The sequence below is a fragment of the Streptomyces sp. NPDC001270 genome (genome assembly GCF_042896695.1).
In the GTDB taxonomy this organism is placed as follows: domain Bacteria; phylum Actinomycetota; class Actinomycetes; order Streptomycetales; family Streptomycetaceae; genus Streptomyces.
In genome coordinates, this window is the sequence record NZ_JBIAXM010000051.1 from 1 (window position 1) to 48,909 (window position 48,909).

A 48,909-nucleotide genomic window follows, 5' to 3' on the forward strand; every position below is an offset into this window, starting at 1 on the left:
AAGATCCTGGCCACCTGGACCGGCGCCTGCTCGATATGCGGCCAACCCGCGCCCACACCCGAACCCCACCACAAGACCTAACAAAGCCCTACTAGAAGCACGCGCCGTTCCGTCGGCATTCACGTACATACCCGGCGAATGTGACTTTGTTGACAAGCGTGCCCGGTGTGGCACACGCCACCCGCTGGGGTGCGTTCCGTGGGGAAGAGTGCTGCTATGACACAGCTCGGCCTGCCCGCCCCCATCGTTGCCTGCCTCTTCGACCTGGACGGCGTCGTCACCAAGACCGCCGCCGTCCACGCCGCCGCGTGGAAGGAGACGTTCGACGCCTTCCTGCGCGAACGGGACGGCGAGGACTTCCGCCCGTTCGACGCCGCGGCCGACTACGCCGAGTACGTCGACGGCCGCCCCCGGGCCGACGGCGTGCGCACCTTCCTCGCCGCGCGCGGCATCGACCTGCCCGAGGGCCGGCCCGACGATCCACCCGACGCCGCCACCGTGCACGGGCTCGGAAACCGCAAGAACCTCCTGCTCCTGGCGAAGATCCGCACCGAGGGCGTCGAGCCGTACCCGGGCACCCTGCGCTATGTCGAGGCCGCCAGGGCGCGGGGGCTGCGCACCGCGATCGTCTCCTCCAGCGCCAACACGCTCGACGTGCTGCGCTCCATCGACGCCGAGCACCTGTTCGACGTCCGGATCGACGGGGTGGTCGCCGCCGAGCGCCGGCTGCCGGGCAAGCCGCGCCCCGACACCTTCCTGGCCGCCGCCGCCGATCTCGGCGTACCGCCCGTACAGGCCGCCGTCTTCGAGGACGCCCTGGCCGGCATGGACGCGGGTCGCAGCGGCCACTTCGGGTATGTCGTGGGTGTCGACCGGGTCGGACACGCCGACGCGCTGTACGCGCACGGCGCCGACGTGGTCGTCGCGGATCTGGCGGAGTTGGGGGGCACGGAATGATCACTCACCGTTCGTACGCGGTCGAGCCGTGGACCGTACGCGAGACGGACCTCGGCCTTGACGTCCTGGCGCAGAGCGAGTCCGTGTTCGCCCTGTCCAACGGGCACGTCGGCTGGCGCGGCAACCTCGACGAGGGCGAACCGCACGGGCTGCCCGGCAGCTATCTCAACGGCGTGCACGAGGTGCACCCCCTGCCGTACGCCGAAGCGGGCTACGGCTACCCGGAGTCGGGACAGACGGTCATCAACGTCACCAACGGCAAGGTCCTGCGGCTGCTGGTCGACGACGAGCCGTTCGACCTGCGCTACGGCCGGCTCGTCTCCCACGAACGGAAGCTGGACCTGCGTCGCGGCGTGCTGGAGCGGACCTGCGAGTGGACCTCGCCGGCCGGCTCCACCGTGCGGGTCCGCTCCACCCGGCTGGTCTCGCTCACCCAGCGGGCGATCGCCGCCGTGGCCTACGAGGTGGAGGCCGTCGGACGCAGCACCCGCGTGGTGATCCAGTCGGAACTGGTCGCCAACGAGCAACTGCCCGAGTCCGACGGCGACCCGAGGGCGGCGATGGCACTCCAGTCGCCGCTGGAGCCGGAGACGGACTTCGCCTCGGGCCACCGGCTGCGGCTGGTGCACCGCACCCGGCGCAGCGGCCTGCGGGTCGCCGTGGCCGCCGATCACGTGGTGGACGGTCCGGAGGGGACCACGTCCAGCAGCGAGAGCGGCGCCGACGTGGCCCGGCTGACGGTCACTTCCGTGCTGGAGCCGGGCCGGCGGCTGCGGGTGGAGAAGCTGGTCGCCCATGGCTGGTCCGGGACCCGCTCCCGGCCCGCGATGAGCGACCAGGTCGACGCGGCCCTCGCCTCCGCCGCACACGACGGCTGGTCCGGACTGCTGGCCGGGCAGCGGGCCTACCTGGACGAGTTCTGGGGCCGCGCGGACGTCGAGGTGGACGGCGACGAGGAGATCCAGCAGGCCGTCCGTTTCGCCCTGTTCCACGTGCTCCAGGCCGGGGCCCGCGCCGAGCGGCGGGCGGTACCGGCCAAGGGCCTGACCGGGTCCGGCTATGACGGGCACGCGTTCTGGGACACGGAGATGTTCGTGCTGCCCGTGCTCACCTGCACCGCGCCCGAGACGGTTGCTCAGGCGCTGCGCTGGCGGCACGACACCCTGCCCGCCGCCCGCGAGCGGGCGGCCCAACTGGGCCTGGACGGGGCCGCGTTCCCCTGGCGCACCATCGAGGGCTCGGAAGGCTCGGCCTACTGGCCGGCCGGCACCGCGGCCTTCCACGTGAACGCCGGGATCGCGATCGCCGCGCTGCGCTACACGGCGGCCACGGGGGACGAGCGCTTCGAGCGCGAGGTCGGGGTCGAACTGCTGGTAGAGACCGCCCGGCTGTGGCGCTCCCTGGGCCACCACGACCCGCACGGCGCCTTCCACCTCGACGGCGTGACCGGCCCGGACGAGTACAGCGCGGTCGTCGACGACAACACGTACACCAACCTCATGGCCCGCGAGAACCTGCTGGCCGCCGCCGACGCCGTCGAACGCCACCCGCGGGAGGCGGACCGGCTCGGCGTCGACGCGGAGGAGAGTTCGGCCTGGCGGGACGCGGCGGAGGCCATGTACGTCCCCTACAACCACGAACTCGGCGTGCACGAACAGCACGCCGGCTTCACCCGGCACCGGCGCTGGGACTTCGAGCGCACCCGGCCCGACCAGTACCCGCTGCTCCTGCACTTCCCGTACTTCGACCTCTACCGCAAGCAGGTGATCAAACAGGCCGACCTGGTGCTGGCCATGTACACCTGCGGCGAGTTCTTCGACGAGGAGCACGTCGCACGCAACTTCGCCTACTACGAGGCGCTCACCGTGCGGGACTCCTCGCTGTCGGCGTGCTGCCAGGCCGTCATCGCCGCCCAGGCGGGCCATCTGGAACTCGCCCACGACTACGCGGCCGAGGCCGCGCTGATGGACCTGGCGGACCTGGAGCACAACACCCGTGACGGACTGCACATCGCGTCGCTGGCCGGTACCTGGATGGCGCTCGTCGCGGGCTTCGGCGGGCTGCGCCGGCGCGAGGGCGGGGTGCGGTTCGCCCCGCGGCTGCCGGAGCGGATCAGCCGGCTCGCCTTCAACCTGGCCTACCGCGGCCGCACGCTGCGCGTGGAGATCCGCGCGGACAAGGTGAGCTACACGCTGCTGGACGGGCCGTCGCTCGCGCTCCACCACCACGGGGAGCCGCTGACCGTGAGCACCGACGAACCCGTGATCCGCGCGGTCCCGCCCCTCGGACCGCGCCCGGCCCCCACGCAGCCGCTGCACCGCCGCCCGGACCGGGCCTGACGGCGGGGACGTCCGCGGGCGTTTTCCCGGCGGGGCCCGGCCCCGGCGGGAAAACGCCGGTCGCCTGCCGGGGCGTCCTCAGAACAGCACGCTCGCCAGCAGTGCCAAGAGGTCGTCCGTGGCGTCGGCGGCGCACACGGCCGACAGGGCGCCGAGGGCGAGGACGGCGAGCGCGAGGGACCACAGGCGCGGGGGCGGGGTCGTCTGCAGGGCGGCGACCCGGCGGGTGACGGACCGGTCCGTGAAGCCGAGGGCGCGCCGTGGCCGGCTGCGGCACGCGGTGAGCGCGGCGCGGGCCAGCGCGCGGGCGGTGGCCGTGCGGTCCCCGACCGCGGCCGCGGCCTGTTCGTCGGCCCAGCGCTCCACCAGGAAGACGACGGCCCGCAGGGTCGGGGCGAGCAGCGGATCGGCCGCGGCGGCGAGCGTGACCGCCGTCACCAACGTGCCGTGGCGGTGGGCGAGGTGGGCGCGTTCGTGGGCGAGCAGCACCCGGCGCTCGGCCGGTTCCAGGGCGCCCAGCATCGCGGAGGTGACCAGGATCCGTCCCGGCCGCCCGGGGATGGCGAACGCCTGCGGCACCGAGGAGGCGGCGACGATCAGTTCGGTGTCCGCAGGATGCCCCTGGCACAGGTGCCGCAGGGCCCGCCTGGTGGCGCGCTCGGCCCGCACGGCGCGGTGCACCCGCCAGGCGACGGCGGCCAGTGCCACGCACGCCGCGACCCCGATGGCCTCCGGCACCGGGTCGGCCAGCCGGTGTCCGTCCTCCCTGGCCTCGGCGACCGCCGAGGGCGCGCTGCCGACCAGCGTGGTGGCCAGCAGGACCAGGGACCAGGTGGTGGCCGCGGCGGTGAGCACGGCCGCGGCGGCCAGTACGCGGGCGGCCAGCGCCGGGGCCACCCGGCGCCCGATCGCCGGGCTGACGACGGGCAGCAGCAGCGACAGCAGCAGCGGCGTGTACACGTCGACCCTCATGCGGCGCCGCCGCCCAGCAGGTGGCGCAGCGCCCGTTCCTCCTCGGCGCTCAGTCCGGACACGAACTGCTGGAGGGCGGCGATCGGGTCCGGCCCGCGGTCCAGGGCCTCGTGCATCGCCTCGGCGGTCAGCTCGGCGGCGTTCTTCACCGGCCGGTACGCGCCGCGCCGCCCGTCGGCGTCCCGCAGCACGAGCCCCTTGTCGTACAGTCGTTTGAGAATGGTGTGGACCGTGTTGTAGGCGAGTCCGCCGTCCAGCTCCGCCTGGATCTCGGCGGGGGTCAGCGGCCGTTCGGTGGCCCAGAGCGCGGCCAGCACCTCGCTCTCCAACTCCCCGGCGCTGCGCCGTTCCGCCCTGTCGCGGGAACCCGTGCCAGCCATGCCCCCAACCTTACAGTGCGTAGTGCCATCGACCGGCCCGTCGTGTCCGCCACCGACGGCCGCCCGATGCGGGTTAGTTTGATCGTGTTTGTCGTCGACTCCCACCCTCGGTACTACAGCCTGTAGGGTGTCAGAAACCCTACACGATGTAGGGGTGGAGGGGTGGGTGGATGATGGCCGGCAGCGCGAACGTCACACTCGCCGGGGCGGGCCGCGACCGACGGCGACCTGGATCCGACGCCGCCCGCGCCCGGCGCCCCCTCGCTCTCGTGGCGGTCGCCTTCACCCTCGCCCAACTGGTCCTCGTACGCCCCGGAATGGGCCTCGGCTGGGACGAGACCGTGTACGTGAGCCAGGTCAGCGGCCACGCCCCCGCCGCCTTCTTCAGCGCTCCCCGCGCCCGCGGCATCTCCCTGCTCGTCGCACCCGTCGCCGCATGGTCCTCCAACACGCCCCTGCTGCGCTGCTACCTCGCCTTACTCTCCGGACTCGCCCTGTTCCTGGCGCTGCGCGCCTGGCGAGGACTCTTCCCGGTGCGCGTCCTGGCCCTGGCGGGCGCCCTGTTCGCCTCGCTCTGGGTGACACTCTTCTACGGCCCGCAGGCCATGCCGAACTACTGGGTCGCCGTCGGCGCGCTCGCCGCCGTCGCCTGCTTCCTGCGCGCCCGCGCCGACCGGGCCGACCGCGCCGCACTGTGCGGACTGGCCGCGAGCGCCGCGCTGATGGCCTGGATGCGGCCCACCGACGCGGTCTGGACGAGCCTGCCACTGCTCGCCCTGGCAGTCGGCCGCCGCCACTGGCGCCCGCTCGTCGCACTCCTGGCGGGCCTCGCCGCGGGCGCCGTCGAGTGGGTGGCCGAGGCGTACGTGAGCTACGGCGGCCTGGCCCGCCGGCTGTCCGACGGCTCGGCGATCCAGGGCGGCCTCGGCTGGCACTTCGCCGTCACCGACCAACTGCGCAGCCTGGGCGGACGGGCCCTGTGCCGGCCGTGCACCGGGGCGATGCCCCACCCGGTGGTCATGGTGTGGTGGTTCGTGCTCCCCGCGCTCGCCCTGTACGGCCTGGCCGTCGCCGTCCGGGCCCGGCGCGGCGCTCCCACCGCGCTGCTGCTGGCCTGCGCGGCGACCGCCGCCTTCCCCTATCTGTTCATGATCGGTTACGCGGCGCCCCGCTTCCTGCTGCCCGCCTACGCCCTGCTCGCCGTCCCGGTGGCCGCGGCCCTCGGCCACCTGGTGACCGCGACCGCCCCGGCCCGGCGGCCGCTCGCCGTGACCCTCGTCGCGATCGGACTCGCCGCCCACCTCGCGGTGCAGCTCGCCGTCCTGGAGAACACCGTCGGCCGCACCACGGCCGCCCGCCGCGACTGGTCGCGCACCGCGGACGAACTGCACCGCCTGGGCGTCCGCGCGCCCTGTCTGCTCACCGGGCACGACGCCATCCCGATCGCCTTCTACGCCGGCTGCTCCTCCGCCGCGACCTCGGGCCACAACGCCAACTCGACCCGGGCCGACATCGAACGGACCGCGCGCAGCACCCCGGTGGCCGCACTCGTCACGGCCGGCGACCGGCCACCCGCGTACGCCCGCTCCTGGCCGTCCACGTCCGTCGGCGGACTGCGCCTGTACTACGCCACTCCGGCGGCCGGCTCATGACGGCCCCGGCCGACCTCGCCCCCGCCGCCGGGCGCCGCCGCGCCTACTGGCACACCGCCGGCTCCCTCGCCGTCCTGGCGGTCGCCGCCTACCTGGCGCGGCGCCACTGGCCGACGGTGCGGACCGGTGCCGCGCGGCTGGCCGTCGCCGACCACGGCTGGCTGCTGGTGGGAGCCACGGCGGCGATCGCCACCTGGGCGTTCTCGGCGCTCGCCCAGCAGGGCGCGGTCCCGCGCAGGCTGCCCGGCGGCCGGCTGGTCGCCACGCAGTTCGCCGCCTCCGCCGCCAACCACGTACTGCCCGCCGGGCTGGGCGCAGGCGCCGTCAACCTCCGCTTCCTGATGCGCTGCGGCCTCCCGGCCGGACGCGCCGCCAGCGCCGTCGCGGTCAAGGCCACCGCGGGCGGCGTCGCCCGCGGCGCGCTCGTCGCGGCACTCACCCTGGCCTGTCCGGGCCTGCTGAGCCTGCCGAGGGTCTCCCCGGTCGTGCTCGCCGTCGGACCGGCCGCCCTCGTCCTGCTGGCCGTGCTGCTGCGCTCCAGGCTGTGGCCCCGCTGCCGGCGGGCCCTGCGGATGGTGCTCGCCGACATCCGCGCCGTGCACACGAACCCGCCCCGCGCCGCCGCCCTGTGGGGCGGCTCGCTGGCCTTCGCCACGGCGCACGCCCTGGTGCTGATCGCCGTCTGCCAGGCCGTCGGACTGCCGCTGCCCCCGGTCCGGGTGGCGCTGCTGTACCTCGCCGCGAGCAGCGCCGCCGCCCTGCTGCCCACCCCGGGAGGCCTCGGCTCCCTGGATGCCGCACTCGCCTTCGCGCTCACCGCCGACGGAGCCCCGGGCGCCGCGGCGGCCTCCGCCGTCCTCGGCTACCGCCTGCTGACCGTGTGGCTGCCGCTCATTCCGGGACTGCTGGTGCTCGGGCTGCTGGTGCGCCGCAAGGCCCTGTGAGCGGACCGGCGTTTCCCGCGCGCCCGCGAAAGGTAGGAACCCCGTTGCCGACGACGAAGGGGGCATGCCATGACAGGAGAGGACACCGGCGGGCGGCTGGGGGCGGAATTCTTCACACCCGGCACCGCGTCCTTCACCGAGTTCCTCGCCGCGCACCGGCCGGAGCTGCTGCCGACGCGCCGTCCCTTCCCGGACGGGGTGCGGGCCGACTCCGACCGGTTCCCGCACGGCACCACGATCCTCGCCCTCGTCTACCGCGACGGCGTACTGATCGCCGGCGACCGCCGGGCCACCCTGGGCAGCCTGATCGCCCAGCGCGACCTGGAGAAGGTGCATCCCGCGGACGATCACACGGCGGTGGCCTTCGCGGGCACCGTCGGGCTCGCGCTGGACATGGTGAGGCTCTACCAGGTCGAACTGGCCCACTTCGAAAAGGTGGAGGGCATCCCCATGACCCTGGGCGCCAAGGCGACCCGGCTGGCCGGCATGATCCGGCAGAACCTCGGCCAGGCCATGCAGGGTCTCGCGGTCGTCCCCCTGCTCGCCGGCTACGACCGGTCCGCGCCCGGCGGCGGACGGGGCCGCATCTTCAGCTTCGACGTGGCCGGCGGCCGCTACGAGAAGTCCGGCTTCCACGCCGAGGGCTCCGGCTCCCCGTACGCCCGTGGCGCGCTGAAGAAACTGTTCCGGCCGGGCCTGCCCCGCCGGGAGGCCGCCCTGGCGGCCCTCCAGGCGCTGTACGACGCGGCCGACGACGACTCCGCCACCGGCGGCCCCGACCTCAACCGCCGGATTTTCCCCGTGGTCTCGGTTATCACCGAGGACGGCTTCGAGCGACTGCCCGAGGCCGAGACGGAAGGGCTCAGCCGCGACATGATCGAGCAACGCCGCAGCCGTCCGGACGGGCCCGGCGTCGCGCCCTGAGCCGCCCTGAGTCACCTTGAGCCACTGGGAACCCCGCGCGGGCCCGGCCTGCCACCGGACCCGGCCCGTCGGTCCGTCCGGTCGGCCCGCCCCGCCGGCCGGGCGTTCCTGCGCGCCTTCGGGCCTGTGCGTCTTCGGGACTTCGGGCCCTGGAGTCCTCCGGTTTCCGGCTTCCGCCGTCGCCGTCACCTTCGGCGTTGGGCCTTGGGCCCTCGGGCGAGATGCCTACGCCGGATCGGTTTCGAGCCGGTAGCCGTGCCCCCGCAGGGTGGTGATCCGGGGCAGCCGTACCGCACGCGGCACGGACTCGGCCGCGTCGGTGAGCCGGCGGCGCAGGCTCGCCATGGTGACGTCGAGGGTCTTCGTCGAGCCGAACCAGTTCTCGTCCCACACCCGCGCCATCAGCGCCTCCCGGGTCACGGCCGTGTCCGCGTACCGGGCGAGCAGCGCCAGCAGGTCGAACTCCTTCGGCCGCAGCGGGACTTCCGTGTCGTCCAGGGTGCAGCGCCGGGCCGGCACGTCGAGGACCAGGTCCCCCAGAAGCACCGGCTCGTCCAGCGGGGCCGCGACGTACCGGCGGCGCAGGTGTGCCCGCAGCCGGGCCAGCAGCACGCTGAGCGTGAACGGCTTGACCAGATAGTCGTCCGCGCCCGCCTCCAGCCCGGCGATCACGTCGATGTCGTCCGTACGGGCGGTGAGGACGACGATCAGCAGATGGGGGAACCGGTCCCGCAGCCTCCGGGCGACGTCGAGGCCGTCCAGATCCGGCAGGCCCAGGTCCAGCAGCAGCGCGTCGTACGGCGCCCGTTCGACCTCGGCCAGCGCACCCGACCCGGTACGACTCCAGGTCGGCTCGTAGTCGTTGGCGCGCAGACCGGTCTCCAGGTGCCGGCCGATGGTGTCGTCGTCCTCGACGACGAGGACGCGGAAACGGCGGGGGTCCGGTGATACCGCGGGTATGCGCATGTCGGCCAGCGTAGAGGCGGCGGTCCGTGCCCTCATAGCTCGCGGAGTTCCTCCACGGCCGGCCGGCCCGCCTGCCGCACACCGGCCACGGCGGCGGCGAACACCGCCGCCACCGCGGTCAGCGCGCCGAGCGTGAGATAGCCGCCGGGAACCGAGAGCGCGGCGGGCGGCGGGTCGAAGACCCCGGTGAGCACCTTCACCAGCATCTCGGACAGCACCCAGCCGATCAGCGCCCCGCCGCCCAGACCGCCCACCGCGAGCAGCGCCGCCTCGGTGAGGACCATGCCGCGCAGCCGGCGCCGGGTGGCGCCCAGCACGGTGGCGACCGCGAACGTCCGGCGCCGCTCGGCCAGCCCCAGCGCCAGCACGAGACCGCCCGCCCCGGCCCCCAGCAGCACCGCGAACACCAGCTCGATCCGGGTCAGCCCGCCCAGGTCGACGGAGGTCAGACTCGTCCCGATGGTGCCCCGGGTCTGGGTCAGATCGGTGACCGTGGCATCCGTGCCCAGGCGCTGCCGCAGCCGGTCGGCGACCGCCCGCTGCCCGCTGCCGCCGGTGTCGACGAGGAACGCGCCCGTCGCGTCGCTGCCCGTCGCCCGCGCGAGGTAGGAGGCGTTGGCGACGAAGAAGCTGTCCTTCGGCGCGGTCGGGAACTCCTTGACGATCCCGGCGTAGTGGAAGGGGACCGTCCGCAGCGCCTTCGTGCCCGCGTCCTGGATCCGCAGGTTGACCGTGTCACCGAGGGAGAGCTGGAAGTCCGTCACCGTCTCGGCGCTCACCAGCAGGTTGTCGGGCCGCTCGGCCAGTGTCCGCATCAGTTCCCGGGCGGTGCCGCCGGAGAAGTACGCGTCCTGCAACGAGGTCGCCGAGGCGATCGTGTCGGGCCGCACCCCGTACAGGTCCTGAAGGTCCGAGCCGACGTACGCGAACCGGTGCTGGAGCGGCTCGACATGCCGTACCCCGGCGACCCGCAGGGAGTCGGCCGCGGTGGGCGGGACGCCGGCCCCGGGCGGCTCCGTGACGGTGACGTCGGCCCCGTTGGTCAGCCGGGCATCGACCTCCGCCTGCTGCCGGTAGGTGGCGTTGAAGACCGCGGTGGACACCGCGAACGCCGCCGCCAGCGCGAGCAGCACCACGGAACGGGCCAGCGGGCGCCGCCTGCGGGCCAGCATGGCCGCCGTGGTGCCCGCCAGCGTCCCGGTCAACGGGCGGGCGAGCCGGGCGAGCACCGGCCGCCCGTACGTCAGCGCCAGCAGCGTCAGCCGCCACAGCAGCAGCGCCGCCCCGGCCCACAGCAGCGCCGGGCCCAGGAACGCCCAGTACGACACGGAGATGCTCGGCACCCCCTCGGGCGCGAGGACCAGGGCGTACTGATTGCCGGCCAAGGCCCGGAAGACCAGCCAGGCGCCGATCAGCAGCAGGACGTCGATGCCGAAGCGCAGCCACCACGGAGTGCGGCCGGTGCGGCCCGGCCGCCGGGCGTCGGCCACGGTCACCGTCCGCAGGTCGCGCACCGCCGGAACGAGCACCGCGCCCGCGGCCACCGCGGCACCGAGCGCGAACGCGCCGCCGTACCGGACACCCCAACTGCCCGCCCCGGCACCGAAGGAGGCCGTACCGAAGGCGATCCGGCCGGTCAGCGCGGCGATGCCCAGCCCGGCCAGGCCGCCGACGGCCGCCACCAGCGCCGCCTCCAGACCCGCGAGCGCCACGATCCGGCCGGGCCGCAGCCCGCGCAGCCGCAGCAGCGCCTGTTCCTGACGGCGCCGTTCACCGCCCGCGGCGGCGACCGCCGCGGTCAGGGCCGCGGCCAGCACGGCACCGGGCACGCCGAGGAACAGGAACAGCAGTTGCGCGTAGAGCGCGTCCTGCCGGGCCGCGTCCAGGGCCGCCCCCAGGTTGTCGCCGACGACGGCACCGCCCGCGGACCTGGCCTCCAGGTGGTGCGCGGCCCGGGTGACCGAGGTGTACGCGGCGGCCGGATCGGCGGGCAGCGCTCCGTCGCGGGCCACATGGATCTGCGTGCCGACGCCGGTGGCGGTCCGGGTCAGCGAGGCGAACTCCGCCGACGGCAGCAGCAGCACGTTGTCCGGGGGCGCCGTCGGCTGGGACTGGGTGGGCGCACCGACCTTCTGGAACAACTGGTCGGCCTGCGGCAGATCGACGACCCCGGCCACCCGGACCTGGCGCGTACCACTCGTTCCGGGGAGCTTGACGCCGACCCGGTCGCCGGGCACGACATGCAGGTTGGCGGCCGTCTGCTGGGCCAGCAGCACGCCCGTGTCACTGCCGCTGAGGGCGCGCAGCTCACCGGGGAACGCGGTGCGGTAGCCGTCGGGCAGGCCCAGCACCACGCCGGGCCCGGTGGTCTGTGTGGTGCCCCGCACGGTGGCCGTGAAGCCGTTGCTGGGTGCGAGTCCCACCGGCAGCGCGGTACGCACCCCGGGGGTCGAACGCACCAGGTTCCGCACCGACCCCGGGTCACCGCCCGGCTCCACCTCGACCTGCCAGTCCACGGCGACGGACCGGACGGCACGCTGCGTCATGGTGGCCTTGGAGGCGGTCAGGAAGGAGCCCAGCGCGGCGATCAGGGCCACGGCGAGAGCGATCCCGGCCGCGGCGGCCAGCAGCCGTCCGGTGCGACGGCGGGCGAGACCGCCCGCCCAGGAAATGATCATGACGCCTCCTCGGCGACCAGCAGCCGGCCGTCGCGCATGGCACGGTGTGCGCCGAGCCGGGCCGCGACCGCCGGGTCGTGGGTGGTGACGACGAGCGCGGCGCCCGTCCGTCCGGCCGCCGTGAGCAGCGCGTCGAGGACGCGGCCGGCGGTGGTGCGGTCGAGCCGGCCGGTGGGCTCGTCGGCCAGGATCAGCCGGGGCGCCTGGGCGAGCACACGGGCCGCCGCGACCCGCCCGGCCTGCCCGCCGGAGATCTCCTCCGGCAGCCGCTCGGCCAGGTCGTCGGCCGCCACCAGCGCCAGTGCGTCCAGCGCGGCACGCCGCGCCCGTTCCTCGGGCACCCCGGAAAGGACCAGCGGCAGCGCGGTGTTCTCGACGATGTCGAGGGCCGGGATCAGGCTCTCGCTCTGGAACACCAGCCCGATGTCGCGCGGCCCGGCCGGTGCGGGCCAGGTCACCGTGCCGCCGGTGGGCCGTTCGAGACCGGCCAGCAGATGCAGCAGCGACGACTTCCCGGAACCCGAGGGCCCCACGATCGCGAGCCGCTCCCCGGCGCGTACGGTCAGCGTGGCACCGTGCACGGCCACCACCGCGTTCGTGCCCCGCCCGAAGGTCAGGGCGGCGTCCCGGCACTCGACCAGCACGTCATCCGGCGCCATGGGCCACCTCCCGCGCGCGGGCGGCAGCGCCGTGGACGCCCTCCGCCACGGTGTGGCCGGGTGCGGCGGTCCGCCTCCGTGACCACACGTCATCCCCTGACATCCGGTACCTCCTCCGGCCGGGACGTGCCCTCCCGGACCTGTCCGTCGTACAGTTCGAGCACCCGGTCCGCGATCCGCACGGCCTGGCCGCTGTGGGTCACCACGAGCACGGCGCAGCCGTCCGCCGCCCGGTCGCGCAGCAGCTCCAGGACCAACCGCTCGGTGTCGCTGTCGAGTTCACCGGTCGGCTCGTCGGCGAGCAGCACCGCCGGATCGTTCGCCAGGGCCACGGCCAGCCCCGCGCGGGCCAGTTCGCCGCCGGAGAGTTGCCGGGGCAGCGCCTGCGCCCGGTGTCCGAGCCCCACCCGCTCCAGCAGTCGGCCGGCGGACGCCGCCGGCCGGCCGCGCACGGCGCTCTGGGCCAGCCGTACGTTGTCCCGGGCGCTCAGGTGGGGCAGCAGATTGCGGGACTGCAACAGGACACCGACGTGCTGGGCCCGCAGCCGGGCGCGTTCGGTCTCCGGCCGGTGGCTGATGCGCACCCCGGCCACCCGGACCTCCCCGCCGGACGGCTCGTCCAGCCCGGCCAGGCACGCCAGCAGCGTCGACTTGCCCGAACCCGACGGCCCGACCACGGCGACCGTCTCGCCCCGGCGCACCCGCAGCGACACCCCGCGCAGGGCCGGCGTCTCCTCCTCACCCGCCCGGAAGAACCGGTACAGCCCACGGGCGGTGAGGGCGTCCTCCGGCCGTTCGGCGGTCATCCCGCTCACCGCCACGTGAAGGAGTCGGTGACGATCCGCCACGGGTCCACGTTGTCCGCGCCGACCGGGCCGGAGAGCGTCAGATCCACTTCGCGGCCGGCGCGGTGGAAGGCGTACCGCTCGAACGCGTCCCGCACGACCTTCCCGGTCACCGGGTCCGTGGCGGAGTCCCCCCGGTACGTGAGCCGGACGGCCTGCCCGCCCTTGCGGCTGACCTGCGACACCTCGGCGGCGGCGAACTTGGGCACCTGTCCGCGCAGCCGCGGCACCACCTCCTTGCCGACCGAGGCGACGGTCGGTGCCGCGGCGGCGGTCGTCTCCGTGATCCGGACGGTGTTCAGCTTGTCCGTGTAGACCGTGTCGGCGCCCTGCGTGCCGCGGGCCCATCCCTCGGGCACCCGCACCGTGAATCCGTTGCCCTGGAAGGTGACGTACGCCTGGTTGTCGGGGATGTCGCCGGGCGGGTTGGACTCGGTGGGAGGCGGCGCCGAAGGGGCGTGGGCCGACCCCTGCCGTGCGGGCGGTGCGGCGGCCCCCGTGGCGCATCCGACACCGGTCACCCCCACCACCAGCGTGAACGAGACGACGGCGAGACTGCGTGCGCGTGTCATGGCCACTGCCCTCCTGGGCCGTTCTCCGGGGCCGCCCGCGAACCGGGCGGCCGTGGCCACGACGCTAGGAGGGGGCCGGTTAACGCCCTGACCGGCGCGGGTTAGACGACGGCAAAAGCCTGCCGCGGACCCCCTGCGCCCCTGCCGGGTCCCGCATGATGAGGAGCATGAGACAACGCGTGGTGCGGGTGGCCCTCACCGCCGTCCTGGTCGCCCTGGTCCTGCTCGCGGTGCCGCTCGCCCTCGCGATCAGGTCGTCCCTGTACGCCGGCCAGCGCGACGCCCTGGAGCGCGCGGCGCTGTCCGCCGCGGTGCGGGTCAGCCCGGACTACACCGCCGGCGATCCCGTGGAACTGCCCGCGCCGCACCCCGGGGAGCGCATCGGCCTCTACGATCCGCGGCTCGGGCTGCGCGAGGGCACCGGACCCAGCACCGGCGACCCGGCGGTCCGGCGGGCGCTCGGGGCCGTGGTCGCGCGCACCGGCACCGGCGGCGAACTGGTCGTCGCCGTCCCCGTCTCCCACGCCGAGCAGGTCATCGGCGTCGTACGGGCCGCCTCACCGGTCTCCGCGGTACGCGGCCGGATCCTGCTGGGCTGGGGCGCCCTGGCCGGGGCCTGCGCCCTCGCCCTGGCCGTCGCCGTCCTCGTCGCCCGACGCCAGGCGCGGGCGCTCGCCGCCCCGCTGGAACACCTCTCCCGGCACTGCCGTGCCGTCACCGCGGGCGACCTCGGCGCCCGGGCCGCGCCCAGCAGCATCGCCGAGGTCGACCAGGTAGCCCGCACCCACAACGAGATGCTGCACGGCCTGACCGAACTGCTGTGCCACGAACGGGACTTCACCGCCAACGCCTCCCACCAGCTACGCACCCCGCTGACCGGTCTGCAACTCGCCCTGGAGGCCGGCCTCGCCAAGGACGACGCGGGGCTGCGTCCGGTCCTGCGGGAGGCCCTGGACACCTCCCGGCGGCTGCACCGCACGGTCGAGGAGGTACTGCGGCTCGCGCGCGCCCACGGCCTGCACCGCCCACCGGTCCCGGACCGGCCGGTGCGCCGGCTGCTGCGGGAGGCCGAGGAACACTGGCACGGGCCGCTCGCCCGCGACGGACGCCGCCTGGTCTGCGCCGCCCGGGACGTGCCCGAGGAGGCGCTGGTGCCCGGCGCGCCGGTCGCCGAGATCCTCGGCGTACTGCTGGACAACGCCCGCGTCCACGGCCGCGGCACGGTACGGCTCACCGTGCGCGACCTCGGCGACGCGCTCGCCCTCGACGTCGCCGACGAGGGCACGGTCGCCGGGGACGGGACGCGGCTGTTCGAACGTGGGCACACCGGCGGCACCGGGTCCGGCATCGGCCTCGCGCTCGCCCGCGACCTGGCCCTCTCGCTCGACGGCAGACTCTCCCTCGCCCGCCCTGCGCCCACCACCTTCACCCTGCTGGTGCCCCTCGGGCCGGCCGGCTGACCGGTGGCGGCACAACGGGCGGTGACCGGTGGCGGCACACCGGACGGCGACCGGCGGCGAGCGGTCAGGATGCGTTCAGGCGCCCGGTGACACCGTCGGGCCCCATGACATCAGAGACCTCCCCGATCCCTGCGGCCGACACCGCGGACGCGGCGCCCGGCCGCCGGCCGCGCTGGAACAAGGTGCCCGAAGTCACCGTCTACTTCTGGGTGATCAAGGTGCTGTGCACCACCGTCGGCGAGACCGCGGCCGACCTGCTCAACGAGAAGGCGGGCCTCGGCCTGACCGGTGTGTCGGTGCTCATGAGCGCGCTGCTCGCGGTCGTACTCGTCGTGCAGTTCCGCACCCGGGCCTACCGGGCCGGCGTGTACTGGACGGCCGTCGCCCTGATCAGCGTCGTCGGCACACTGATCAGCGACAACCTCACCGACAACATGGGCGTGCCGCTGACGACGAGCACCACGGTGTTCGCGGTCCTCCTCGCGGTCACCTTCGCCCTCTGGTACCGCCGCGAGCGGACCCTGTCGATCCACAGCATCGACACCGGCGCCCGCGAGGCTTTCTACTGGCTCGCCGTGCTGTTCACCTTCGCCCTCGGCACCGCGGCCGGCGACCTGGTGTCCGAGCGCATGAACCTCGGCTACTGGCTGTCCGCCGTGCTGTTCGCCCTCGCCATCGCGGCGGTCGGCGTCGCCCACTTCGCGCTCGGCCTCGACGTCGTCCTGAGCTTCTGGATCGCCTACATCCTCACCCGCCCGCTCGGGGCCTCCGTCGGCGACTACCTCTCGCAGCCGACCGGCGACGGCGGTCTGGGCCTGGGCACCGTGGTGACCAGCGTGCTGTTCCTCGCGGTCATCCTCGGCCTGGTCGGGTACCTCACGGTGAGCCGCAAGGACGTCACCGAGCAGCGGGCTGTGCGTCCGTCTGCGTGAGCCGTCCCTATCCGGCGGGCAGCGTCACCACGAAACGCGCCCCGGGGGCGTGTCCCGGGTCGTAGGACACCTCACCGCCGGCGGAGCGGGCCAGGCGCCGCGCGAGCGGCAGCCCGAGGCCCGCTCCGCCGTGCCCGTCCGAGGGATCGGCGCGCCGGCCCGGCTGGAAGAGGCGGTCCGTGAACGACTCCGGTACGCCCGGACCGTCGTCCGCGACGTCGACGCACACCGCGCCCGCCGTCGGACGGGCGGTGACCGTGACGTCGGCGCGGGCATAGCGCAGCGCGTTGGCGACGAGCGGGCTGACGATCCGTTCCAGCAGCGCGGACTGCACCCCGGCCCGCAGCGGCAGGTCGGGACCGCGGACGATGACCCGTATCCCGTCGGGCGGGTCCAGGGCCGCGGTCAGACGACGCAGCGCGGGCAGCACGTCGGCCGTGCCGGGGGCCGGACCGAGACCGTCGCGGGCCTCGTCGAGCAGGGTGTCGCAGATGGTGCGCATCGACTGGGCGGCCTCGGCGATCACGTCGTGGGCGGCCCGGGTCTCGGCCGGCGACCGCGGCCGGGCACGCCACCAGTCCAACTCGGCGACGATCCGGCTCAGCGGTGTCCGCAGCTCGTGCGACAACTCCCCGGTGAGCTGCCGCTCGTGCCGCAGCACCGCCCGTATGCGGTCGAGCAGGGCGTCCAACGAGGCGCCGAGCCCGGCGAGTTCGGCCGGCCGCCCGACGTCGCCGAACCGCTCGTCGGAGGCCGTGGTGCTCCACTGTGCCGCCTGGTCCGTCATCGTGCGCACCGGCCGCAGCGCCCGGCCGACCGCCAGCCGGGTCAGACCGTAGGTGCAGGCGAGCATGAGGACGTCCAGAGCGAAGGAGCCCAGCAGCAGCGTCTCGGCGGAACTGCGGTACGGCGACAGGTCCAGGGCCGTGACGACCGTGGCGGCCTTCGCCCCCGCGCCGGGGACCGGTTCGGCGCACAGCCGGACCGGATCGGGCCCGTCCACGGTGGCACAGCCCCGGCCGCCGCGGGCCAGCGCCCCGGCCGCCCCGGTGAGGGCGCCGGCGCGGGTCGCGGACGCCGGGCGTTCGAGCAGCCGCGGGCCCGCGTAGATCCACACGTTGGTGTCCAGGGGCGCGTCGTTGGCGGTCTCCAGGACCCGTACCGTCCCGCCGTGGACGTCGACGGTGCCGGCGACGGCCGCCGCCCGGGTGCGCAGTTCGTCGTCGGCCTCGTGCTGGAGACGATGCCTGGCCACGGTGTTGAAGGCCACGGTGAGAATCACCATCAGCAGCGCCGCCGTCGTCAGCGCGATCAGCGACAGCCTGCCACGCAGGGTCCGCGGCGCCCACCGGAACGGGATCCTCATACGAGCCGGTGACCGATCCCGCGCGCGGTGCCGACCGTCAGCCCGCTGCCCGCCGTCCGCAGCTTGCGCCGCAGCCGGGTCAGGTACTGGTCGAGGGTGTTGTCACTGACCCGTGCTCCTTCCGGCCAGCCCGCCCTGACCAGTTCGCGGCGGCGGACGATCTCGCCGCTCGCGGCGACGAGCGCCGCGAGCAGCCGGAACTCCGTTGGGGTGAGCGCGATCCGGGCGCCGTCCACGGTGGCGCCGTACCGTACGGGGTCCAGGACCAGACCGCCCGCCGTGGCGGCGGCCGGTGGGACCGCGGCCCGCGGCGCGCAGCGCTTGAGCAGGGCCCGCAGCCGGGCGGCGAGTTCGCTGAGGTGGAAGGGCTTGGGCAGGTAGTCGTCGCCGCCCGCGGAGAACCCCGACAGCCGGTCCGTCAGACCGTGCCGCGCCGTCAGGAAGATGACGGGGGCGAGGAATCCGCCCGCGCGCATCGCCTGGCACACGTCCCGGCCGTCCGCGTCGGGCAGCCCGACGTCCAGCACCGCCGCGGCCACGTCGGGCGTCGCCAGCCGCAGTGCCATGGCGCCGTCCGCGGCGGTCACCGTCTCGAAGTCCTCGTCGTGCAGGCCGCGCCGCAGGACGTCACGCAGGGCGTGATCGTCCTCGACGACCAGGATCTTGGGCCGCATGTTCCTCCGCCGGCGCTTCCGCCGCATCCGTTGTGTCCACAGAACCGGCCATGCGCGGCGCTCCGGCCGCCTCGGCCGTTCCGGTCGTACCGCTTGTGTCGCTCGGTCCGGTTGTTCCGGTCGTTCCGGTCGTGCGGGTCGTTCCGGTCGTCTCCGCCGTGCCGGTCGGTTCGCCCGCAGCGGCCGTGTGACGGGTATCCGTGGCGTCCGTAGCATGCGGAACGTCCGCCGCCGTGCCCGCCGAGTTCGCCGTGTCGGCCGTGCCCGTGATGCCCGGTGTGCCGGTCGTGCGCGGCGTCCTCGGCGTACCCGGTGCGTCCGGGGTGGCCGGTGCCTCCGGCGTACTGGCTGCCGAGTTCCTCGCGCCCGGAGTTCCCGTCGCTCTCGTCGTACCCGGCGTACCCGTCATGTCCGACGCGCTCGCGGCGCCTCGGGTACCCGGGGTGCTCGCGACGCTCGACATGAACCGTGCGGGCAGCCACCAGGCCGCCGCGCACAGACAGACGCCGAGCCAGCCGACGCTGAACAGCCAGCCGCCGAGCACGTCGGTGAACCAGTGCACGCCCAGATAGACCCGGGTGAGCCCGACCAGTACGCCCCAGCAGCCGACGGCGAGGCACAGCGGAGTCCTGCCGCGCGGCGCCCGCAGACAGATCGCGAGGATCACCAGCCCGGCGGTGAGGGCCGCCGTGGTGCTGTGGCCCGAGGGGTAGGACCAGCCCGAGGCGTGGGTCAGCCAGTCGGACCGCGGCGGGCGGGCCCGCGCGACCAGTTCCATGACGCCGTAGCGCGCGGCCTGCCCCGCGCCGAGGCAGGCCGCGCCGAGCAGCGCGGCCGCCAGCCGCTGTCGCGCGGTACGCCCCGTGAGCAGCGCGGCCGACAGGACCAGGGCGTACGGCACCACGCCGGTGCCGGTGGCGGTCAGCCCACGGGCCACGGCCACCGCCACGGCCGGACGGTGGCCGAGGGACCAGTGCAGCAGGCCGTCGTCGAGGAACTGCGGAGCGCCGTGGGCGCCGGCCACGATCAGGGTCAGCACCCCGAAGGCGGCCCAGGCGCCGAGACCGGTGCTGCCGGCCGGTTCGGTGATGCCCTTGCGGTTCATGACACCAGGAGCGGGCGCAGCCAGGTCGTCGACAGCCGCCCGGCGAGTCCTCTCGGCCATCGCCGCAGCACCGTCATCGACGCGAGCGCGACGAGTCCGCCGACCACGACCCCCGCGAGGACGTCATGCGGATAGTGCACCCCTATCCACACACGGGAGGCCCCCATGGCGACCGCCGCCACGGCGGCCACCGCGCCCAGCCGCCCGGAGACGAAGCAGAGCGCCACCGCCGCGGCGGCCGCTATCGCCGCGTGATTGCTCGGGAACGACCAGTCGCCCGGCGCCGGACACGCCTCAAGCGTGCTGACCCGCAGACTCTGGCACGGGCGGTTCTCCGCCACCAGTGATTTGAGGCCGGTGTCCACGGCGAAGGCCACCAGCACGCTCACCGGAACGACCAGCGCCGTCATGGCCGCCGTCGCTCCCTCACGGCGCGCGCGCCACCAGCCGACCGCCATCAGCACCGCGAAGACGGCCAGGCCGTAGGCCGACCACGCCGTCACCGCGCCGTTGAACCAGCCGGGCGCGTGGTGCGCCCAGCCCACCACGTCCTTGTACGCCGCGCCGTCCACCGCCGAACCCGTGAGTGCCAGGATCATCGGGCCTCCTTCGCCGCCTTGCGCGAGCGCAGCACCTCGGCGACAAGAGGGATCAGGGACACGACCACGATCACCGCGATCACCGGCAGCAGGTACTTGTCGATGTTCGGGACGGTGGAGCCCAGCGCATACCCGGCGAGCGTCAGTCCGACGCTCCACACCAGGCCGCCGATCACCTGCCACACCGTGAACGTCCGGGCGGGCACGCCGAGTGCCCCGGCCATCGGATTGAGCACCGTACGCACCACGGGCACGAACCGGGCGAGGACGATCGCCTTCGCGTGGCCGTAGCGGTCGAGCAGTTCCTCGGCGCGCTGCGCGCCTTCCTGCAACCGCGCCGAGCGGCTGCGCGCGAGCAGGGGGCGGCCCGCCTTGCGGCCCAGCAGATAGCCGCACTGCGAGCCGGTCAGCGCCCCCACCGCGGCGGCGACGAGCAGCGGCCCCAAGGACAGCCGCAGGCCCTGGTCGGCCGTGCCGGTGCACAGCAGGCCCGCCGTGAACAGCAGCGAATCGCCCGGCAGGAAGAATCCGATCAGCAGCCCCGTCTCGGCGAAGAGGACCACACCGACGCCCAGCACGCCGAAGGCGGCCAGCAGCGAGTGGGCATCCAGCACGTTGACAGCGAGCTGCGACGACAGGTGTGGGGGAGGGATCAACGTCGCGCCCTTTCGGTGACTACATATCTGTAGACGGTCTACTGAACTGTAGACGATCGGCGCGCGTTCTGCGTTCCCGGCTTTTGCCGCTCCATTGCCGGTTCGTGACCTGATGACTACATCTGTGTAGTCATCATGGTCGACGAAGGTAAGGCATGCCTTCGCTAACTAGGGAAGGGGCCGCAGGGTATGTGGGACGACGCGTTTCCGAGTTTCCTGATCGGACTGAGGGAGGGGCTCGAAGCCGGACTCATCGTCTCCATTCTGGTCGCCACCCTGGTCCGGGCGGACGCCAGGTCGCGATTGCCGCAGGTGTGGACCGGCGTCCTCGCGGCCGTCGCGCTGGCGATGAGCTTCGGCGCCGTTCTCACGTTCACCGCCGCGTCCCTCTCCGCGACCGCCCAGGAGGCGTTCGGCGGCACCCTCAGCGTGATCGCCGTCGCGTTCGTCACCGCCATGGTGTTCTGGATGCGCCGCTCCGCCCGCAGCCTCTCGGGCGAGATCAAGGAGAAGGTCACCGGCGCGCTCGCCATGGGCGCGGGGATGCTCGTCGTCACCTCCTTCCTCGCGGTGGGCCGCGAGGGTCTGGAGACGGCCCTGTTCCTGTGGACCACCGCCCAGGCCGCCGGTGAGTCGGCGGGGCCGCTGACCGGTGCGGGTATCGGCCTGGTCCTCGCGGCGGGCCTGTGCTGGGGTCTGTACCGCCGGGTCCTGAAGATCAACCTGACGAAGTTCTTCACCGCGACCGGCGTCGTCCTCATCGTGATCGCGGCCGGTGTCCTCGGCTACGGCCTGCGCGACCTCCAGGAGGGCGGCGTCCTGCCCGGGAGCACGGCGTACGCCGTGGACCTCGGTGGCAGCGTCGACGCCGGCGCCTGGTACAGCACCCTGGTGCAGGGTGTGTTCAACCTGACGCCCACCATGACCTGGCTCCAGACGGCCGCCTACGTGGTCTATCTCGCCGTGGTGATGACCTTGTTCGTACGCGGGCTACGCGCCGGCGCGGCCAAGCCGGCCGCACCCAGGCGGACCGGACCCGAGCCGACCGCGTCCCAGCCGACCGCATCAACCGTCACGACCACATCGACCACATCGACGGCATCGACCGAGTCATCCGAGTCGTCTGCGACGCCCCGGTCGTCCCAGTCCTCCGAGCCGTCCGCGACCGGGCAGGCCGAGCCGCAGCCGGCCGCGTCCGACGCGGTCGGCGAGCCCGACCCCGTCGCCTCCGCGCGGTCCGACCCCGCCGAAGCCCCCGACCCTATCGACCCCGCGCAGCCCGAGCCCGCCGAGCCCGAGTCGCGGCCCGAGCGCGAGTCGGAGCCCGCGCGGCAGCCGGCCGCCGCCCGTCGCCGGCCGGCTTGGGTGATCCCGGTCGCCGTCGTCGCCGTACCCGCGGTTGTCGCGGGTCTGGCCGTCGCCCTGGGCCGTCCCAAGCCCGCCGGCGACCAGACCGTCGCCGTCTCCGAGACCGAGTGCGGCAAGGGCTTCGCCGCCCCGAAACCCGGCCGGCAGACCTTCCAGATGCACAACACCGGCAGCAAGACCTCCGAGGTGTACCTCATCGACCCGGCCTCCAACGCGGTCTACGGCGAGATTGAGGGCCTGGCCCCCGGCACCACCCGTGCTCTGGTCGCCACGGTCGCGGGCGGCACGTACGCCTGGCGCTGCGTCCCGAGCACGGGCCGGGCGGTCACCTCCGAACCGGTCAGCGTCAGCGGCGGCGGATCGGCCAAGCCGGTCGTACCGGTCTCGGAGAGCGACCTCGCCGGACCCCTGAAGGCATACCAGCAGTACGTCGACCAGGGCCTGGCCACGCTCGTCACGCAGACCGGCACGCTGAGCGCCGACATCGCGGGCGGCGATCTCGACCGGGCCCGTGCCGACTGGCTGACCGCCCACCTCACCTACTCTTCCCTCGGCGCCGCCTACGGCACCTTCGCCGACTACGCCCAGCGGATCGACGGCCGGGCCGACGGCCTGGCGGGCGGCGTGCAGGACCAGGACTTCACCGGCTTCCACCGGATCGAGTACGGACTGTGGCACGGGCAGTCCGCCGACCAGCTCGCAGCGCCCGCCCAGCAACTCGCCGACGCCGTAGTGGGCCTCCGTACGGCGTTCCCCACCCAGGACTTCGCCCCGGGCGACCTGCCGCTGCGCGCCCACGAGATCCTGGAGAACACCCTCCAGTTCGAGCTGACCGGCGACACCGACGAGGGCAGCGGCACCAACCTCGCCACCGCGGACGCGAATCTCGACGGCACCCGGGAACTGCTCACCCTGCTCCGGCCGTTGCTGACCAGCCGGTCACCGAAGCTGCTGCCCACGGTCGACGCGGACATCGCCCGCGTCCAGCAGCTCCTGGACGCGGCCCACCAGGACGCGCGGTGGACGCCCGTCGCGCAGCTCGACGCGACGGACCGGGCCCGCCTCAACGGCGCCACCGGCCAGCTCCTGGAGGATCTGGCGCCCATCCCGGACCTGCTGGAGATCCGGAAGGCCGCCTGATGAGCACCGAGCGCCCGCACGGGCAGCCACCCGACACGCGCACCTCGCACCGACCGGCCACGCCGCACCGCCCCGCGGCTTCGGACCGGACCGCCGCCCCGGACCGCTCCCCGGCCCCGGATCACACCACTCGCCCCGAAGGGAACACCCCCATGCCGTCCGCCGAAACGCCCGCCCCGCACAGCGGCTGCCCCGCCGGCCACGGCCGCCGCACCTTCGTGCGCACCGCCCTCGGCGCCGGGGCGGCGGGCGCGGCCCTGGCCGGCGGCGGCTTCGCGCTGAGCCAGAGCGGGGCCGGACAGGCACAGGCGGCGGACGGCGCCGCCGGCGACACCAAGGTGCCCTTCCACGGCGCCCACCAGGCGGGCATCGTCACCCCCGCGCCCGCCGCCGCGGCCTTCGTCTCCTTCGACGTGATCGCCGACGACCGCAACGGCCTCACCGATCTGCTGCGCACCCTCACCGAACGGGCCCGCTTCCTCACCGCCGGCGGCGCCCCCGACGACCTCGGCGTCGGCGCGCCGCCCTCGGACAACGGCATCCTGGGGCCAGAGGTCCCCGCCGACGCGCTGACCGTCACGGTGGGCGTGGGCTCCTCCCTCTTCGACGACCGCTACGGACTGGCGAAGGCCAGGCCGAGCCGGCTCACGCCGATGAAGACGTTCCCGAACGACCACCTGAACGCCGCCGAGTGCCACGGCGACCTGTCGCTGCAACTGTGCGCCGACCGCCAGGACACCGTGCTGCACGCGCTGCGCGACATCGCCCGGCACACCCGTGGAGCCATGCAGATCAAGTGGCGCGTCGACGGCTTCCAGAACGTGCCGCGCCCCACCGGCACCCAGCGCAACCTGCTCGGCTTCAAGGACGGCACGGCCAATCCGGACGTCACCTCGGCCCGCGAGACGGACCGCCTCATCTGGGTCGACGCCGGGCAGGGCGAGCCGGAGTGGGCGACCGGCGGCAGCTACCAGGTGGTCCGGATCATCCGGATGCTGGTGGAGTTCTGGGACCGGGTCTCGCTCACCGAGCAGGAGAAGATGATCGGCCGCCGCAAGGACACCGGTGCCCCGCTGGACGGCGCCAAGGAGACCGACGCACCGCAGTACGCCAAGGACCCGCACGGCACGGCGATCCCGCTCGACGCGCACATCCGGCTCGCCAACCCGCGCACCTCGGCCAGTGACGACACCCGCATCCTGCGCCGCGGCTACAACTACGACCGGGGCGTCGACGGCGTCGGCGACCTCGACATGGGCCTGGTCTTCTGCTGCTACCAGCAGGACGTCAGGCGGCAGTTCGAGGCCACCCAGACCAGGCTGATCGACGAACCCCTGGTCGACTACATCTCGCCGACCGGTGGCGGCTACTTCTTCGCGCTGCCGGGCGTCAGGGACTCCAGGGACTGGCTCGGCCGGGGGCTGCTGGCGGCCTGACTTTCCGGTTCCATGGTCAACGCCTGCCGCGGGCTTTACTGCACATCATTTGCAAGTACGTAAGGATGGTGAGTGGCTGTCGACGGCAGCCGTGCGCACACGACTGACCGGATGGAAGAAACCTCCCGATGACGGCCGCTCCCGGCACCACTCCGCCCGTCCCCGCCCGGTCCGGGGCGAAACCCTCGGTCCGGCAGCGCGTCCGTGGTTCCCTGACGCGGCAGGAGTGGGCCGGGGCCGGCGCGATGGCCGCCGCCGTCATCGGGCTGCACGTGGTCGGCTGGTTCACGCTGGTGGCGCTCGTCGCGCCCCACCACTACAGCCTCGGCACCAAGACCTTCGGGATCGGCATCGGCGTGACCGCGTACACGCTCGGCATGCGGCACGCCTTCGACGCCGACCACATCGCGGCCATCGACAACACCACCCGCAAGCTGATGGGCGAGGGCCGGCGGCCCCTGTCGGTCGGCTTCTGGTTCTCCCTCGGGCACTCCAGCATCGTCTTCGGGCTGGCCCTGCTGCTCTCCCTCGGCGTGAAGACGCTGGCCGGACCGGTCCGGGACGACGGCTCCCGGCTCCACGAGGTGACCGGACTGATCGGCACGACGGTCTCCGGCACGTTCCTGTACGTCATCGCCGCGATCAACCTGGTCGTGCTGGTCGGCATCGGGAAGGTGTTCCGCGGGATGCGCTCCGGCCGCTTCGACGAGGCCGCCCTGGAGGAGCAACTGGCCGCCCGCGGCTTCATGAACCGCTTCCTCGGCCGTGTCACCAGGTCGATCACCAAGCCCTGGCAGATGTACCCGCTGGGCCTGCTGTTCGGCCTCGGGTTCGACACGGCGACGGAGGTGGCGCTGCTGGTGCTCGCCGGATCCGGCGCCGCCTCGGGCCTGCCCTGGTACGCCATCCTCTGCCTGCCCGTGCTGTTCGCGGCGGGCATGTCGCTGTTCGACACGATCGACGGCTCGTTCATGAACTTCGCCTACGGATGGGCGTTCTCCCAACCGGTCCGCAAGGTCTACTACAACCTCACGGTCACCGGTCTGTCCGTCGCCGTCGCCCTGCTCATCGGCACGGCCGAACTCCTCGGCCTGCTCGCCGACCGGCTCCACCTGCACGGCCCCTTCTGGGACTGGATCGGCGGCCTCGACCTCAACACCCTCGGCATCGTCATCGCGGTCCTGTTCGTCGTCACCTGGGTGGTCGCCCTGCTGGTCTGGCGGCTCGGCCGCATCGAGGAGAAGTGGACGGCCCATCTCGGGCGGGGCGCTCCGCCCGAGGGGTCGTGACGCGCGGCCTTCGGGCCGCGGTCGCGGTGGCGGTATGTCAGGGCCGCGCTCCTTCCGGGGCGCGGACGGACCCGCACGCCCCTTACGGGGTGCGCCCGGTTCTGCCGGGACTCGGCCGCCGTCACCCCCGCAGGCCCAGTTCACGGCGCCACCGCAGCAACTGTTGCGCCGGGTCGCCCGTGTACGACCACGGGGTGCGGGTGGCGCGGCGGCCCAGCATGCGCAGGAGCGCGGAGGCGATGTCCGTGCTGCCCGCGTGGCACGCCGCATGGGCGAGGTGGTTCAGGTCGCGCAGCTCGGCGGGGACGACGCCGCCGTCGCCCCGGCCCACGACCCACCGCTGCCAGGTACGGCGCACATCGCCGACGGCGCCGTCGTGGTCCCAGTGCTGGCCCAGACCGACCGCGGACCGCCGGCCCTGCGTGCCGTCCTGGGCGTAACGGAACTCCTCGACCCGGGCGTACTGCACCAGCACCGGCAGCGCGCAGCCGGGCGGGGCGACTCCGGCCGCGTCCCGGGCGAAGTCGTACATGAGGCCGTGGGTGCCGTGCCAGCGCGCCGAGTAGTAGTGCAGCACCTGGAGGTGGCCCTCCACGCTGTACGGGTCGCGCCGGTGCAACTCGTCCCACCAGCGCGCCAGTTCCCGCCGCCGTACCCCGGTCGGATACAGCCGGGCCACCGAGATCAGCGAGACCCAGGGCGTCGGGTCGGCCGGCCACGCCTCGGTGGCCCGCAGGCAGGCCAGTACGGCCGCGTCGATCCGCTCCCGGTCGATCGGCACGCCCCGGCCCGCCGCGACGGCCAGGGTGAAGGCCCGGGCCGTCTCCGTCGCCGCCCGCAGCACCAGCGCGTCGGGGCTGTGCGGCTCGGCGGCCAGCCAGGACTCCACCGTCGTACTGCCCGCACATGACTGCGCCAGCAGCCGCATCCGGTGCCCCCGTGACGGCCAGTCGCCACCCGTGGCCCGCAGCAGGTCACGGAGCCCCTGCCAGCGGCCGATCACGATGTCCTGGCGGGCGGAGGTGAGGAGAGCGTCCCCGCAGTCGGGGTCGAATTCGGGTGTGAACCGGTCTCGCGCCATCGGGCTCGCCCCTCAGAAGTCGGTGGGGAGGCCCTCGTGGACGCGGGAGCGCGCGGCCGTGCGGTCGTCCATGACGTACTCCGCCTCGACCGTGCGCGTGGCGTCCAGTCTGGCCGGCCGGTAGTAGTCGCTGCCCTTGTGCCAGTACCAGAACATCGGCAGCAGCCCGACGGCGAGGCCGCCGATGCCGATGGTGACGGCCGCGCCGCTCAGCTCGTCCAGCGACTCGACGAAGATCCAGAACATGAACAGGGAGCCGAACAGGGGCCACAGCCCGCCCAGGACCAGATGGCGCACCGAGGTGAACAGGAGTTTGCGGTAGGCGACGACCGCGGCGAGTCCCGCGAGGCCGTAGTACACGGCGATCTGCAGACCGATCGCGGAGATCGCGTCGGAGAGGATCTCACCGACCGTGCCGAGGGCGTTGGCGGCGACGAGCATCGCGAGAGCCACCGCGCCCACGACGACGATCGCCACCCACGGGGTGTTCCAGGTGCGGTGCACCCGGCCCAGCACGGACGGCATGGTCCGGTCGCGGCCCATCGCGAACAGCGACCGGGTGACCTGGATGAGTGTCGTCTCCAGCGTGGCGATGGTGGACAGCATCACCGCGACGACCAGCAGCTTGCCGCCCCAGCCGGGCCGGATCTCCTCGCCGAGCACGGCCAGGACGTTCGCCCCGTTCCGGGCGATCTGCTGCGAGGAGAGGACGACGTTCGCGGCGATGGTGAACACCTCGAACAGCAGGAACACCACACCCAGACCGATCAGCCCCGCGAGTCCGGTCGTTCGCCGGCTGTTGCGGGTCTCCTCGCTCAGGTTGCTGGTGACGTCCCACCCCCAGTAGTAGAAGGCGGCGATCAGCGCGCCCGCCGCGAACCCGGACAACCCGTCGAACTGGCCGAAGCCCAGCCAGGACCAGTCGAACGGACGGGCGTTGCCGGTGTGGAAGACGGCCAGCGCGGCGAACACCGTCAGCAGGACGAGTTCCACGCCGGACATCAGCAACTGGGCCCGTACGGTGATCCGGGCGCCGCCCAGCACCACACCCAGCATGACCAGGAACCACCCGGCGCCGACCACCGTGGCCAGCGCGGTGTCGTCGGCGAGCCGTTCGTCGAACAGGGCGAGCGTCATCGCGCCCGCGGGCAGCGAACCGGCCACCATGAAGATGGTCGCCGAGACCACCAGCGCCCAGCCGCTGACGAAGCCCAGGGACGGGTGCAGCGTGCGCCCCACCCAGGAGTAGCTCGCGCCCGCGTTCACGTCGATCCGGCTCAGTTGGGCGAACGCCAGTGCGATGCCCAGCATCGGGATCGCGCAGTACAACAGCGCCGCCGGGCTCGCCAGGCCCACCGCGCCGACCAGCACGGCGGTGGTCGCGGCCAGCGAGTACGCCGGTGCGCTGCCGGCGACGGCCATGACCACGGTGTCGAACATACCGAGGGCGTTTGCCTGCAGCCCTCTGCCCCTGTTGTTGCTCATGGTTGCGCTGCTTTCCGGTTGTGCACGGCGCCCGGGCGGCCCGGCCCGAGGACGTACGGAGTGGGGGGGGTGGGGGACCCGCCCGTGACCCGGAGAGGGTTGGCCTCGGGGTCGGAGGCGGGCCGGAGGAGGAAAGAGGGGCGGTGGCCACCGATGAGCCCAGCGTCGGCACTCGGTTACACCGAGTGTGGGTGTGATGATAGCGGTGCCCTTCGCCCTTGCAAGATTGATCAGCGGGAAATCCCGTGTTTCCCCCGTCGGCCCAACTCCCACCAGGAAGAACGCCGTTGGCGGGCGTTCAGTCCGCCAGCCGGTCGATCTGCCGCAGCTTGTTGGTCGCGTCGAGAGCGGCGACCTTGTACGACTCGGCGAGCGTCGGGTAGTTGAAGACGGCGTCGACGAGATAGTCGACCGTCCCGCCGCAGCCCATCACGGACTGTCCGATGTGGATCAGTTCGGTGGCGCCCGTGCCGAAGCAGTGCACACCGAGCAGCGCGCGGTCCTCGGGGGAGACCAGCAGCTTCAGCATGCCGTGCGAGTCGCCGATGATCTGCCCCCGGGCCAGCTCCCGGTAGCGGGCCACGCCCACCTCGAACGGCACGCGCTCCTCGGTCAGTTGGTTCTCGTTGCGGCCTACGAAACTGATCTCCGGAATGGTGTAGATCCCGATCGGCTGCAGGTTGTGCATGCGCCCCACGGGCTCTGAGCAGGCGTGGTGGGCCGCCGTCCGGCCCTGTTCCATCGAGGTCGCGGCCAGCGCGGGGAAGCCGATGACGTCACCGACCGCGTAGATGTGCTCCACCGCGGTGCGGTAGTGCTCGTCCACCGCTATCCGGCCGCGCCGGTCGGCGCTCAGGCCCGCCTTGTCCAGGTCGAGCCCGTCGGTGAGGCCCTGCCGGCCCGCGGAGTACATCACCGTGTCGGCGGGGATCTTCTTGCCGCTCTCCAGGACGGTCAGCGTGCCACGGGGATGGCGTTCGACGGCGGCGACGGTCTCCCCGAACCGGAAGGTGACGGCCAGGTCCCGCAGGTGGTACTTGAGTGACTCGACGACCTCGACATCGCACATGTCGAGCATTCCCGGCCGCCGTTCGACGACCGTCACCTTGCTGCCCAGCGCCGCGAACATGCTGGCGTACTCCATGCCGATGACGCCGGCGCCGACGATCACCATGGACCGCGGGACCCGTTCCAGCGACAGCACGTTGTCCGAGTCCATGATCGTGCGCCCGTCGAACTCGACGCTGTCCGGCCGCGCCGGGCGGGTGCCGGTGGCGATCACGATGTGCTCGGCGCTCAACAGCCGCTCGTGGCCGGCCGCTTCACGCAGCGACACGGTGTGCGGGTCGACGAACCGGCCGGTTCCGGCGAACAGGGAGACGTGGTTGCGGGACAGCTGGCTGCGGATGACGTCGACCTCCCGGCCGACCACGTGCCGGGTGCGCGCGGTCAGGTCCGCGACCGTGATGTCCTCCTTCAGCCGGTAGCTCTGTCCGTACAGGTCCCGCTGGGTGAGGCCGGTCAGGTACAGCACCGCCTCGCGCAACGTCTTGGAGGGGATGGTGCCGGTGTGGATGGAGACCCCGCCGACCATGTCGGGGCGGTCTACGACGGCGACCCGGCGGCCGAGCTTGGCCGCGGCGATGGCGGCCTTCTGACCGCCGGGTCCGGATCCGATGACGAGCATGTCGAAGTCGAAGTCGGGCACCCACCGGAGTCTGGCAGCCCCGGAGCACCCTCCGGAAGGGCGCACCCGAAACGATCACCGTCCGCGGCGCGGCACGGTGGTGCGGCGGGCGGTCCGCCCGGCCCGGGTCGCCGGCGCCGCACCCGGGCACGGCCCCCCGGCCCGGCGCTCAGGGCAGCAGCTTCTCCACGGCGGCCCGGCCCTCCGAGTCCAGCTTCCGGCGCGCCCATTCGAGATTGGCCGGGGTGATGTCCCTGCCCGCCGCGAGGACCAGGTCCTCCGGGCCGACACCGGCGCTGGGGGCCGAGTGCAGCAGGGCGTCCGGGGTGCAGTGATCGTCGGGCGACCAGGATGTCTCGGGTTCTGACGTCGACATGGTGGCTCCTCCTGGGGTCCGTGTGCCCGCATCGGCACCCGTGCCGCGAGAGCGGCACACTCTCACGATTCACCGCCGGGGCGCCGAGTGCATCCGGAAGGGGGCTGGCGCCGGGCCCCCGGCCCGCGGCCGTGCCGGACCGGAACCTTCGCTCCTAAGCTGGTAGCAGCCCGCACGCCCGTCCCCGGGAGGCTGCCGTTATGTCCGAGATGCCATACCACCGGGACCTGCCCGGCGACTCCCGGTATCTGCCGATCGCCGAGCACGGACTGATCGGCGACCTGCAGACCGTGGCCCTGGTGGGCACGAACGGCACGATCGACTGGTACTGCTGCCCCTCCTTCGACGCACCCAGCGTCTTCGCGGCGATCCTGGACGCCGAGCGCGGCGGGGCCTTCGAGCTGGCCGCCGCCGTACCGGCCCGGACCAAGCAGTTCTACTTCCCGGACACCAACGTGCTGATCACCCGCTTCTTCACCGAGGACGGGGTGGGGGAGGTCCAGGACTTCATGCCGGTCACCGGGGATCCCACCGCCACCGCCGAGTGCGACCGGCACCGTCTGATCCGGCGCGTCCTGTGCGTCCGCGGAACGATTCCGTTCCGGGTCCGGGTGGCCCCGCGCTTCGACTACGGCGCGGCCCCGCACACCCTGCGCGTACAGGGCGACACGGCCCTGTTCGCCTCTGCCGATCTCTCCCTGAGCCTCACCTCCACCGTGACGCTGGAGAGCGACGGCGTGGACGTCCGCGCCGACTTCAAGCTCGTCGAGGGCGAGGCCGCGGTGTTCGCCCTCGACCGGGTCGGCGACGAAGTGCTGCCGCGCGGCTGCGCCCGCGCCGAGGCCGAGCAGGAGTTCGCCGCCACGGTCGCGTACTGGCGCCACTGGCTGCACCAGTCCCAGTACCGCGGGCGGTGGCGGGAGCAGGTGCACCGCTCGGCGCTCACCCTCAAGCTGCTCACCTATGCGCCGACCGGCGCCATCGTCGCGGCCCCGACCACCAGCCTGCCCGAGCAGATCGGCGGCGAGCGCAACTGGGACTACCGCTACGTCTGGGTCCGCGACGCCGCCTTCTGCGTGTACGCGCTGCTGCGGCTGGGCTTCGCCGGCGAGGCCGAGGCGTTCATGCGGTTCCTGACCACGCACATCAGCGTCGGCGACGGCGGTGGTTCCGGCCCGCTGCAGATCATGTACGGCATCGACGGCCGCACCGATCTGCCCGAACGCGAGCTGCCCCACCTGGAGGGACACCTCGGCTCCGCTCCGGTCCGGGTCGGCAACGCCGCCGCCGACCAGCTCCAGCTCGACATCTACGGCGCCCTGATCGACTCGGTCTACCTCTACGACAAGTGGGCCCAGCCCATCTCCAGTGCCCAGTGGGACGACGTGTGCCATCTGGTGGACTGGGTCTGCGACAACTGGGACCAGCCGGACGAGGGGGTGTGGGAGACCCGCGGCGGCCGCAAGAACTTCCTGTACTCGCGGCTGATGTGCTGGGTCGCCATCGAGCGCGCCATCCGGCTCGCCAACCGGCGCGGGCTCCCCGCCAACCTGCCCCAGTGGCGGCAGAGCCGCGACACGATCTACCGGCGGATCATGGACCACGGCTGGTCGTCGGCGCGCGGCGCCTTCGTCCAGTACGAGGACGGCGACGTCCTCGACGCCTCCCTGCTGATGATGCCGCTGGCCAAGTTCATCGCGCCCACCGACCCGAAGTGGCTGTCCACCCTGGACGCCCTGGGCGAGGACCTGGTCTCCGACTCCCTGGTCTACCGCTACGACCCGCAGGCCAGCCCGGACGGGCTGCGCGGCGACGAGGGCACGTTCTCGATCTGCTCCTTCTGGTACGTCGAGGCGCTGGTGCGCGCCGGACGGCTGGAGGAGGCCCGGCTGGCCTTCGAGAAGATGCTGACCTACGCGAACCACCTGGGCCTGTACGCGGAGGAAATCGGCCGCACCGGCGAGCAGCAGGGCAACTTCCCGCAGGCGTTCACCCACTTCTCGCTGATCAGCGCCGCCTTCAACCTGGACCGCGCCCTCGGCTGACCGGCCCGCCGCACCGGCCGCCACCCGGCCCGGGTGCCGCCTCGTGCCGGGTCGGTTCGCCGGCGGTCCAGCGGAGGCGTCCCTTGTCGGACCCGGTCCCGACGGGGATTCACAGCGGGGCCGACAGCGGCTGCTCCGCCCAGATGACCTTCCCGGAGGGGGTGTACCGGGTGCCCCAGCGGACGGCGAGCTGGGCGACGAGGAACAGGCCGCGGCCGCCCTCGTCCGTGCTCGCGGCGTACCTGAGGTGCGGCGAGGTCGTGCTGCCGTCGGTGACCTCGCAGATCAGGCTGCTGTCGCGGAGCAGCCGCACGCCGACCGGGGCACGGCCGTAGCGGATCGCGTTGGTCACCAGCTCGCTCAGGATCAGCTCCGTGGTGAACGTCAGCTCCTCCAGCCCCCACTGCGCCAACTGCCTGATCACCGCGGCGCGTACGTCCGAGACGGCCGCCGGGTCGGTCGGCACCCGCCAGTCGGCGACCCGGTCCGGGCCGAGCGCGCGGGTGCGCGCCACGATCAGGGCGACGTCGTCGTTGGGCCGGGCCGGCAGCCGGTCGAGGACGGCCCGGCAGGTCTCCTCGGGCGAGTCGCCTGCCTCCTCCAGAGCGGTCCGCAGCAGGTCGAGGCCGATGTCGATGTCCCGGTCCCGGTCCTCGACCAGCCCGTCGGTGTACAGCACGAGACGGCTGCCCTCCGGCAGCTCCAGATCGGCCGTCTCGAACGGCAGACCGCCGAGGCCAAGCGGCGGTCCGGCCGGGACGTCCGGGAACTCGACGGTGCCGTCCGGCCGGATCAGGGCGGCCGGCGGATGGCCCGCCCGGGCCAGGGAACAGCGGCGGGAGACCGGATCGTAGATCGCGTACAGACAGGTCGCGCCGGTGACCACCGTGCCGCGGTCGGCCGGTGTCTCGTCCTGGTCGATACGGCCCACCAACTCGTCCAGCAGACCGAGGAGTTCGTCCGGTGGCAGGTCCAGGGCGGCGAAGTTGTGCACCGCCGTGCGCAGCCGGCCCATCGTGGCCGCGGCGTGCAGCCCGTGCCCGACCACGTCCCCGACCACCAGCGCGACCCGGGCACCGGACAGCGGCAGGACGTCGAACCAGTCGCCGCCCACCCCGGACTGGGCCGGCAGATAGCGGTAGGCGACCTCCAGCGCGCCCTGCTCGGGCAGCGTGCGCGGCAGCAGGCTGCGCTGGAGCGTGACCGCCATGCTGTGCTCGCGGGTGTAGCGGCGGGCGTTGTCGATGGACACCGCGGCGCGCGCGACCAGCTCCTCGGCGAGGGCCAGGTCCTCCTGGTCGAACGGATCGGGCCTGCGCGAACGCCAGAAGTTGGCCAGGCCCAGGACCAGGCTGCCCGCCCGCAGCGGCACCGTGACCAGCGAGTGGATGCCGTACTCCAACACCTGGGCGGCCCGCTTGACGTCCTGCGTGTGCCAGCCGATCGCCTCGCCGAGCAGCGGCTCGACCACGGACTGGCCGGTGGCGAGGCTACGGCCCTGGGGCGAGGACGGTACGAAGCGGATGCGCTCGCCCACCGGGTAGAGCGGAGCGTCGCGCCGGACGCCGTTGCCGGCCACCCGGCACAGCGCGAGAGCGGGCTGCGGCTCCTCACCGCTGAGGACGGACTCGTACAGGTCCACGGTGACGAAGTCGGCGAACCGGGGAACGGCCAGCTCCGCCAGCTCCTCGGCCGTGCGGGTCACGTCCAGGCTGGTGCCGATGCCGACCCCGGCGTCGTACAGCATGTCGAGGCGTTCGCGGGCCGTCTCCGCCCGGCCGGACAGGGCGCGCAGTTCCGTGGAGTCGCGCAGTGTGGTGACGCTGCCCATCGGACCGCCGTGCAGGTTCGTGGGCCGCTGGTTGATCGCCAGCAGCCGGTCCTTGACGAGGTGCACCTCGTCGGTGGCGGCCCGCCCAGAGGCGATCAGGGCGGCGGTGTCCGCGTCCAGTCCGAGCTCCAGCACATACCGGCACTCGGCGTCCGCGGGCAGGTCCAGGAGGCGTTTCGCCTCGTCGTTGGCGAGCAGCAGCCGGCCGTCGCTGCCCACGATGAGCACGCCTTCGCGGACCGCGTGCAGCACCGCGTCGTGGTGCTCGTACATCCGGGTCATCTCGTTCGGGCCGAGGCCCCGGGTCTGCCGCCGCAGTCGCCGGCTCACCAGCGCCGTGCCCGCCGTGCACACGGCGAGCGCGGCGGCGGCGGACGACAGCAGGAGCGGCATCTGCTGGTCGGCCAGCCCGCCGACGTGGGCGGTCGTGATGCCGGACGACACCGCGCCCACCACCGACCCGTCGGGCGCCCGCACGGGCACCACGGCCTGCACCACCGGGCCGGTGGTCCCGTTGATCTGCTCGGTGACGATGTGCCCGGACAGCGCGGGGCCGAAGTTCCCGATGAACTTCTTGCCGATGCGGTCCGACTGGGGATGCGTGTAGCGGGTCCCGTCCCGGTTCATCACGACGATGAAGTCGACACCGGCCGCCGTGCGGGCGGCGTCCGTCCTCGGCTGTAGGACGGCGGTCGGATCCGGGCTGCGCAGTCCTTCCACGGTGCCCGGCGCGTTGGCGAACGTCTCGGCGACGGCCAGGGAGCGGTTGCGGGCCTCCATGCTGCTGTCGTGCCGCACCTGGAGCAGCTGTGCCACCACCGCCGACACGACCAGCAGCAGCACGATCACCACCTGGAAGACGAACACCTGCGCGGCGAAGCTGCTCCCGCCCAGCGCCGACCGCAGCCGTCCGCCGACGCGGCGCCGCCCGTTCGCGCCCTGCTCCCGCGGCACCGGTCGTGCGTGCGGGTCCCCGGGAGGATGGAGCGGCCGTGGATGGGGCCGGCCGTGCAGGCGGACCATGTGCCCATGTCTACACTGCCCGGCCGTAGGAGGCGAGAGGCGCCACCCGAGGTGACGACCGTTGATCCCCTCTCGGGCGCATGCCTGCGCCCCGCCGCCGACGCGCCGTCCCGTGGCAGCGGGCGCGCCACGGGCCGGGCGGGGGCCGGGCGGGGGCGCGCTGCCCGGGGCCGGGCGCGGGGGCCGGGCAGGCGGCTACGCCGTCGGGGGAACAGGCGTTCCGGCATGTGCCCGGCGGCGCGGTGCGGGATCCGGCTCCCGGCGGTCATCCCCGGTCGGCCCCGCCCCGACGGCCGTGCCGCGCCCGAGGGCCGTGCCGCGCCCTAGGGCCGTCCGTTCCGTTCCCGGTCGTCGTCGGCTCTGCCCAGTGTCTGTCCGCTCCCTGTTTCGGTCGTTGTCGGCTCCGCCGGGTTGCCTGTCTGTCCCTTGCTTTCGGGCGTCGTCGGCTCCGCCCAGTGTCTGTCCGCTCTCCGTTCCCACGCGTCGTCGGCTCCGCCCGGGCCGCGTCCGCCACCCGGGTGACCCGCGGACCACGGTGCGGTCAACGCGCCGTGGAGCCCTGGTCAGGCGGCGTGCGGCGGCCGGTGTCGGTCGTGGGTCCCCCGGCGGGCGGCCCGGGGACGCCTACCCTTGACAGCTCGACAGGTCCAGACCAAACAGAGCAGGGGCGTCCCGTGGCGGAGATCGCTGAGTTCCCGGAACCCGCGGACCCGGCAGGTGCGCACCTCGCCGTGCGGACGGCGGACCTCGACGAGGCGCGCACCGCGATCGGGGCCATGTTCTACTCGACCTTCATCGACCTGCTCGACCCGGAGCAGTCCCTGGACGCGGACTTCGACATGGCCCGGCTCGGCCCGCTCACCGTGGGCGAACTGCGCTGCGGCGCCGATGTGCGCATGCGCTTCGAGGAACTGGGCGCCTACCACGTGGATCTGCCCCTCGCCGGTCACCTGCTGTGGCGGCAGGGCGCCCACGACCCGTCGCTGGCCACCCCCGAGCGGGCCGAGGTGTTCCAGCCGGACGGCAGGACCACCCTGGAACGCTGGAGCCGCGAGTGCCGGCTGCACGCGGTGAAGGTCGAGCCCGCCGTCCTCGTCCACCATCTTGAGGCCCTCACCGGCGACACCGTCCGTCCCGCGCTGCGGCTCGCGCCCACCATGGACCTGACCTCCGGGCCCGGCCGCACCTGGAGCCGGCTCGTCGCGCTGGTCGTCCAGGAGATGGGCGACGAGCACGGGATGCTGCGTCGCCCCCTGCTGGCGGCCCCGATGCGGGACGCCCTGCTGACGGGCCTCCTGCTGGCCGCCGACCACCCTTACCGGGCCGCCCTCGACCGGCCCGCCCCGCAGGGCTACGCCCGCCCGGTCAAACGTGTCGTGGACGCCGTCCAGGCCCGCCCGGAACACCCGTACACGACCACGGAACTCGCCGACCTGGCCGGTGTGAGCGTGCGCTGGCTCCAGGAGGTGTTCCGACGGCAGATCGGCAGCTCGCCCATGGCCTATCTGCGGGGCGTCCGCATGGAGAAGGTCCGCGCCGAACTGAGCGCCGCCGACCCGGACGCGACGACCGTGAGCGAGGTGGCCTACCGGTGGGGCTTCGGGCATCTGGGGCGGTTCGCCGAGAAGTACCGGGCCCGCTTCGGTGAGCTGCCCTCGCAGACGTTGCGGTCCGGCTGACCGGCTGACCGGCTGACCGGCGGTCAGCGGGGGAGCGGGTTCCGGGTCGGCCGCAGTACCAGGTGACCGTCCTCACGGGCGGCGGCCATGGCGAAGGGGAAGGCGTCTGCCACCAGGCACAGCTCCGCGTCGTCGGCGTGTACGCCGCGCAGGCCGCGCCGTACCGCGTCGGCGAGCCGCTCGGCACCGGCGGAGCGCCGGGCCCGGTCGAGGTACGGCCCGGGAGGCGTGGCACTGCAGGCGGCCCGCGCCGCGATGTACTGCGCGCACGCCAGGTCCTCCGCGGCCCGGCCGTCGTCCCCGGTGACCACGAACGTGACCTCCGCCGGCCGCGCCCGGCGCAGCACGGCCGCGGTCGCCTCCGCCACCACGAAACTCGCGCACAACAGGAGCCGGGCGTCGGCCATCGCGAGTGCCCCGGCCGTTCCGGAGGTGGTCCGCTGCACGAGGGTGCGGCCCCCGAGGTCGAGGTCCCGGAGCTGCGCGGGTGAGTTGACGAGGTCGAACCCCGGCATCGGCGGACCGTCCTGGACGGTGAGCCAGTCCGGGCGGCGGTGTTTCAGCGCCAGAGCCTCGGCCCGGGTCGCCGCGAAGACGATCTTCTCGGCGCCCCGCCGGAAGGCCCAGGCGGCGACGGTGAAGGCGCGCATCACGTCGACGACCACGGCGACCTCGGGTGGTGCGCAGAGCCGTGGGGCGTCCGTGCGCGAGGGCCGGGGGATGCCGGTGCAGTGGGGACGCATCAGCCCATGGTGCGGCACGCACCCGCGGGCGCGTGCAGGATTCAGGACCGTGTGCCGCCGGTCCCCGGCGTCGCTCCGGTGCGCAGACTGCGCAGGGCGAGCAGCAGCACGCCGATGTCGTCCAGGTACACCGGGTCGGGCAGCAGGTCGGCCGGCAGGACCAGGTAGAGGACGGCACCCCAGAAGATCCACCGTGGTCCCGTGGGCAGCCCGGCCCGCCGGAGCGCCCGCCGGGCGCGGACCAGCCGGACCAGCAGCACCACGGCCAGGACGAGCACGGCGGCCGCGAGCACGGCGGCGACCAGGATCACTGTCGTGGTCGTGTCCATCGGAACTCCCGTCGGTCTGCCGTCCCTGTCGCGTCCCCGCCGCGGCCTTCTCCGGCCCTCCTCGTGCCTTACCCGGCCTTCCGTACTTCGTTCTCTTCCCGGTCAGGCGGCGGACATGGCACCCGGACGGCCGGTCAGGACGGCGGGTCCCCCTCTCCGGGCTCGTCCCCGTCCCGTCCGGTGTCCGTCCCACCGGGGGCGCGCAGTCCCTTGGTGCCGACCTTCAGCCGCGCGAACGTCCGCGTGAACTGATGCAGCGGGGACGCCGCCGCGGGCTCGGGCGGCTCGGGCCGCTCCGCCGGCGGTGCGGGCGCGTCGCGGTAGGCGGCCAGTGCCTCGTGGGCCTTCTCGGCGGCCTCCCGGTACAGGTCGCGGGACCTGGTCATCGCCTCCAGCGCCTCGGCGTACATCGCCACCAGCCCGCGTGCACGGGCCAGTTCCTCCGCCAGGGTGATCAGGGTCCAGTTCTCACGCAGGTCGGCCAGCGCCTCCGCGGCGCCCTCCGGCGGCGGTTTCGGCAGGGCGGTGAAGCGCCGCAGCACGTCGACGAGGTCGGCGGGTTCCGTGCCGTCGAGGAAGACGCTGCGCGCCGCGTACTCGCCGCCGTCGTAGCCGTCCGGGGCGGGCTGCGGGGGCAGGATCACCGCCCCACCGCGCGGCAGTTCCACACCGAGGTCGCGCAACGCCCAGTTGACGGCGCGCAGTTGGTGGGGAGCGGCCCGGTGCTCCAGCACCCGGTGGCGCAGCCCCGGGGGCAGCAGCCGGGCCAGCGGTCCTCTGCCCTGCTCGTCCGGTGTCATGGCCTCGTGCACGACCAACTGGACGGACCAGGACCCGCGTACGGCGTCCCGCAGGACGCGGCGCATGGCCTTGTCGTCCGTGGGGACGGGGTTGACGGCACGCAGCCGCAGTCCGGCGACGGCGTGGTGGTGGTCCCAGGCGACGTCGTCCGCGTCGGGCCAGAACATCGTGGCGGGGGAGGGCCAGTGGTCCTCCCACGGCCGTTCCGCCTCCGCCACCAGCCGCCACTCCCGCCCGTCCGTCCGGCCGCCCTGGGGGACGAACGTCAGGCGGGCCCGCACCGGGACGTCGCCGTCGACCCGCCAACGTGCCTCGAAGACCCGCCCGGTCGCGCCCTCGGGCACGGGGGGTTCGGCGAAGTCGTCGAGGACTTCGCCGTCCCGGTGCCGGCGCAGCGTGCGCCGGACGACGTCCTGCGGGGAGGCTCCGACGTGGCGGCCGCGGGCCTGCCACACCGTGCCGGGGATCGTGGAGCGGTCGCTGGCGGAGTTCGACATGGGCCCATCTATGGTGGAGTCGGCGTGCGCCACCCAGTATCACCGTTTCGGATCGCGGCCCGTCCGCCGGGTCCGCACAGCCGGACGGCGAGTGACGGCCCTTCGCGGCGGCTCGGACACGGGTGGGCGACGGCCCTCCCGAGCACCGCGGGTCCGCGGCGCCGTGACTCGGCCGAAGCGCCCTGGGCAGGAAGAACAGGGGGCTTCCGCGAGCCGCTGCGCGGGCAGGGCGTCCCGTCGTCCCGCCCGCCGGTGGTGCCCGTCGCACCCGGGGTGTGCGCGGTGCGCCGTACCCGGCCCCGGTTCACCCGTGCCGGTGAACCGTCCGGCGCACGAGAACGGACCGTCGAACGGGGCCCGCCCGCCATCCGCTTCGGGGCGCGCTCCGTTCACGCCGTCACCTTGGCGATGAAGGCGTCCAGGTTCGTCACCGTCCGCCGGATCTTCTCCTCCAGGGTGAGCGATTCCTGGAGCCGCCCGCCGGTGCCCGCGTCCTTCTTGCCGCGTACGTACAGCGAGCAGGCGAGATCGCTGCAGATGTAGGCGCCCACCGAGTCGCCCTGCTGCCCGCGCCGCCCCGCCCGTGCCGCCACCATCAGGGACACGCCGCCGGTGTGGGTCGTCAGGCACATCGAGCACATGCTCCGCCGCAGCTGCCAGGACGTGGCGTTCGAGGTGCGCAGCGCGAGGGCCCTGGGCCCGCCGTCCGACAGCGTGACGAGGTAGGCGCGGTCGGGTGCCTGCGGGTCGCGCCAGCCGAGGAAGTCCAGGTCGTCCCAGGGCCGGTCGGCCAGATCACGGGGGACGGACAGGCGCTTCGCCTCGCCTTTGGTGCAGTTCACGAACGCGGAACGGATCTCTTGCTCGGTCAGCGGCTTCATGAAGGCCACGCTAATTTGCCTAAATGATTTAGGCAAATGCATAATCTTTCTCGGAGAATGGGAGGATGGTTATGGCACGTGCGGGACCGACCCCGGAGCGACTGACCCGGGCGGGTGCGGAACTGGCCGACGAGGTCGGCTTCGAGCAGGTGACCGTCTCGGCGCTCGCCCGGCACTTCGACGTCAAGGTCGCGAGCCTGTACTCGCATGTGAAGAGTTCCCAGGACCTCAGGACCCGCATCGCCCTGCTCGCCCTGGAGGAACTCGCCGACCGGGCCGCCGACGCGCTGGCCGGCCGGGCGGGCAAGGACGCCCTGACCGCCCTCGCCGACGTCTACCGCGACTACGCCCGGGCGCACCCCGGCCGCTACGCCGCGGCCCAGCCCGGCTCGACCCGGAGACGGCCGCCGCCAGCGCGGGCGTCCGGCACGCCCAGATGACCCGCGCCCTGCTGCGCGGCTACGACCTGACCGAACCGGACCAGACCCACGCCGTCCGGCTGCTGGGCAGCGTCCTCCACGGCTACGTGAGCCTGGAAATCGGCGGCGGATTCAGCCACAGCGCCCCCGACACCGAGGTGACCTGGAGGCGCGTCCTGGACGCCCTGGACGCGCTGCTGCGGAGCTGGCCCGCACCTTGACCCGCCCGTGCGGACCCGGCAGTGACGCCGGCTCCGCACGGGCCGCACGCACCCGACGACGACCTCGATCAACAGGCTGGAACATGAGCACCACCGACAACGACTGGATCACCACCCCCCTGACCGCTCAGCTGCTGCGCGGCGTCCTCGACCTGGAGCGCACCGAACGCGGGCTGCTGCCCCACCGGCTGCCCGCCCGGGCCCGCGCCCAGTGCGCCGACCCCCAGCTCGCCATGGTGGAGGCCCAACCCTCCGGCGTACGGGTGGTGTTCCGCACCCGGGCCACCGCGATCGCCCTGGACACGGTGCCCACCAAGCGCGTCTACACCGGTGCCCCGCCCCGGCCCGACGGGGTCTACGACCTGCTCGTCGACGGCAGTCCGGCAGGGCAGGCCACCGTGTCCGGCGGCGACACACTCACCATCGACCTGGTCACCGGCGCCACGGAATTCCAGGCCGGCCCGGTTGGCACCGCCGTGTTCACCGGGCTGCCCGAGGGCGCCAAGGACATAGAGATCTGGCTGCCGCACAACGAGACCACCGAACTCGTGGCCCTGCGCACCGACGCCCCCGTCGAGCCCGCGGCGGACCACGGCCGCCGGACCTGGCTGCACCACGGCAGTTCGATCAGCCACGGTTCCGACGCCGCGAGCCCCACCACCACCTGGCCCGCGCTGGCCGCCGCGCACGGCGGCGTGGAGCTGATCAACCTGGGCCTGGGCGGCAGTGCGCTGCTCGACCCCTTCACCGCCCGTGCCCTGCGGGACACCCCGGCCGACCTGATCAGCCTCAAACTGGGCATCAACCTCGTCAACACCGACCTGATGCGGCTGCGGGCCTTCGGTCCCGCTGTGCACGGCTTCCTCGACACCGTCCGGGAGGGCCACCCCACCACGCCGCTGCTGGTCGTCTCGCCCATCCTCTGCCCCCTGCACGAGGACACGCCCGGCCCCAGCCTCCCGGACTACGGCGCCCTCAGCGAGGGCCGGCTGAGCTTCCGGGCCGCGGGCGATCCGGCGGAGCGCGCCGCGGGCAAGCTGACCCTGACCGTCATCCGTGACGAGCTGGCCCGGATCGTGGCCCAGCGGGCGGCCGACGACCCGAACCTCTACCACCTCGACGGCCTTGACCTGTACGGCGCGTCCGACAGCGCCGAACTGCCGCTGCCCGACGGACTGCACCCGGACGCCGCCACCCACCGCCGGATGGCCGAACGCTTCGCGGCACACGCCTTCGCCGCCGACGGGCCCTTCGCGGTCCGGGCCGGCCAGGGCGGCTGACGGCTGACGCACGAAAGGGGCCGACGGCGCATGCCGTCGGCCCCTTTCATCCGGAGCCGGGTGCTACGCCCCGCTCTCCCGGAGCATGTCCTCGCGCTCGACGATCTTCACGCGTTCCCGGCCCTGGGGCTCGCCCAGGGCCTTCTCCGCGGCGTCGAGCCGGTACCAGCCGTCCCAGGTGGTGAAACGGACGTTCCGCTCGGTGAGGAAGGCGTCGACGGCCTCCGGCGCGGGTGAGTCCGGTGTGTGCAGGCGACCGTTCGCATGGTCGTCCAGGAGGTTGGACACCGTCTCGTTCGCGTCGCCCTTGGTGTGGCCGATCAGACCGACCGGGCCGCGCCGGATCCAGCCGGTGACGTACGTCGACTGCAGGTGCGCGCCGCTCTCCTCGATGACCCGGCCGCCCTCGTCCGGGACCGTGCCGGACTCGATGTCCCACGGCAGCTTGGGCAGCTTCTCGGACAGGTAGCCGACGGCCCGGTAGACCGCGGTGACGTCCCAGTCCTTGAAGGTCCCGGTGCCCTTGACGTTGCCGGTGCCGTCCAGGGCCGTGCGCTCGGTGCGCAGCCCGGTGACCTTGCCGTCCGCGCCGAGGATCTCGGCCGGTGACTCGAAGAGGTGCAGGAACAGCTTGTGCGGCCGGTCACCGGCATCGCGGATGGCCCAGTTCTCCAGCGTCTTGGCGACCATGTCGGCCTGCTTGTTGCCGCGCCGGGTCGCGATCGACCCCTCGTCGTAGTCGATGTCCTCGGGGTCGACGACGACCTCGACGTTGGGGGAGTGGTCCAGCTCACGCAGCTCCATCGGGCTGAACTTGGCCTGGGCCGGTCCGCGTCGGCCGAAGACGTGGATCTCCAGGGCCTTGTTGGCCTTCAGACCGGCGTACACGTTCGGCGGGATCTCGGTCGGCAGCAGCTCGTCCGCCGTCTTCGCCAGGATGCGGGCCACGTCGAGCGCGACGTTGCCGACGCCGAGCACGGCCACCTTCTCGGCCTCCAGCGGCCAGGTGCGCGGCACGTCCGGATGGCCGTCGTACCAGGAGACGAAGTCGGCGGCACCGTAGGAGCCGTCCAGGTCGATGCCCGGGACGCGCAGCTCTCGGTCGGCCATCGCGCCGGTGGAGAAGATCACGGCGTCGTAGAAGGCGCGCAGGTCGTCGAGGCTGATGTCGGTCGGGTAGTCGACGTTGCCGAACAGCCGGACCTGCGGCTTGTCGAGCACCTGGTGCAGGGCCGTGACGATGCCCTTGATGCGGGGGTGGTCGGGGGCGACGCCGTAGCGGATCAGACCGAAGGGCGCGGGCATCCGCTCGAAGAGGTCGACGGAGACGCCGGGTTCGGCCGCCGCCTCGGATTTGAGCAGGGCGTCGGCGGCGTAGATCCCGGCCGGGCCGGCTCCGACTATGGCTACCCGCAGGGGGCGCGGCATGATCAGGTTCCCTTCGAGCGATGACAGGCGACTCGAACGGGAAGCCTAAGCTAAGGCAGACCTAAGTTAGTACGCGGGTCCGATCTATGACGCCATAAGCCGATCTTATGCCTTGCCGGTGGGCCTGCCGTACCCCGTCCGACCGGCCCGACGGCGGCCGTCCGCGCTGCGGGCCGGGCGACGAGGGCGTCGCGCCGAGGGCCGCCGGGGCGCCGTTTGCGCGGGGCCGCGCCGCCACGGCAGGGTGCGGAGTGTGGCTACCTTGCTGATTGTGCATCACACCCCGTCGCCCAACTGCCAGGCGATGTTCGAGGCCGTCGTGGCCGGTGCCACGGCACCCGAGATCGAGGGGGTACGGGTGGTACGGCGGGCCGCGCTGTCCGCGACCGTGAGCGATGTGCTGGCCGCGGACGGCTACCTGCTCGGCACTCCGGCGAACCTCGGCTACCTGTCCGGCGCCCTCAAACACTTCTTCGACCAGATCTACTACCCCTGCCTGGACGAGACCCGCGGCCGGCCCTTCGGCTACTACGTGCACGGCGGGAACGACGTCACCGGTGCGGTGCGCGGGATGGAGTCGATCACCACCGGTCTCGGCTGGCGCAACGCGGCCGAGGCCGTGACCGTGACGGGTGAGCCGGCCAAGGCCGACATCGAGGCGTGCTGGGAGCTGGGCGCGACCGTCGCGGCGGGCCTGGCGGACTGAGCGGAACCCGCCGCCGACGCGGGATCCCGGCTGGGTGAGCAGGGAGCCCGGTCGGGTGAGCGGACGGGTCCCGGTCGGGTGAGCAGGCGGAGCCGATCGGGTCGGTCATGGGGGTCCGGGCGGGGTCAGTACCGCGGTTGGCCGATGCTCAGCATGTTCCCCTCGCTGTCGCGGAACCAGGCGCCGTGGTCGCCCCGGGCGCCGGTGCTGCGGAAGTGCCCCTCGACCTCGGCGATCCCGTCCTCGGTCCGGCCGCCTCCGTACACCGCGGCCGGCTCGAACTCCTCGAAGACCACACCGCGGTGCCGCAGTTCCGACACGGCCGTCTCGATGTCGTCGACCTGCCAGGACGTCTGGGTGAACGTTCCCGGTGCGGCCCCGGCGGACCGGAACAGCTGGAATTCCCCGGACGCGCACCGGTAGAGCAGGCCGCAGGGGCGTTCGTCGACGGGCTCCAGACCGAGCTTCTCGGAGCAGAAACGCCGTGCGCGCTCCAGATCCCGCGCGGGGGGGAGTCCGGTCGCCACGCGGCCGTCGGCCAGTGGGTTCCTGCCGCGCGAGGTCATACCCGCACTGTGCCCCGGAACGGGACACAGTGGTCCGGGTGGGGTGCGGCGGTAACCCGGCTGGGCGGCCCGGATGGTGCGGGCGGAAGGTGTGACTGACGGTGGTTCATGTCGGAGCCGGGTGATCTCAGCTGATGCGGTGTCGGCTGCCCGCGCCACGGCGGAAGGACTCCCAGATGCGTTCTGCCCGCATGATCCTGGCCACGGCGGCCGCCTCGGCCGCCCTCGCGTTCGCCGCCCCTGGCGCCCATGCCTCGGGAAGCGACCAAGGAAGCCGTGATGATTCTTCGTACAACAAGGGACAAGGGGACGACAGCAGGCGCGACGAACCGCGTGGCGGAGTGCACACGGGTGGCGGCGCGCTCACCGGGCTGAACGGCCATGGTGACGAGGGCGGGCGCGACGAACCGCGTGGTGGGGTGCACACGGGTGGTGGTGCGCTTGCCTTGGTGAAGGGCCATGGCCATGGCCATGGTGACGAGGGCGAGCGTGACCGTCCGCGTGGTGGGGTGCACACGGGTGGTGGTGCGCTTGCCCTGGCGAAGGGCCATGGCCATGGTGACGAGGGCGAGCGTGACCGTCCGCGTGGCGGGGTGCACACCGGTGGCGGTGCGCTGTCCGCGATCACGAGCAGCGACTGGAGCTCGGACAGCGGCGACAGCAGCAGGTTCGACCCCGAGACCTACCGGAACAACAACTCCGACAAGAGCTCGAACAAGGAGAAGGGCTCCGACAACGAACGCAACAAGGACTCGTGGAACGAGGAGCGGCCCAGCGGCGGCATGCACACCGGCGGCGGCGGGCTCGCCGACCCGGGCGTCACCGCCGGCGGCCTGGCCGTCGTGGCCTTCCTCGGCACCGGCGTCTACGCGCTGCGCCGCAAGCACGCCGGCGGGTCGGCGTTCTGACCCGCGACGGCGATCCTCGGGCCGCGGCCGCCGAGCGCTCCGCGCCGGCGGCCGGCCGCCCGCCCGCCGTGACCGCTGCGCTGCCGTGCGCGAGTGAGGTGGTGTCCGATGGCAGCTCCTGAGTCGTCCCCGACCCCCGCCCAGCGGGAACCGCTCTCCGGTGAACGCATGATGATGTGGGGTGTCGCGATCGTCCTCGTCGCCGCCGGCCTGATCGGCGGAAAGACGAACGACAGCGCCGCCGGGCCGGCGCATGCCGGAGGCGCCGCGTCCCACGCCCGTCCGGCCGCCGGACAACTGCCCCGGTCCCGGCCGACGCGCCTGCTCATCCCGAAGATCGGCGTCGACGCCCCGTTCACCGAACTGTCGCTGAGCGACTCGGGGCAACTCCAGCCGCCGCCGGCCGACGACGTGAACCTCGTGGGCTGGTACGTCAAGGGCGTCACCCCTGGAGAGACCGGCACCGCGATCATCGCCGGGCACGTCGACACCAAGACCTCCGCCGCCGTCTTCGCCGGCCTGGACGAGCTGAGCGCGGGGGACCGGTTCACCGTGCGGCGGGAGGACGGGAAGGACGCCGACTTCGTGGTCGACAGCTCCGAGAAGTTCGAGAAGGACGACTTCCCCGACCGCCGTGTCTACGCGGACGCGCCCCGCGCGGAGGCACGCCTGATCACCTGCGCCGGGGACTACGACCGCGGGGCCGCGGACTACACGGAGAACCTGGTGGTCTTCGCCCACCTCGTCTGACACCCGGGCCCCGGCAGCGGACCCGGGCACCGCGGCCCGGCCCGGGCTGTCAGTGCGGAGCAGTAACTTGACGGCATGTACGCCACACGAGTCTCCGGGCGCGTCAGGGCGCCCCGCGCCGCTGTCTACCGTGCGCTCCTCGACCCGGCCGCGGTCGCCGTCTGGCGCGCGCCGGACGGCATGACCGCCGTCGTGCACACCTTCGACGCCAGGGAGGGCGGCGCGTTCCGGGTGTCGCTCACCTACGCCGGTCCGGGCGGGCCGGGAAAGTCCGGCGAGCACACGGACACCTACCACGGCCGCTTCACCCGTCTCGTGCCGGACGAACTGGTCGTCGAGGAGATCGAGTTCGAGACGGACGACGAGGCCCTGCGCGGCACGATGACGATGACGACCACGCTCACCGAGGCGGACGGTGCCACGGATGTGCTGATGGTCCACGAGGGCCTGCCGGACGCCGTCCCCCGCGAGGACAACGAACTGGGCACCCGGATGTCCCTGGCGAACCTCACCCGGCTGGTCGAGGACGGAGCTCACCGATGACCTGATCCGACCGGAAAGGACAGCTGTGGGCCGGAGTCCGGCGTAATTTATTCCCCATTTCGGATCACATGGAGTTTTCCGGGATGTATCGGAACCTTTGCGGGTGGAACGGGGTCTTACGATCCGTCGACGGCCGGGACCGCACCGGCCGCAACCGAACCGGGGGAACGACGACATGTCCGTCCGAATCCGCAGGACCCTGTTCACCGCCGCCGCGGTCACCGCGGCGCTCTCCCTCACCGCCGTCGCCCCGGCCCTGGCCGGCACCGGCACCGCCCACACCGGCGGCCGGGCCGCGTCCGCGCCGACCGTCCAGGGCGACCCGCGCAGCGCCACCCAGCGGGTGGCCGACTTCTACGGTGCGTACATCGACTCCGTCTGGGACGGCGAGGACCCCGCGGCGGGCGCCGACGCCAAGGCGCTGCGCGCCTTCTATCTGACCGCCGACGCCCGCAGGAAGGTCGAGGCGTACGAGGCGAAGGAGCACGCCGACGGCATCCTGTTCGCCCAGAACGTGCCGGTGAAGTGGAAGGTCGCCGCCACCGGCTCGGGCGGCGGCCACGCGACGAACCGGGTCACCCTGACCTGGAGCGACGGTCCCCGCGCCCAGGTCACGAAGATCGACGTACGGTCCGATCTCCGGACCCTCAAGATCACCGACCTCCGGCCGGCCGGCTGATCTTGCCCGGACGCGCCGAAGGCCCGTCCGGACGCTGCGGCGGGCCTTCGGCATGGTGCGTCAGGCGTGGCGGGCCTTCGCTGCCGCTCGTCAGGCGTTGGGGTCGAACGGGAGGCCAGCGGGCATCGAGTGCGCCAGGGCGTACTCGAAGTCACCGTCCTTGATCTTGATCGTCGCGTCACCGAAGTCCGCGCTCATGAGCTTGTCGCGGAAGCCGGACGGGTAGCCGTTCCAGCCGACGAGGCGCGGGAAGAACCAGCCGCCGGTGGCGTTCTCGGGCGGATCGTCATTGGCGCCCGCGAACCGGAAGCAGTGGGTCGAGGCGCCGTCCTTGTGGTAGACGATCTTCGGGTGGGTGCCGTCGAAACGCACCGCCGAGCGGGCCGCCACCTGGTAGCCGCTGTGCTGTGACACCGACACGTACTGGATCTCGTTGTTGTTGATCCACACCACGACGTGCTCCCAGTCGTGGGTGTGCCCGATGGCCGCGGGCCCCAGCGTCGCCTGGTCCTTCTCGAAGTAGCTGGCGTACACGACGGCGCACCAGCCGTTGTTGCACTTCTCGCGCGAGTAGGTGTTGGCGTTGGCCAGCTGGGCGTAGTCGTGGCAGTGCCCGTTGACGTCGCCGCCCAGCTTCAGGCCGGGGTTGATGGTGCCGTCGGCGCCGATGGCCGCGGTGGCGTAGCAGCCGTCACCGTCGTAGTCGTAGGCCGGGGAGAAGGTCTGCTCCAGGCCGTCGGCGTTCTGCGGGAGCAGTTGCAGCACGTCCGCGCCGGCACTGCCGGGGAGCGCCACGACCAGCGCGAGCGCGCCGGTCGTGGCGGCGAGCGCGGACCACAGCCGCCGCCGGACCCGCCCGGGGCGGGGTGGCGACTGCGGTCCGTTCCTGGTGGGGGACAGGGGATTGCGCACGGGATTCCTCACTCGTGGGACGCGGCGGCCGGTCAGCAGTAGAGGTTGCCGCCGGGGGTGACTCCGAGGATCTGGGTGAAGCGCTGGTAGGCGTCGACGCGGCTTTGGACCTGGGCCGGGTTCTTG

At 73.3% G+C, this 48,909-nt stretch carries 41 protein-coding genes and 3 pseudogenes; 19 read left to right on the forward strand and 25 right to left on the reverse strand.

Translation table 11 applies throughout. The features are described from left to right. The first annotated feature begins 216 nt into the window (after window positions 1-216). On the forward strand, window positions 217-957 hold the full coding sequence (locus tag ACFY2B_RS42270; protein ID WP_390768389.1) for an HAD family hydrolase: 741 nt from the start codon (window positions 217-219) through the stop codon (window positions 955-957). Next, window positions 954-3,296 carry a glycoside hydrolase family 65 protein gene (locus ACFY2B_RS42275; RefSeq protein ID WP_390768390.1) on the forward strand — a complete coding sequence of 781 codons (2,343 nt, stop codon included), beginning with the start codon at window positions 954-956 and terminating at the stop codon, window positions 3,294-3,296. Before ACFY2B_RS42270 ends, ACFY2B_RS42275 begins: the two co-directional genes overlap by 4 nt. A 78-nt stretch (window positions 3,297-3,374) precedes the next feature. Here the strand turns inward: ACFY2B_RS42275 and ACFY2B_RS42280 are convergent, their stop codons facing one another. Continuing rightward, entirely contained in the window at window positions 3,375-4,268 is an 894-nt protein-coding gene (locus ACFY2B_RS42280; protein WP_390768391.1) for a M48 family metalloprotease, read from the reverse strand. Further along, entirely contained in the window at window positions 4,265-4,648 is a 384-nt protein-coding gene (locus tag ACFY2B_RS42285) for a BlaI/MecI/CopY family transcriptional regulator (protein WP_390768392.1), read from the reverse strand. The genes ACFY2B_RS42280 and ACFY2B_RS42285 overlap by 4 nt, the downstream gene beginning before the upstream one ends. Before the next feature lie 173 nt (window positions 4,649-4,821). On the opposite strand from ACFY2B_RS42285, the gene ACFY2B_RS42290 reads away from it, so the two are divergent. From ACFY2B_RS42290 to prcB, 3 genes are all read left to right on the forward strand, one after another. Beyond that, window positions 4,822-6,300, forward strand: a complete 1,479-nt coding sequence (locus ACFY2B_RS42290) for a hypothetical protein (protein WP_390768426.1) — start codon at window positions 4,822-4,824, stop codon at window positions 6,298-6,300. After that, the gene (locus ACFY2B_RS42295; protein ID WP_390768393.1) at window positions 6,297-7,244 is read left to right on the forward strand and encodes a YbhN family protein; all 948 of its coding nucleotides are present in this window, start codon (window positions 6,297-6,299) and stop codon (window positions 7,242-7,244) included. Before ACFY2B_RS42290 ends, ACFY2B_RS42295 begins: the two co-directional genes overlap by 4 nt. A 69-nt stretch (window positions 7,245-7,313) precedes the next feature. Next, window positions 7,314-8,168: a proteasome subunit beta gene (prcB, locus tag ACFY2B_RS42300; RefSeq protein WP_390768394.1), complete on the forward strand. Its 855-nt coding sequence runs from the start codon at window positions 7,314-7,316 to the stop codon at window positions 8,166-8,168. Window positions 8,169-8,393: 225 nt separating this feature from the next. Here the strand turns inward: prcB and ACFY2B_RS42305 are convergent, their stop codons facing one another. The 5 genes from ACFY2B_RS42305 to ACFY2B_RS42325 all read right to left on the reverse strand — a co-directional run bounded on the left by ACFY2B_RS42305 (window position 8,394) and on the right by ACFY2B_RS42325 (window position 13,888). Continuing rightward, window positions 8,394-9,134 (reverse strand): response regulator transcription factor, encoded by a 741-nt coding sequence (locus ACFY2B_RS42305; protein WP_390768395.1) that lies wholly within the window; start codon window positions 9,132-9,134, stop codon window positions 8,394-8,396. 32 nt (window positions 9,135-9,166) lie between these two features. Continuing rightward, entirely contained in the window at window positions 9,167-11,812 is a 2,646-nt protein-coding gene (locus ACFY2B_RS42310) for an FtsX-like permease family protein (RefSeq protein ID WP_390768396.1), read from the reverse strand. Next, on the reverse strand, window positions 11,809-12,471 hold the full coding sequence (locus tag ACFY2B_RS42315; RefSeq protein ID WP_390768397.1) for an ABC transporter ATP-binding protein: 663 nt from the start codon (window positions 12,469-12,471) through the stop codon (window positions 11,809-11,811). Before ACFY2B_RS42315 ends, ACFY2B_RS42310 begins: the two co-directional genes overlap by 4 nt. Before the next feature lie 89 nt (window positions 12,472-12,560). Continuing rightward, the gene (locus ACFY2B_RS42320; protein WP_390768398.1) at window positions 12,561-13,277 is read right to left on the reverse strand and encodes an ABC transporter ATP-binding protein; all 717 of its coding nucleotides are present in this window, start codon (window positions 13,275-13,277) and stop codon (window positions 12,561-12,563) included. A 5-nt stretch (window positions 13,278-13,282) separates the two neighbouring features. Continuing rightward, window positions 13,283-13,888, reverse strand: coding sequence for a hypothetical protein (locus ACFY2B_RS42325; RefSeq protein WP_390768399.1), 606 nt, complete (start codon window positions 13,886-13,888; stop codon window positions 13,283-13,285). A 167-nt stretch (window positions 13,889-14,055) separates the two neighbouring features. Between ACFY2B_RS42325 and ACFY2B_RS42330 the strand changes: the two genes are divergently transcribed. Next, a complete protein-coding gene (locus tag ACFY2B_RS42330; RefSeq protein ID WP_390768400.1) occupies window positions 14,056-15,348 on the forward strand; it encodes a histidine kinase dimerization/phospho-acceptor domain-containing protein in 1,293 nt (430 codons plus the stop codon). Between the two features lie 104 nt (window positions 15,349-15,452). Beyond that, a complete protein-coding gene (locus tag ACFY2B_RS42335; RefSeq protein ID WP_390768401.1) occupies window positions 15,453-16,280 on the forward strand; it encodes a hypothetical protein in 828 nt (275 codons plus the stop codon). A 7-nt stretch (window positions 16,281-16,287) separates the two neighbouring features. Here the strand turns inward: ACFY2B_RS42335 and ACFY2B_RS42340 are convergent, their stop codons facing one another. The 5 genes and pseudogenes from ACFY2B_RS42340 to ACFY2B_RS42360 form a co-directional block, all read right to left on the reverse strand. After that, complete coding sequence (locus tag ACFY2B_RS42340) at window positions 16,288-17,646, reverse strand: sensor histidine kinase (protein ID WP_390768402.1); 1,359 nt, start codon at window positions 17,644-17,646, stop codon at window positions 16,288-16,290. After that, window positions 17,643-18,320 (reverse strand): response regulator transcription factor, encoded by a 678-nt coding sequence (locus tag ACFY2B_RS42345; RefSeq protein WP_390768403.1) that lies wholly within the window; start codon window positions 18,318-18,320, stop codon window positions 17,643-17,645. Before ACFY2B_RS42345 ends, ACFY2B_RS42340 begins: the two co-directional genes overlap by 4 nt. Window positions 18,321-18,702: 382 nt before the next feature. Further along, window positions 18,703-19,425: pseudogene (locus tag ACFY2B_RS42350) on the reverse strand (phosphatase PAP2 family protein); the annotation flags it as partial. Beyond that, window positions 19,422-20,024 (reverse strand): phosphatase PAP2 family protein, encoded by a 603-nt coding sequence (locus ACFY2B_RS42355; RefSeq protein ID WP_390768404.1) that lies wholly within the window; start codon window positions 20,022-20,024, stop codon window positions 19,422-19,424. The gene ACFY2B_RS42355 and the pseudogene ACFY2B_RS42350, both read right to left, overlap by 4 nt. Further along, window positions 20,021-20,680 carry a DedA family protein gene (locus ACFY2B_RS42360; protein WP_390768405.1) on the reverse strand — a complete coding sequence of 220 codons (660 nt, stop codon included), beginning with the start codon at window positions 20,678-20,680 and terminating at the stop codon, window positions 20,021-20,023. Before ACFY2B_RS42360 ends, ACFY2B_RS42355 begins: the two co-directional genes overlap by 4 nt. A 189-nt stretch (window positions 20,681-20,869) precedes the next feature. On the opposite strand from ACFY2B_RS42360, the gene efeU reads away from it, so the two are divergent. The 3 genes from efeU to ACFY2B_RS42375 all read left to right on the forward strand — a co-directional run bounded on the left by efeU (window position 20,870) and on the right by ACFY2B_RS42375 (window position 25,913). Next, entirely contained in the window at window positions 20,870-23,188 is a 2,319-nt protein-coding gene (efeU, locus tag ACFY2B_RS42365; protein WP_390768406.1) for an iron uptake transporter permease EfeU, read from the forward strand. Between the two features lie 152 nt (window positions 23,189-23,340). Further along, entirely contained in the window at window positions 23,341-24,624 is a 1,284-nt protein-coding gene (efeB, locus tag ACFY2B_RS42370) for an iron uptake transporter deferrochelatase/peroxidase subunit (RefSeq protein WP_390768407.1), read from the forward strand. A 128-nt stretch (window positions 24,625-24,752) separates the two neighbouring features. Then, on the forward strand, window positions 24,753-25,913 hold the full coding sequence (locus tag ACFY2B_RS42375) for a HoxN/HupN/NixA family nickel/cobalt transporter (protein WP_390768408.1): 1,161 nt from the start codon (window positions 24,753-24,755) through the stop codon (window positions 25,911-25,913). Between the two features lie 121 nt (window positions 25,914-26,034). Here the strand turns inward: ACFY2B_RS42375 and ACFY2B_RS42380 are convergent, their stop codons facing one another. From ACFY2B_RS42380 to ACFY2B_RS42395, 4 genes are all read right to left on the reverse strand, one after another. Beyond that, the gene (locus ACFY2B_RS42380; RefSeq protein ID WP_390768409.1) at window positions 26,035-26,994 is read right to left on the reverse strand and encodes a hypothetical protein; all 960 of its coding nucleotides are present in this window, start codon (window positions 26,992-26,994) and stop codon (window positions 26,035-26,037) included. Window positions 26,995-27,006: 12 nt separating this feature from the next. Then, the gene (locus tag ACFY2B_RS42385) at window positions 27,007-28,479 is read right to left on the reverse strand and encodes an APC family permease (RefSeq protein ID WP_390768410.1); all 1,473 of its coding nucleotides are present in this window, start codon (window positions 28,477-28,479) and stop codon (window positions 27,007-27,009) included. Window positions 28,480-28,777: 298 nt separating this feature from the next. Continuing rightward, window positions 28,778-30,166 (reverse strand): Si-specific NAD(P)(+) transhydrogenase, encoded by a 1,389-nt coding sequence (sthA, locus tag ACFY2B_RS42390; RefSeq protein WP_390768427.1) that lies wholly within the window; start codon window positions 30,164-30,166, stop codon window positions 28,778-28,780. Between the two features lie 169 nt (window positions 30,167-30,335). Next, window positions 30,336-30,542, reverse strand: coding sequence for a hypothetical protein (locus ACFY2B_RS42395; protein ID WP_376528381.1), 207 nt, complete (start codon window positions 30,540-30,542; stop codon window positions 30,336-30,338). Window positions 30,543-30,742: 200 nt separating this feature from the next. Between ACFY2B_RS42395 and ACFY2B_RS42400 the strand changes: the two genes are divergently transcribed. Continuing rightward, window positions 30,743-32,587, forward strand: coding sequence for a glycoside hydrolase family 15 protein (locus ACFY2B_RS42400; protein ID WP_390768411.1), 1,845 nt, complete (start codon window positions 30,743-30,745; stop codon window positions 32,585-32,587). Between the two features lie 109 nt (window positions 32,588-32,696). Here the strand turns inward: ACFY2B_RS42400 and ACFY2B_RS42405 are convergent, their stop codons facing one another. Next, entirely contained in the window at window positions 32,697-35,441 is a 2,745-nt protein-coding gene (locus tag ACFY2B_RS42405; RefSeq protein ID WP_390768412.1) for a SpoIIE family protein phosphatase, read from the reverse strand. A 674-nt stretch (window positions 35,442-36,115) separates the two neighbouring features. On the opposite strand from ACFY2B_RS42405, the gene ACFY2B_RS42410 reads away from it, so the two are divergent. After that, window positions 36,116-37,120 (forward strand): AraC family transcriptional regulator, encoded by a 1,005-nt coding sequence (locus ACFY2B_RS42410; protein WP_390768413.1) that lies wholly within the window; start codon window positions 36,116-36,118, stop codon window positions 37,118-37,120. Between the two features lie 23 nt (window positions 37,121-37,143). Here ACFY2B_RS42410 and ACFY2B_RS42415 read toward each other — a convergent pair whose 3' ends face one another. The 4 genes from ACFY2B_RS42415 to ACFY2B_RS42430 form a co-directional block, all read right to left on the reverse strand. Continuing rightward, window positions 37,144-37,863 (reverse strand): 2-phosphosulfolactate phosphatase, encoded by a 720-nt coding sequence (locus ACFY2B_RS42415; protein WP_390768414.1) that lies wholly within the window; start codon window positions 37,861-37,863, stop codon window positions 37,144-37,146. Window positions 37,864-37,904: 41 nt separating this feature from the next. Continuing rightward, a complete protein-coding gene (locus ACFY2B_RS42420) occupies window positions 37,905-38,192 on the reverse strand; it encodes a DUF1232 domain-containing protein (RefSeq protein ID WP_390768415.1) in 288 nt (95 codons plus the stop codon). 134 nt (window positions 38,193-38,326) lie between these two features. Next, window positions 38,327-39,490 (reverse strand): hypothetical protein, encoded by a 1,164-nt coding sequence (locus ACFY2B_RS42425; RefSeq protein WP_390768416.1) that lies wholly within the window; start codon window positions 39,488-39,490, stop codon window positions 38,327-38,329. Between the two features lie 389 nt (window positions 39,491-39,879). Continuing rightward, window positions 39,880-40,371, reverse strand: a complete 492-nt coding sequence (locus ACFY2B_RS42430; RefSeq protein ID WP_390768417.1) for an FBP domain-containing protein — start codon at window positions 40,369-40,371, stop codon at window positions 39,880-39,882. A gap of 71 nt (window positions 40,372-40,442) precedes the next feature. Here ACFY2B_RS42430 and ACFY2B_RS42435 point away from each other — a divergent pair. Both ACFY2B_RS42435 and ACFY2B_RS42440 read left to right on the forward strand, forming a co-directional pair. Then, window positions 40,443-41,011 (forward strand): annotated as a pseudogene (locus ACFY2B_RS42435) (TetR/AcrR family transcriptional regulator). Window positions 41,012-41,094: 83 nt separating this feature from the next. After that, window positions 41,095-42,291, forward strand: coding sequence for a GDSL-type esterase/lipase family protein (locus ACFY2B_RS42440; protein ID WP_390768418.1), 1,197 nt, complete (start codon window positions 41,095-41,097; stop codon window positions 42,289-42,291). Window positions 42,292-42,354: 63 nt separating this feature from the next. Here ACFY2B_RS42440 and ACFY2B_RS42445 read toward each other — a convergent pair whose 3' ends face one another. Beyond that, window positions 42,355-43,719, reverse strand: a complete 1,365-nt coding sequence (locus ACFY2B_RS42445; RefSeq protein WP_390768419.1) for an FAD-dependent oxidoreductase — start codon at window positions 43,717-43,719, stop codon at window positions 42,355-42,357. Window positions 43,720-43,972: 253 nt separating this feature from the next. Here ACFY2B_RS42445 and ACFY2B_RS42450 point away from each other — a divergent pair, with 253 nt between their 5' ends. Next, window positions 43,973-44,425, forward strand: a complete 453-nt coding sequence (locus tag ACFY2B_RS42450; protein ID WP_390768420.1) for a flavodoxin family protein — start codon at window positions 43,973-43,975, stop codon at window positions 44,423-44,425. Window positions 44,426-44,550: 125 nt separating this feature from the next. On the opposite strand, the gene ACFY2B_RS42455 is transcribed toward ACFY2B_RS42450, so the two are convergent. After that, window positions 44,551-44,991 carry a VOC family protein gene (locus tag ACFY2B_RS42455; RefSeq protein WP_390768421.1) on the reverse strand — a complete coding sequence of 147 codons (441 nt, stop codon included), beginning with the start codon at window positions 44,989-44,991 and terminating at the stop codon, window positions 44,551-44,553. Between the two features lie 176 nt (window positions 44,992-45,167). On the opposite strand from ACFY2B_RS42455, the gene ACFY2B_RS42460 reads away from it, so the two are divergent. The 4 genes from ACFY2B_RS42460 (at window position 45,168) to ACFY2B_RS42475 (ending at window position 47,871) form a co-directional block, all read left to right on the forward strand. Further along, complete coding sequence (locus ACFY2B_RS42460; RefSeq protein WP_390768422.1) at window positions 45,168-45,899, forward strand: hypothetical protein; 732 nt, start codon at window positions 45,168-45,170, stop codon at window positions 45,897-45,899. A gap of 108 nt (window positions 45,900-46,007) precedes the next feature. Next, entirely contained in the window at window positions 46,008-46,649 is a 642-nt protein-coding gene (locus ACFY2B_RS42465) for a class F sortase (RefSeq protein ID WP_390768423.1), read from the forward strand. A 75-nt stretch (window positions 46,650-46,724) separates the two neighbouring features. Then, the gene (locus tag ACFY2B_RS42470; RefSeq protein ID WP_390768424.1) at window positions 46,725-47,192 is read left to right on the forward strand and encodes an SRPBCC domain-containing protein; all 468 of its coding nucleotides are present in this window, start codon (window positions 46,725-46,727) and stop codon (window positions 47,190-47,192) included. Window positions 47,193-47,367: 175 nt separating this feature from the next. Beyond that, on the forward strand, window positions 47,368-47,871 hold the full coding sequence (locus tag ACFY2B_RS42475) for a hypothetical protein (protein WP_390768425.1): 504 nt from the start codon (window positions 47,368-47,370) through the stop codon (window positions 47,869-47,871). Window positions 47,872-47,961: 90 nt separating this feature from the next. Here ACFY2B_RS42475 and ACFY2B_RS42480 read toward each other — a convergent pair whose 3' ends face one another. Further along, on the reverse strand, window positions 47,962-48,711 hold the full coding sequence (locus ACFY2B_RS42480) for an NPP1 family protein (RefSeq protein ID WP_390768428.1): 750 nt from the start codon (window positions 48,709-48,711) through the stop codon (window positions 47,962-47,964). Between the two features lie 104 nt (window positions 48,712-48,815). Beyond that, a pseudogene (locus ACFY2B_RS42485) lies at window positions 48,816-48,909 on the reverse strand (chitinase); the annotation flags it as partial.

Bases quoted from the DNA above. Each gene is read 5' to 3' on its own strand.
- ACFY2B_RS42295 (WP_390768393.1), top strand. From the start codon at position 6,297: ATGACGGCCCCGGCCGACCTCGCCCCCGCCGCCGGGCGCCGCCGCGCC.
- ACFY2B_RS42285 (WP_390768392.1), bottom strand. From the start codon at position 4,648: ATGGCTGGCACGGGTTCCCGCGACAGGGCGGAACGGCGCAGCGCCGGG.
- efeU (WP_390768406.1), top strand. From the start codon at position 20,870: ATGTGGGACGACGCGTTTCCGAGTTTCCTGATCGGACTGAGGGAGGGG.
- ACFY2B_RS42470 (WP_390768424.1), top strand. From the start codon at position 46,725: ATGTACGCCACACGAGTCTCCGGGCGCGTCAGGGCGCCCCGCGCCGCT.
- ACFY2B_RS42270 (WP_390768389.1), top strand. From the start codon at position 217: ATGACACAGCTCGGCCTGCCCGCCCCCATCGTTGCCTGCCTCTTCGAC.
- ACFY2B_RS42275 (WP_390768390.1), top strand. From the start codon at position 954: ATGATCACTCACCGTTCGTACGCGGTCGAGCCGTGGACCGTACGCGAG.
- ACFY2B_RS42400 (WP_390768411.1), top strand. From the start codon at position 30,743: ATGTCCGAGATGCCATACCACCGGGACCTGCCCGGCGACTCCCGGTAT.
- ACFY2B_RS42415 (WP_390768414.1), bottom strand. From the start codon at position 37,863: ATGCGTCCCCACTGCACCGGCATCCCCCGGCCCTCGCGCACGGACGCC.
- ACFY2B_RS42475 (WP_390768425.1), top strand. From the start codon at position 47,368: ATGTCCGTCCGAATCCGCAGGACCCTGTTCACCGCCGCCGCGGTCACC.
- ACFY2B_RS42465 (WP_390768423.1), top strand. From the start codon at position 46,008: ATGGCAGCTCCTGAGTCGTCCCCGACCCCCGCCCAGCGGGAACCGCTC.
- ACFY2B_RS42445 (WP_390768419.1), bottom strand. From the start codon at position 43,719: ATGCCGCGCCCCCTGCGGGTAGCCATAGTCGGAGCCGGCCCGGCCGGG.
- efeB (WP_390768407.1), top strand. From the start codon at position 23,341: ATGCCGTCCGCCGAAACGCCCGCCCCGCACAGCGGCTGCCCCGCCGGC.
- ACFY2B_RS42340 (WP_390768402.1), bottom strand. From the start codon at position 17,646: ATGAGGATCCCGTTCCGGTGGGCGCCGCGGACCCTGCGTGGCAGGCTG.
- ACFY2B_RS42420 (WP_390768415.1), bottom strand. From the start codon at position 38,192: ATGGACACGACCACGACAGTGATCCTGGTCGCCGCCGTGCTCGCGGCC.
- ACFY2B_RS42305 (WP_390768395.1), bottom strand. From the start codon at position 9,134: ATGCGCATACCCGCGGTATCACCGGACCCCCGCCGTTTCCGCGTCCTC.
- ACFY2B_RS42345 (WP_390768403.1), bottom strand. From the start codon at position 18,320: ATGCGGCCCAAGATCCTGGTCGTCGAGGACGATCACGCCCTGCGTGAC.
- ACFY2B_RS42430 (WP_390768417.1), bottom strand. From the start codon at position 40,371: ATGAAGCCGCTGACCGAGCAAGAGATCCGTTCCGCGTTCGTGAACTGC.
- ACFY2B_RS42385 (WP_390768410.1), bottom strand. From the start codon at position 28,479: ATGAGCAACAACAGGGGCAGAGGGCTGCAGGCAAACGCCCTCGGTATG.
- ACFY2B_RS42310 (WP_390768396.1), bottom strand. From the start codon at position 11,812: ATGATCATTTCCTGGGCGGGCGGTCTCGCCCGCCGTCGCACCGGACGG.
- ACFY2B_RS42405 (WP_390768412.1), bottom strand. From the start codon at position 35,441: ATGGTCCGCCTGCACGGCCGGCCCCATCCACGGCCGCTCCATCCTCCC.
- ACFY2B_RS42320 (WP_390768398.1), bottom strand. From the start codon at position 13,277: ATGACCGCCGAACGGCCGGAGGACGCCCTCACCGCCCGTGGGCTGTAC.
- ACFY2B_RS42380 (WP_390768409.1), bottom strand. From the start codon at position 26,994: ATGGCGCGAGACCGGTTCACACCCGAATTCGACCCCGACTGCGGGGAC.
- prcB (WP_390768394.1), top strand. From the start codon at position 7,314: ATGACAGGAGAGGACACCGGCGGGCGGCTGGGGGCGGAATTCTTCACA.
- ACFY2B_RS42440 (WP_390768418.1), top strand. From the start codon at position 41,095: ATGAGCACCACCGACAACGACTGGATCACCACCCCCCTGACCGCTCAG.
- ACFY2B_RS42355 (WP_390768404.1), bottom strand. From the start codon at position 20,024: ATGATCCTGGCACTCACGGGTTCGGCGGTGGACGGCGCGGCGTACAAG.
- ACFY2B_RS42290 (WP_390768426.1), top strand. From the start codon at position 4,822: ATGGCCGGCAGCGCGAACGTCACACTCGCCGGGGCGGGCCGCGACCGA.
- ACFY2B_RS42395 (WP_376528381.1), bottom strand. From the start codon at position 30,542: ATGTCGACGTCAGAACCCGAGACATCCTGGTCGCCCGACGATCACTGC.
- ACFY2B_RS42455 (WP_390768421.1), bottom strand. From the start codon at position 44,991: ATGACCTCGCGCGGCAGGAACCCACTGGCCGACGGCCGCGTGGCGACC.
- ACFY2B_RS42335 (WP_390768401.1), top strand. From the start codon at position 15,453: ATGACATCAGAGACCTCCCCGATCCCTGCGGCCGACACCGCGGACGCG.
- ACFY2B_RS42330 (WP_390768400.1), top strand. From the start codon at position 14,056: ATGAGACAACGCGTGGTGCGGGTGGCCCTCACCGCCGTCCTGGTCGCC.
- ACFY2B_RS42325 (WP_390768399.1), bottom strand. From the start codon at position 13,888: ATGACACGCGCACGCAGTCTCGCCGTCGTCTCGTTCACGCTGGTGGTG.
- ACFY2B_RS42375 (WP_390768408.1), top strand. From the start codon at position 24,753: ATGACGGCCGCTCCCGGCACCACTCCGCCCGTCCCCGCCCGGTCCGGG.
- ACFY2B_RS42280 (WP_390768391.1), bottom strand. From the start codon at position 4,268: ATGAGGGTCGACGTGTACACGCCGCTGCTGCTGTCGCTGCTGCTGCCC.
- ACFY2B_RS42425 (WP_390768416.1), bottom strand. From the start codon at position 39,490: ATGTCGAACTCCGCCAGCGACCGCTCCACGATCCCCGGCACGGTGTGG.
- ACFY2B_RS42460 (WP_390768422.1), top strand. From the start codon at position 45,168: ATGCGTTCTGCCCGCATGATCCTGGCCACGGCGGCCGCCTCGGCCGCC.
- ACFY2B_RS42315 (WP_390768397.1), bottom strand. From the start codon at position 12,471: ATGGCGCCGGATGACGTGCTGGTCGAGTGCCGGGACGCCGCCCTGACC.
- sthA (WP_390768427.1), bottom strand. From the start codon at position 30,166: ATGCTCGTCATCGGATCCGGACCCGGCGGTCAGAAGGCCGCCATCGCC.